At 73.6% G+C, this 57,671-nt stretch carries 47 protein-coding genes, 1 pseudogene and 1 riboswitch (2 of these 49 cut by a window edge); of the genes and pseudogenes, 17 read left to right on the top strand and 31 right to left on the bottom strand.

The annotated features are described in order from the left end of the window. From ACQPXD_RS38480 to ACQPXD_RS38495, 4 genes are all read right to left on the bottom strand, one after another. Positions 1–285, bottom strand: partial view of a cobalt-precorrin-6A reductase gene (locus ACQPXD_RS38480; RefSeq protein ID WP_432826919.1) — the beginning only. Its footprint begins 462 nt before the window's first position; 285 of the gene's 747 nt are visible here — the first part of the coding sequence; its start codon is at positions 283–285; the stop codon falls past the left edge of the window. 16 nt (positions 286–301) lie between these two features. Beyond that, positions 302–2,440, bottom strand: a complete 2,139-nt coding sequence (locus ACQPXD_RS38485; RefSeq protein ID WP_432844116.1) for a ricin-type beta-trefoil lectin domain protein — start codon at positions 2,438–2,440, stop codon at positions 302–304. Between the two features lie 1,292 nt (positions 2,441–3,732). Next, positions 3,733–4,929: an ROK family protein gene (locus tag ACQPXD_RS38490; protein ID WP_432826921.1), complete on the bottom strand. Its 1,197-nt coding sequence runs from the start codon at positions 4,927–4,929 to the stop codon at positions 3,733–3,735. Positions 4,930–5,001: 72 nt separating this feature from the next. Then, positions 5,002–6,063, bottom strand: a complete 1,062-nt coding sequence (locus ACQPXD_RS38495; protein WP_432826923.1) for a hypothetical protein — start codon at positions 6,061–6,063, stop codon at positions 5,002–5,004. Between the two features lie 133 nt (positions 6,064–6,196). On the opposite strand from ACQPXD_RS38495, the gene ACQPXD_RS38500 reads away from it, so the two are divergent. Continuing rightward, the gene (locus tag ACQPXD_RS38500; protein WP_432826925.1) at positions 6,197–6,937 is read left to right on the top strand and encodes a LamG-like jellyroll fold domain-containing protein; all 741 of its coding nucleotides are present in this window, start codon (positions 6,197–6,199) and stop codon (positions 6,935–6,937) included. Here ACQPXD_RS38500 and ACQPXD_RS38505 read toward each other — a convergent pair. Both ACQPXD_RS38505 and ACQPXD_RS38510 read right to left on the bottom strand, forming a co-directional pair. After that, entirely contained in the window at positions 6,934–8,427 is a 1,494-nt protein-coding gene (locus tag ACQPXD_RS38505; protein WP_432826927.1) for an ATP-binding protein, read from the bottom strand. The genes ACQPXD_RS38500 and ACQPXD_RS38505 overlap by 4 nt on opposite strands. Next, positions 8,424–9,131, bottom strand: coding sequence for a response regulator transcription factor (locus ACQPXD_RS38510; RefSeq protein WP_432826929.1), 708 nt, complete (start codon positions 9,129–9,131; stop codon positions 8,424–8,426). The genes ACQPXD_RS38505 and ACQPXD_RS38510 overlap by 4 nt, the downstream gene beginning before the upstream one ends. Before the next feature lie 95 nt (positions 9,132–9,226). Between ACQPXD_RS38510 and ACQPXD_RS38515 the strand changes: the two genes are divergently transcribed. After that, entirely contained in the window at positions 9,227–10,615 is a 1,389-nt protein-coding gene (locus tag ACQPXD_RS38515; RefSeq protein ID WP_432826932.1) for a ferredoxin reductase family protein, read from the top strand. A gap of 14 nt (positions 10,616–10,629) precedes the next feature. Next, positions 10,630–10,989, top strand: coding sequence for a hypothetical protein (locus tag ACQPXD_RS38520; protein ID WP_432826934.1), 360 nt, complete (start codon positions 10,630–10,632; stop codon positions 10,987–10,989). 58 nt (positions 10,990–11,047) lie between these two features. Here ACQPXD_RS38520 and ACQPXD_RS38525 read toward each other — a convergent pair whose 3' ends face one another. Then, positions 11,048–12,007 (bottom strand): ketopantoate reductase family protein, encoded by a 960-nt coding sequence (locus ACQPXD_RS38525; RefSeq protein ID WP_432826936.1) that lies wholly within the window; start codon positions 12,005–12,007, stop codon positions 11,048–11,050. Between the two features lie 90 nt (positions 12,008–12,097). On the opposite strand from ACQPXD_RS38525, the gene ACQPXD_RS38530 reads away from it, so the two are divergent. Continuing rightward, on the top strand, positions 12,098–12,682 hold the full coding sequence (locus tag ACQPXD_RS38530) for a TetR/AcrR family transcriptional regulator (RefSeq protein WP_432826938.1): 585 nt from the start codon (positions 12,098–12,100) through the stop codon (positions 12,680–12,682). On the opposite strand, the gene ACQPXD_RS38535 is transcribed toward ACQPXD_RS38530, so the two are convergent. Next, on the bottom strand, positions 12,679–13,569 hold the full coding sequence (locus ACQPXD_RS38535; RefSeq protein WP_432826940.1) for a helix-turn-helix domain-containing protein: 891 nt from the start codon (positions 13,567–13,569) through the stop codon (positions 12,679–12,681). The two genes, ACQPXD_RS38530 and ACQPXD_RS38535, sit on opposite strands and share 4 nt — an antisense overlap. Before the next feature lie 237 nt (positions 13,570–13,806). Here ACQPXD_RS38535 and ACQPXD_RS38540 point away from each other — a divergent pair, with 237 nt between their 5' ends. Next, on the top strand, positions 13,807–15,186 hold the full coding sequence (locus ACQPXD_RS38540) for a MopE-related protein (protein ID WP_432826942.1): 1,380 nt from the start codon (positions 13,807–13,809) through the stop codon (positions 15,184–15,186). A gap of 571 nt (positions 15,187–15,757) precedes the next feature. Here ACQPXD_RS38540 and ACQPXD_RS38545 read toward each other — a convergent pair. Further along, positions 15,758–19,132 carry an ATP-binding protein gene (locus ACQPXD_RS38545; protein ID WP_432826944.1) on the bottom strand — a complete coding sequence of 1,125 codons (3,375 nt, stop codon included), beginning with the start codon at positions 19,130–19,132 and terminating at the stop codon, positions 15,758–15,760. A gap of 29 nt (positions 19,133–19,161) precedes the next feature. Between ACQPXD_RS38545 and ACQPXD_RS38550 the strand changes: the two are divergent. From ACQPXD_RS38550 to ACQPXD_RS38560, 3 genes and pseudogenes are all read left to right on the top strand, one after another. After that, positions 19,162–19,575: pseudogene (locus tag ACQPXD_RS38550) on the top strand (LD-carboxypeptidase); the annotation flags it as partial. A gap of 89 nt (positions 19,576–19,664) precedes the next feature. Beyond that, a complete protein-coding gene (locus tag ACQPXD_RS38555; RefSeq protein ID WP_432826946.1) occupies positions 19,665–20,945 on the top strand; it encodes a multidrug effflux MFS transporter in 1,281 nt (426 codons plus the stop codon). A 103-nt stretch (positions 20,946–21,048) separates the two neighbouring features. Continuing rightward, on the top strand, positions 21,049–22,026 hold the full coding sequence (locus ACQPXD_RS38560) for a hypothetical protein (RefSeq protein ID WP_432826948.1): 978 nt from the start codon (positions 21,049–21,051) through the stop codon (positions 22,024–22,026). Positions 22,027–22,081: 55 nt separating this feature from the next. Here ACQPXD_RS38560 and ACQPXD_RS38565 read toward each other — a convergent pair whose 3' ends face one another. Next, positions 22,082–22,753, bottom strand: coding sequence for a response regulator (locus ACQPXD_RS38565; protein ID WP_432826950.1), 672 nt, complete (start codon positions 22,751–22,753; stop codon positions 22,082–22,084). Next, a complete protein-coding gene (locus ACQPXD_RS38570) occupies positions 22,750–23,889 on the bottom strand; it encodes a sensor histidine kinase (protein ID WP_432826952.1) in 1,140 nt (379 codons plus the stop codon). Before ACQPXD_RS38570 ends, ACQPXD_RS38565 begins: the two co-directional genes overlap by 4 nt. 135 nt (positions 23,890–24,024) lie before the next feature. Here ACQPXD_RS38570 and ACQPXD_RS38575 point away from each other — a divergent pair, with 135 nt between their 5' ends. The 4 genes from ACQPXD_RS38575 to pqqE all read left to right on the top strand — a co-directional run bounded on the left by ACQPXD_RS38575 (position 24,025) and on the right by pqqE (position 28,239). Continuing rightward, positions 24,025–25,236 (top strand): serine hydrolase domain-containing protein, encoded by a 1,212-nt coding sequence (locus ACQPXD_RS38575; protein ID WP_432826954.1) that lies wholly within the window; start codon positions 24,025–24,027, stop codon positions 25,234–25,236. A gap of 695 nt (positions 25,237–25,931) precedes the next feature. After that, positions 25,932–26,075, top strand: coding sequence for a hypothetical protein (locus ACQPXD_RS38580; RefSeq protein WP_432826956.1), 144 nt, complete (start codon positions 25,932–25,934; stop codon positions 26,073–26,075). After that, positions 26,054–26,752, top strand: a complete 699-nt coding sequence (pqqC, locus tag ACQPXD_RS38585) for a pyrroloquinoline-quinone synthase PqqC (RefSeq protein ID WP_432826958.1) — start codon at positions 26,054–26,056, stop codon at positions 26,750–26,752. The genes ACQPXD_RS38580 and pqqC overlap by 22 nt, the downstream gene beginning before the upstream one ends. Continuing rightward, positions 26,749–28,239, top strand: coding sequence for a pyrroloquinoline quinone biosynthesis protein PqqE (gene pqqE, locus ACQPXD_RS38590; RefSeq protein ID WP_432826960.1), 1,491 nt, complete (start codon positions 26,749–26,751; stop codon positions 28,237–28,239). The genes pqqC and pqqE overlap by 4 nt, the downstream gene beginning before the upstream one ends. Positions 28,240–28,503: 264 nt before the next feature. On the opposite strand, the gene ACQPXD_RS38595 is transcribed toward pqqE, so the two are convergent. Continuing rightward, positions 28,504–28,722 carry a hypothetical protein gene (locus tag ACQPXD_RS38595; RefSeq protein ID WP_432826962.1) on the bottom strand — a complete coding sequence of 73 codons (219 nt, stop codon included), beginning with the start codon at positions 28,720–28,722 and terminating at the stop codon, positions 28,504–28,506. Between the two features lie 322 nt (positions 28,723–29,044). Here ACQPXD_RS38595 and ACQPXD_RS38600 point away from each other — a divergent pair, with 322 nt between their 5' ends. Next, a complete protein-coding gene (locus ACQPXD_RS38600; RefSeq protein WP_432826964.1) occupies positions 29,045–29,536 on the top strand; it encodes an alpha/beta hydrolase in 492 nt (163 codons plus the stop codon). A gap of 194 nt (positions 29,537–29,730) precedes the next feature. Next, positions 29,731–30,375: a hypothetical protein gene (locus tag ACQPXD_RS38605; RefSeq protein ID WP_432826966.1), complete on the top strand. Its 645-nt coding sequence runs from the start codon at positions 29,731–29,733 to the stop codon at positions 30,373–30,375. Between the two features lie 28 nt (positions 30,376–30,403). Here the strand turns inward: ACQPXD_RS38605 and ACQPXD_RS38610 are convergent, their stop codons facing one another. From ACQPXD_RS38610 to ACQPXD_RS38650, 9 genes are all read right to left on the bottom strand, one after another. Further along, a complete protein-coding gene (locus ACQPXD_RS38610) occupies positions 30,404–32,053 on the bottom strand; it encodes a sugar ABC transporter permease (RefSeq protein ID WP_432826968.1) in 1,650 nt (549 codons plus the stop codon). Next, positions 32,050–33,330, bottom strand: a complete 1,281-nt coding sequence (locus tag ACQPXD_RS38615; protein WP_432826970.1) for a lipopolysaccharide biosynthesis protein — start codon at positions 33,328–33,330, stop codon at positions 32,050–32,052. Before ACQPXD_RS38615 ends, ACQPXD_RS38610 begins: the two co-directional genes overlap by 4 nt. Positions 33,331–33,350: 20 nt before the next feature. Continuing rightward, a complete protein-coding gene (locus tag ACQPXD_RS38620) occupies positions 33,351–34,292 on the bottom strand; it encodes a DUF1861 family protein (protein WP_432826972.1) in 942 nt (313 codons plus the stop codon). 35 nt (positions 34,293–34,327) lie between these two features. Continuing rightward, a complete protein-coding gene (gene cobM / locus ACQPXD_RS38625; RefSeq protein ID WP_432826975.1) occupies positions 34,328–35,071 on the bottom strand; it encodes a precorrin-4 C(11)-methyltransferase in 744 nt (247 codons plus the stop codon). Further along, the gene (gene cbiE / locus ACQPXD_RS38630) at positions 35,068–36,618 is read right to left on the bottom strand and encodes a precorrin-6y C5,15-methyltransferase (decarboxylating) subunit CbiE (protein ID WP_432826977.1); all 1,551 of its coding nucleotides are present in this window, start codon (positions 36,616–36,618) and stop codon (positions 35,068–35,070) included. The genes cobM and cbiE overlap by 4 nt, the downstream gene beginning before the upstream one ends. Then, complete coding sequence (locus ACQPXD_RS38635; RefSeq protein WP_432826979.1) at positions 36,609–37,937, bottom strand: cobyrinate a,c-diamide synthase; 1,329 nt, start codon at positions 37,935–37,937, stop codon at positions 36,609–36,611. The genes cbiE and ACQPXD_RS38635 overlap by 10 nt, the downstream gene beginning before the upstream one ends. Further along, positions 37,931–38,533, bottom strand: coding sequence for a cob(I)yrinic acid a,c-diamide adenosyltransferase (gene cobO / locus ACQPXD_RS38640; RefSeq protein ID WP_432826981.1), 603 nt, complete (start codon positions 38,531–38,533; stop codon positions 37,931–37,933). The genes ACQPXD_RS38635 and cobO overlap by 7 nt, the downstream gene beginning before the upstream one ends. Position 38,534: 1 nt before the next feature. Continuing rightward, entirely contained in the window at positions 38,535–40,739 is a 2,205-nt protein-coding gene (locus ACQPXD_RS38645; protein WP_432826983.1) for a VWA domain-containing protein, read from the bottom strand. 59 nt (positions 40,740–40,798) lie between these two features. Then, positions 40,799–40,923, bottom strand: a riboswitch (cobalamin riboswitch). Between the two features lie 109 nt (positions 40,924–41,032). Continuing rightward, complete coding sequence (locus ACQPXD_RS38650; RefSeq protein ID WP_432826985.1) at positions 41,033–41,755, bottom strand: copper resistance CopC family protein; 723 nt, start codon at positions 41,753–41,755, stop codon at positions 41,033–41,035. A gap of 86 nt (positions 41,756–41,841) precedes the next feature. Here ACQPXD_RS38650 and ACQPXD_RS38655 point away from each other — a divergent pair, with 86 nt between their 5' ends. After that, positions 41,842–43,116: a hypothetical protein gene (locus ACQPXD_RS38655; protein ID WP_432826987.1), complete on the top strand. Its 1,275-nt coding sequence runs from the start codon at positions 41,842–41,844 to the stop codon at positions 43,114–43,116. Between the two features lie 114 nt (positions 43,117–43,230). Continuing rightward, on the top strand, positions 43,231–46,266 hold the full coding sequence (locus ACQPXD_RS38660) for a glycoside hydrolase family 3 C-terminal domain-containing protein (RefSeq protein WP_432826989.1): 3,036 nt from the start codon (positions 43,231–43,233) through the stop codon (positions 46,264–46,266). 42 nt (positions 46,267–46,308) lie between these two features. On the opposite strand, the gene ACQPXD_RS38665 is transcribed toward ACQPXD_RS38660, so the two are convergent. The 10 genes from ACQPXD_RS38665 to ACQPXD_RS38710 form a co-directional block, all read right to left on the bottom strand. Then, positions 46,309–47,394, bottom strand: a complete 1,086-nt coding sequence (locus ACQPXD_RS38665) for a hypothetical protein (RefSeq protein WP_432826991.1) — start codon at positions 47,392–47,394, stop codon at positions 46,309–46,311. 571 nt (positions 47,395–47,965) lie between these two features. Beyond that, on the bottom strand, positions 47,966–48,820 hold the full coding sequence (locus ACQPXD_RS38670) for a universal stress protein (protein WP_432826993.1): 855 nt from the start codon (positions 48,818–48,820) through the stop codon (positions 47,966–47,968). A 116-nt stretch (positions 48,821–48,936) separates the two neighbouring features. Continuing rightward, complete coding sequence (locus tag ACQPXD_RS38675) at positions 48,937–50,403, bottom strand: dihydrolipoyl dehydrogenase family protein (protein WP_432826995.1); 1,467 nt, start codon at positions 50,401–50,403, stop codon at positions 48,937–48,939. 70 nt (positions 50,404–50,473) lie between these two features. Further along, the gene (locus ACQPXD_RS38680) at positions 50,474–51,364 is read right to left on the bottom strand and encodes a DUF6282 family protein (protein ID WP_432826997.1); all 891 of its coding nucleotides are present in this window, start codon (positions 51,362–51,364) and stop codon (positions 50,474–50,476) included. Between the two features lie 28 nt (positions 51,365–51,392). Continuing rightward, entirely contained in the window at positions 51,393–52,235 is an 843-nt protein-coding gene (locus ACQPXD_RS38685) for an IclR family transcriptional regulator domain-containing protein (protein WP_432826999.1), read from the bottom strand. 54 nt (positions 52,236–52,289) lie between these two features. Further along, positions 52,290–53,162 carry a branched-chain amino acid ABC transporter permease gene (locus ACQPXD_RS38690; protein ID WP_432827001.1) on the bottom strand — a complete coding sequence of 291 codons (873 nt, stop codon included), beginning with the start codon at positions 53,160–53,162 and terminating at the stop codon, positions 52,290–52,292. Then, complete coding sequence (locus tag ACQPXD_RS38695) at positions 53,159–54,004, bottom strand: ABC transporter ATP-binding protein (RefSeq protein ID WP_432827003.1); 846 nt, start codon at positions 54,002–54,004, stop codon at positions 53,159–53,161. Before ACQPXD_RS38695 ends, ACQPXD_RS38690 begins: the two co-directional genes overlap by 4 nt. After that, the gene (locus tag ACQPXD_RS38700; protein WP_432827005.1) at positions 54,001–55,059 is read right to left on the bottom strand and encodes a branched-chain amino acid ABC transporter permease; all 1,059 of its coding nucleotides are present in this window, start codon (positions 55,057–55,059) and stop codon (positions 54,001–54,003) included. The genes ACQPXD_RS38695 and ACQPXD_RS38700 overlap by 4 nt, the downstream gene beginning before the upstream one ends. Further along, entirely contained in the window at positions 55,022–55,816 is a 795-nt protein-coding gene (locus tag ACQPXD_RS38705) for an ABC transporter ATP-binding protein (protein WP_432827007.1), read from the bottom strand. Before ACQPXD_RS38705 ends, ACQPXD_RS38700 begins: the two co-directional genes overlap by 38 nt. Beyond that, positions 55,813–56,982 carry an ABC transporter substrate-binding protein gene (locus ACQPXD_RS38710; protein ID WP_432827009.1) on the bottom strand — a complete coding sequence of 390 codons (1,170 nt, stop codon included), beginning with the start codon at positions 56,980–56,982 and terminating at the stop codon, positions 55,813–55,815. Before ACQPXD_RS38710 ends, ACQPXD_RS38705 begins: the two co-directional genes overlap by 4 nt. 469 nt (positions 56,983–57,451) lie before the next feature. On the opposite strand from ACQPXD_RS38710, the gene ACQPXD_RS38715 reads away from it, so the two are divergent. Next, positions 57,452–57,671: the 5' portion of an AAA family ATPase gene (locus ACQPXD_RS38715; RefSeq protein ID WP_432827011.1), read on the top strand. Its footprint extends 5,180 nt past the window's final position; 220 of the gene's 5,400 nt are visible here — the first part of the coding sequence; the start codon lies at positions 57,452–57,454; the stop codon falls past the right edge of the window.

Below are 57,671 nucleotides of genomic sequence, written 5' to 3' on the forward strand. Positions count from 1 at the left end.
CACGACCAGCGGCACGCCGGCGGCCGTGCAGGCCGCGGCGGCGTTGGCCGACATCCGGGCGGCGAAGGGGTGGGTGGCGTCCACGACGGCGTCGATGCGCTCGGCGGCCAGATACGCGGCGAGGCCCTCGGGGCCGCCGAAGCCGCCGACGCGGACCTCCCCCGCCGGCAGCACCGGGTCGGCGACGCGGCCGGCGAGGGAGGAGATCACGCGGTGGGCCGGCAGCAACACCGAGGCCAGCTGCCGGGCTTCCCCGGTGCCGCCGAGCACGAGCACGGTGGGCACCGGGGAATGATAACGGTTACGGGTAGTTGACCAGGTTGGCGACGTTGCTCGACGAGTTCGACGGGCCGCCGCTGCTGTTGATGATGTGGGCGATCGTGCCGGTACCCCCGAGGGAAACCGTGACCATGTCGTGGAACTTCACGTTCGCCGTCTGCGGCACCTCGAACGAGTGGCCGAGCACCACGCTCGAGTTGGTGCTGAAGAAGCAGTAGCTGCCCAGGCCCCACGCCTCGTGCGAGGTGACGTTGGCGGCGACCTTGTAGGCGGCCCAGCCCTGCGCCCCGCCGCCGCTGGACCAGCTGGACTGGTTCGGCACGTCGTAGGGAATCTCGTTCTGGAAGAAGTAGGTCCGGCCGCCGTTGCCGTTCCAGATGACTTGGTACTGCTGGTAGTGCTCGACGAACAGGCCGTAGAACGTCACGTTGGCGCCGTTGACGACCAGGCCGTTGGCGGCGGTGTTGGTGTTCCAGCCGACGGTGCTCGAGTTGAGGCCGTGGTCGGCGCGCCAGATCCAGGAGTGGTCGCCGATCACGTTGTTGCTGTTGATCCGTAGGCTGACCGTGGCCTTGCCGGCCTGGGAGCCGCCGACGCGGAAGAACACGTCGTGCAGCGAGGTCGGGTTGGCCGAGTGGTCAGCGGACGACCCGCTCGGGCCGACCTCCATGAGCACCGGCGAGTTGGTGGTGCCGGCGTCGAAGAGCAGGCCGGCCACCTTCACGCCGTCGACGTCGGCGACGCTCATCGCGGTGACGCCGTTGTCCGGCACGATCGTGGCCAGGCCGAGGCCGAGGACCACGGTGTTGGCCCGGGTGATGCGGATCGTGTCGTTGACGTGGTAGACGCCGGGGGTGAACAGCAGGTTCTGCCCGGCCGCCAGGGCGGCGTTGATGCTGGCCGCGGTGGCGCCGGCCTTGACGACGTAGAACTGGCTGATCGGGATCGAGCTGCCGGCGTTGCCGCTCTGCCACGAGTTGCCGACCGAGTTGGTCCGCAGGCTCGGCACGAACACCTGGTAGGCGCCGTTGCCGTCGACGTAGAGGAACGGCTTCTCCCGCACCACCGGGGTCTGGGCGACCCGGGTGTAGGGCGGGCTGGGGAAGTTGCCGCTCGGCGCGTTGGTGTCGCCGACGAAGACCATGTTCCAGTTCGAGCCGCTCCAGCTGCCCATGTTGGAGTTGCGGGTGATCCACTGCTGCTGCGAGCCGGAGCGGATCTGCCCGTCGATGACCGAGTCGGAGATCCAGCCGCCGCTGGACCAGCCGCCGTCGTCGAGCTGCAGGTTGCCGCGGACGTGCATGCGGCGGTACGGCGCGGCCTGCGACACGGCCCAGCGGTCGGTGCCGCCGGTGGGGTTGACCGACAGGTTCTCCGCCGAGCGCCAGAAGTTCTGGGTCGCGTTCTGCGTGCCGTCGGGCCACCAGTCGGCCTCGGCGTGCACGGCGCCGTTGATGGTGACCTGGTCCGGGGTGAGGCCGAGCCCGGCGACCTGGGTGTAGAAGCCGACGTTGGCATCGACGTTGTAGGTGCCCGGCCGGAACAGCAGCGCGTAGCGCTGGGTGCCGAACTGGTTGCTCACCTGCGAGTTGAACACCGAGGTGAGCTTGCTCTGGATGGTCGAGGCCGACATCGACGGGTCGAAGATCGACACGTTGGGCCCGAGGTCCGGGTTGCCGGTGTTCGGCGGCGTGCTGGTGGGCGGTGGCGGCGGCGTGGTGCCTCCCGGCAGCGTCCACTGCTGGTTGGCGCTGGCGAAGCAGTCCCAGATCTGCAGCGGCGTGCCGTCCGCGGAGCTGGGGCCGGTGGCGTCGAGGCACTTGCCCAGCGCCCGCAGCGTGCCGTCGGACTGCTTCGACCACTGCTGGGCGGCGGTGCCGTTGCAGTCGTAGATCTGCACCTTGGTGCCGTTGGCGCTGCTGGCGGCGGCAACGTCGAGGCACTTGCCCAGGGCGCGGATCGTGCCGTCGTCGCCGACGGTCCACTGCTGCGCGCTGGTGCCGTTGCAGGTGTAGAGCTGGACCTGGGTGCCGTTGGCGCTGCTGGCCGCGGCGATGTCGACGCACTTGCCGCCGTAGCCGGTGATCTGGCCGACCGTCGCCGCCGAGGCGGCGCTCATGGCGACGGCGCCGATGCCGACGGCGGCCAGGACGGTCGCCATCACGGCGAGGCCGATCCTCAGGCGGGGCCGCCGCCGTCTGGTGGTGGAGGGGGTCACTCGTGGGTCCCTTCTGGGCGGGAAGCCCGCACGGACCCGGGTGGGGGTAGGTCCGGGGCGGGCGATCTGTGAGGTTACTTAACAGATCCACCGGAGGCTATTCCTGGCCCCGGCCACGCGTCAATACACGACCCGAACTAAGGTCCTGGCCTGCGAATTGACGCGCGAGTCGGTGCCCCGGCCGTCCGCTTACCGGGGCACCCGATCGGTCCGGACGGGCGTCTGTTAAGCACCCTTCCAGTTGGAGGCGAGGCTATGACCGCCATCCATCGCCCGTCAATAAAAGAGGCGAAAAAAGGGGTGCCGTTAAGGTTCGCTTGAGCCGGGCTCTTGCGACGCCGCCAGCCACGGCAGCGCTCTGCTCGTGAACGCGACCGCACCCCTCCGGGCTTCTTCCCACGAGCCAGAGATATCCGAAATGTCGGGCGCTGGGGCGCCCGACATTTCGGATTTATCGCCTGACAGGCGGAAAATCGCTAATGCCCCAACCCGAGCGTCGAGGTCAGGCGCGTCAAGCGCAACGCGACACGGGGCGGCGCGAGGCGGCGCGAGGCGGGGCGGCGCGGCGCGGGGCGGCGCGGCGCGGGGCGGCGCGGCGCGGGGCGGCGCGGCGCGGGGCGGCGCGAGGCGAGGCAGCGCGGGCGGCGCGAGGCGAGGCAGCGCGGGCGGCGCGAGGCGAGGCAGCGCGGGCGGCGCGGGCGGCGCGAGGCGAGGCAGCGCGGGCGGCGCGAGGCGAGGCAGCGCGGGCGGCGCGGGCGGCGCGAGGCGAGGCAGCGCGGGCGGCGCGAGGCGAGGCAGCGCGGGCGGCGCGGGGGCGAGGCGACGCGGCGCGGGGCGGCACACGCAGCGCAACACGGCACGGCACGGCGCGACACCGCAAGCACGGCGCGACAAGGGCCGCACGGCAGCTCTGCCATAAACAGCGTCGACGGCCGAGGCGACCGCGTCAGTGCCGATCGACCGCGGACCGGCCGGACGAATGTTTCCGGGATCATGATGCTCGCGGGAGCCGCGACGCGGGTTTTTCATGATCACGGAGTGCTGATGTACACCCGTGTACCAAGACTCTCCGGGATCATGAAAAACCCGGGTGTCGGTGCGGAGTTGGGCATGATCGTGGAGACTTTTTGTCGCGCGCGGCGCTCCGCGGCGGGCAGCGTCCGAGAGGTGGGACGTCATCACGGGACCCCGCGCCTGGACGTGTAAGTCGGACGGGTCCGGCCGAGGGGTGCGGCTCAGGGGCGGGAGGCGCGGCGCAGCAGCTCCGCCATCGGCAGCGTCGCCGCGCCGAAGGCGACCGCGTCCGGGCCGAGCTCGCACAGCTCGATGCTCACCTGGCCGAAGGGGTGCTCCAGGGCCTGCTCGCGGGCCGCGGCGCGAATCTGCGGCAGCAGCCGGGCGCCCAGCGCCAGGCCGGCCCAGCCGCCCAGCACGACGCGCTCCGGGTTGAACAGGTTGACCAGGTTGCCGATGCCGGCGCCGAGGATGCCGGCGGTCTCGGCGAGGGTCTCGGCGGCGGCCGGGGTGTCGGCGGCGAGCAGCGCGGACAGGTCGGCGATCTCGCCGTCGGCGGCGGGCCGGGTGGGGTCGGCCCGGCGGTACCGCTCCAGGATCCCCTCGGCGCCGACGTAGGCCTCCAGGCAGCCGCGGGCACCGCAGCGGCACGGCCGGCCGCCGTAGACGACCGTGGTGTGGCCCCACTCGCCGGCGCTGCTGCTGGCGCCGCGGTAGACGGTGCCGTTGGTGATCACGGCGGCGCCGACGCCCGAGCCGACCAGGACGATGACGGCGTTGCCCGCGCCGCGCCCGGCGCCGAACCACATCTCGGCCTGGCCCTGCGTCTTGGCGCCGTTCTCGACGAACAGCGGGGCGGTGATGCCGCGGTCCTGCAGCAGCTCGTGGAAGGACACCCCGCGCCAGCCCAGCGTCGGGGCGTAGACCCGGGCCGGCGCGGCCTGCTCCACCGTGCCGGGCACGCCGATGCCGATGCCGACCAGCGCCGACGGCTCGACGCCGGCGAGCACCGCGCGGATGCCCGCCTCCAGCTGGCCGGCGACCGCGGCCGGGTCGGGGCGCGAGGACGGCAGCGGCTCGTCGATCGTGGCCAGGCGGCTCATGGACAGGTCGAACAGCTCGACCTTGACCCCGGTCTCGCCCACGTCGGCGCCGACCAATCGGCCGAAGCCGGGGTTGACCCGCAGCAGCACCCGGGGGCGCCCGCCGTCGGACTCGATCTGCCCGGCCTCGATGATCAGGCCCTCGTGCAGCAGCTCGGCCGTGACGCTGCTGGCGGTGGCGGCGCTCAGCCCGGTGATCCGGCTCAGGTCGTGCCGGCTCAGCGGGCCGCGGAAGAACAGCTCCGACAGCAGCGTCGAGCGGTTGCGCCGGCGCATGTCGCGCGTCGTCGCCCGCTCGACCTCGATGCGCACCACCGCGTTGTCCTCCCCGAATGATCCCTGGGTAGCGATCGTGTCACGCGACTGCGGGTGCGTCGAGGCGAGGGGTCAGCGCCGCCGGGCCCGCCGGGCCACCGCGCCCACCAGCGCGAGCCCGACCACCACGAATGCGCCGATCAGCAGGGCCGCGCGGGCCCGGGTGTCGCGCACCGGCGTGGGGGCGGGCGAGGGACTCGCCGAGGGGCGCGCACTACTGGCCGCGACGGCCGGACTCGGCGTCGGCCGGTTCCTGATGGGGTACCGCAGGATGCTCACCGGCCCGGACTGGTCCGACACGGTCAGGAAGGCCGTGCCGTCGAGCGTGTAGGCGATGGCCTCGCCCTGCGGCTCGCCGGGCAGCGGGGTGACCCGCGAGGTGCCGGTCGTGATCGCGGCCGCGACGTCGCCGTCCTTGACGTCGAACTCGTAGGCGTCGGAGTACGTACGGACCACCGCGCGGGTGCCGTCCGGCGACACCGCCGCGCCGGTGATGAACGAGTTGCCGATGAAGCCCAGCGGGTTGTCGGTGCCGCTGTGCGCGGGCGTGAAGTGGCCGACCGCGCTCAGCGCGGCGCCGGTGGCGTTGTCGGTGGGCAGCGGGGTGTCGAGGCGGAACACCTCGCCGCCGGGGTCCTTCGTGACGATGACCGGCCGGCCGGCGCCGTCGATGAGCAGCGCCTCGGCGTCGCGGGGCGCGCCGTCCGGGTACCGCAGCCGATGGATCTTCATGGTCTTCGACCCGGGCTGCAGCGTCCACAGCGCGATCGAGTCGCGGCGCTTGCCGGAGCCGCCGGTCAGCGGGCTGTTGTCGCCGATGTCGGCGATCCAGACCACGCCCTTGCGGTCCACGGCGAGGTCCTCGGGGTCGCGGGCGGTGGTGGGGTAGCCGACGCTGCGGGTCAGCGCGCAGTCCGGCCCGAGGTAGAACAGCCGCATCTTGCGCGGCTCCGGGTTGGAGTCGTTCTCGACCAGGAAGCCGCCGCCGGGCAGGGCGGCCAAGCCGGAGGCCTCGATGACGGCCGGGTCGGTGATGCGGCAGACCTCCTGCGGGCCGTCGGCCCGGGCCTGGGCCGGCGCGCCCGGCAGCAGGACGAGCAGGGCGACGATCGTGACCAGCGCCGCCCACCGCATGCCGCCAGTTTGGCAGAGCGGATCACGTCCACCCGGTTCGGGTGACCCTCGGTCGTCCGAACGACCGCCGATAGTGACCGACACGACGGCGGAATCGTACCGGTTCATGCCTTAAATATGCGACATTCCGGACATGAAGACATGGGGGAACCTCGCCGCCGCGCTGGCCGCCGCCGCGGCGGTCATGCTGCCGGCCACGGCGACATTCGCGGCGGCCGTTACGCCGACCGCGCCCGTCGTCGTCGCCCGGTACACCTTCGACAACACCGCGCCCGGCCGGACCGTCGCCGACGACTCCGGCCACGGCCACACGCTGACCGCGTTCGCCGGCCACGGCGGCAAGATCACGCTGGCCGGCCGCGGCTCCGGCCGGGCGGCCGCCTTCCCGGCCAAGTGCAAGGTCGGCAAGTCCTGCCCGCACGCGGTGCTGCAGGCCGCCGACGCCCCGGAGCTCAACCCGGGCCCGGGCCCGATCCGCTACGGCGCCTCGGTCCGCCTGGGCCGGCACGCCACCGGGTCCGGCGAGAACGTCCTGCAGAAGGGGTACTCCGCGGCGGGCGGGCAGTACAAGCTGCAGATCGACGGCACCGCCGGGCGCCCCAGCTGTGTGCTGTCGGACAACACGGTCCGCGGCATCCACCTCGCCCAGTCCGACGTCTCCGTCGCCGACGGGCGATGGCACACCCTGGAGTGCCGCCGCGCGGGCCCGGCGCTCACCCTGCTCGTCGACGGCGCGGTCCACGCCACCGTCGCGATCCCGGCCACCCTCTCGGTCGCCAACACCGTGCCGCTGAGCATCGGCGGCAAGGGCGACGGCCTCGACAACGACCAGTTCCACGGCACCCTCGACGACGTCTGGATCGCCCTCGGCTAACCCGTGCCCGGGCACAGCAGGCTGGGATCGGCCGGCAGCAGGACCCGGAAGGTGGCCCCGGTCGGGTCGGCCGGCAGCAGCTCGATGCGCCCGTCGTGCGCGGTGACGATCGCCGCCACGATGGACAGGCCGAGGCCGGCCCCGCCGGCGGCGCGCCGCTCCCGGCTCGCGTCGCTGCGGTACAGCCGCTCGAAGACGTGGGCGGCGTGCTCGGGCGGGATGCCGGGGCCGTTGTCGCTGACCTCGAGGACGGCGACCGGCCCGGCCGGCACCGGGCCGATGGCGACCGCCGGCTCGGGTCCGGGCGGCCGGGCGTAGCGGACCCGGATGGTGATCCGCGCCCGCGGCGGGGTGTGGGTGAGGGCGTTGGCGACGAGGTTCGTGGCGACCTGCCGCAGCCGGTCCTCGTCGGCCCGCACCGGGGCGGACGGCACCGCGTCGACGACGATCTCGCGGTCCGGGTGGCGCACCCGGGCGTCGCGGGCCGCGTCCTCGGCGACGGTCACGACGTCGACCGGGAGCAGCTCGATCGTGCGGTCCTCGTCCAGCGCCGACAGCAGCAGCAGGTCCTCGACCAGGGCGGTCATCCGGGTCGCCTCGTCCTCGATCCGGCGCATCGTCACGTCGAGCTCCGGCCGGGTGGTGCCGCCGCCCCGGCGGTACAGCTCGGCGAAGCCCCGGATCGAAGTCAGCGGCGTGCGCAGCTCGTGCGAGACGTCGGCGAGGAACTGCCGCAGCCGCTGCTCGGACGCCGCCCGCACGGCGAGCGCGGCGCCGATCCGCCCCAGCATCGCATTCAGCGCGCTGCCCAGCCGGCCGGGCTCGGTGTGCGGGTCGGTGTCGGCGACCCGGGCCATGATCGATCCGGCCGCGATCGCGGTGGCGGTCTCCTGCATCCGGGTCAGCGGCCGCAGCCCGACCCGCACCACCGTGGCCGCGACCGCCGCGACCAGCACGATCGCGAACAGGCTGAGGATGACGCCGGCCAGCAGCATCCGGTCGACCGTGGCGCTGACCTGGGCCGCGGACAGCGCGACCGCGACGATCTCACCGTCCGGGCCGGTCACCGCGACGACCCGCCACGGCGCGGCGTCGGCCCCGCCGTCGACGGTGTAGGGGCCGAGGCCGGCGTGGGCGCGGGCGGAGGCGAAGGAGGCCACCGGCCCGGCCGTCTCCGGGCTGGTCAGCAGCGTGTTCCAGCGCCCGGACCGGTCGTAGACGACGACGTTGATCGGCGCGCCCTGCACGTCGCCGAGCCGCTGGATCAGGGCCGACTCGCGCGGCGAGTCGGGCAGTTCGGTGAGCCAGTATGGCGCCTGGCTGATCCGGTCGAGCTGGGCGTCCAGGCGGTCGGCCAGGTAGCCGCGCAGCAGCTCGGCGCCGATCAGGTTGACCGCGAGCAACGTGCAGCCGCAGACGATGACCATGGTGACCGCGAGCCGCGCCCGCACGGTCCAGTGCGCCCACCGGCGCGGCCGGGCGCCGATCACGAGCCGTTCGGGCCCTGGCCGAGCCGCATGCAGTAGCCGGCGCCGCGGACGGTCTGGATCAGCCGCGGCCCGAGCGGATCGAGCTTCTTGCGCAGGTAGTACACGTACGTGTCGACGATCTGGCCGTCGCCGCTGAAGTCGTAGTCCCACACCCGGTCCAGGATCTGGGCCCGGCTGAGCACCCGCCCGGCGTTGAGCATCAAGAAGCGCAGCAGCTTGAACTCGGTGATCGACAGCGCGACGGCCGTGCCGCCGCGGCGCACCTCGTAGGTCTCCTCGGACAGCTCGAGATCGGCGAAGCGCAGCCCCGCGCCGGCCGGCTGGTCCGGCTTGGCGGCGGTGCGGCGCAGGATGGCCCGGATCCGCCAGACGATCTCCTCGAGGCTGAACGGCTTGGTCACGTAGTCGTCGCCGCCCGAGCTGAGCCCGGCCACCCGGTCCACCACGGCGTCGCGGGCGGTCAGGAACAGGATGGCGACGTCCTGGCCGCCGCGGCGCAGCCGGCGGGCCACCTCGAAGCCGTCCAGGTCGGGCAGCATCACGTCGAGCAGCACCACGTCGGGGCGGAACTCGGCGACGGCGGCCAGCGCCGCGCTGCCGGAGTGCTCCTCGCGCGTGGTGAAGTCGACGAGCCGCAGCGTCGAGGCGACGAGGGTACAGATGTTCGGCTCGTCGTCGACGACCAGGATGCGCGCGCTGTCCATGGCCACGACGATGCCGGGCGCAGATCAAAGTTGGATCAGAGCGACGGATTCGACGTTTGATCCAAATCTGACAAACGTGCGCCATCGTGACCTCCGTGAGCACATCGACGAGCGACATCACGCTGAGCCCGCCGGGCACCCGTCGCGTGGCGTGGCGGGGATGGGGCGACCTCTTCGGCGTCGCCGCCCTGGCCAGCAACGTGGTGGTCATCTGGCTGTGGGTGTCCAACCAGGGAATCCAGAAACTCGACGTCAACGCGCCCGCCACGCTGGTCCTGCCCACCGGCCTGCTCGCGTCCAACCTGATGCTGCTGCAGGTGCTGATGGTGGCCCGGATCCCGGTCATCGAGCGCGCCTGGGGCTTCGACGTGCTGGCGCGCCGCCACCGGATCGCCGGCTTCGTGTCCTTCTGGCTGATGGTCGCGCACGTGGTACTGACGGTCATCGTCTACGCCACGCAGGACTCGGGGTGGGACAAGCTGTGGTGGGTCGTCATCCGGCAGCCGGGCATCCTGATGGCCGTCATCGGCACCCTGCTGATCGTCGTCGCCGTCGCGCTGTCGATCCGGGCGGCCCGCCGGCGGCTGCGGTACGAGTCGTGGCACCTCATCCACCTGTACACCTACGCCGGCATGGGGCTGGCGCTGCCGCACCAGATCCTGGTCGGCCCCGACTTCCGGCAGACCGCCTGGGCGCGGGTCTACTGGTGGACGCTCTACCTCGCCGCCGCCCTCGCGGTGCTGATCTTCCGCGTCGCCCTGCCGCTGTGGCGGTCGTGGTACCACCGGCTGCGGGTGCTGGAGGTCGTCACCGAGGCCCCCGGCACAACGTCGGTGCTGGTCGGCGGGCGGCGGCTGAATGAGCTGCCGCTGCGGGCCGGCCAGTTCTGCTTCTGGCGATTCCTCGACGGCCCCGGCTGGTCCCGCGCCCACCCGTACTCGGTGTCGATGGCGCCCCGGGCCGACTTCCTGCGCGTCACCATCCAGGACGTCGGCGACGGCAGCGCCCGGGCGGCCACGCTCCAGGCCGGCACCCGGGCCTTGATCGAGGGGCCGTACGGCCGCCTCACCGCCGACCTCCGGACCAGGGACCGGCTGGTGTTCATCGCCGCGGGCACCGGCATCACCCCGATTCGCGCGCTGCTGGAGGAGCTGCCCTACGAGCCGGGAGACGCCACGCTCGTCTACCGCGTGTCCGATCCGGACGGCGCGCTGTTCGCCGCGGAGCTGGCCGAGCTGGCCGAACAGCGCGGGCTGACCCTCCACGTGCTGGCCGGGCCCCGCCGTGACGACGACTCGTGGCTGCCGCGGTCGGTGCCCGCGGACACCTCCGACGCCGAGTACCTCGCGCGGCTGGCGCCCGGCGTCGCCGACTCGGACGTCTACCTCTGCGGCCCACCGCGCTGGATGACCAGCGTCCACACCGCGGCGCTCAAGGCCGGCGTGCCCCGCGGCCGGCTGCACACCGAAGAGTTCACCTGGTAACGAAGGAGCCTCCCATGCACCGAGTCACCCTCTGGATCTTCTCCACCCTCAGCCTGGCCGTGGTCGGCGTGCTCATCGGCTATCAGGTGCACATCGGCACCAAGTACCTTCCCCCGCTGTCCCTGATCGGCGGCGACGGCGGCACCGGCGCGAAACCGTCGATGTCCCAGATCGCCGCCATCTGCAACCAGCTCCCCCGCAACCAGCCCGGCGGCCCCGGCGCTCCCGGCGGCGCCGTGCCGGGCGCTCCCGGCGGTGGCATGCCCGGCGCTCCCGGCGGTGGCATGCCCGGCGCTCCCGGCGGTGGCATGCCCGGCGGTGCCGGCGGTGGCATGCCCGACGGTGCCGGTGCGCCCGGCGGTGCCGGCGGCTGAGGCGGGCGGCCCGGGCCCAGCGCGCGCTGGGCCGGGGTCAGGCCTCGTAGCCGCTCACTCAGCGCTTTCCCTCGTGGGCGAAGCTCGGTTCCGCCGCTTCCAGTCGCGGCACCGCGACGCCCAACCGGCGTGCCTCCGCCAGGGTGTCTCGGCAGACCGCACGCGGCTCCTCGGCCCCGGGGTCGGAGTGCGCCGTAAAATTCACGCGCACCGGCGCGAAATGAGCGGTCATCCACGCGAGTGCGCGGGCCGTCAGCCAGGTGGGCGCACGCAGCGCCAGCACACCGCCCCGGTGACGTCGCAGGTCGATGCCCCGCGCCTCGACCAGCGGCAGCAGCTCGCGGCTGGTCAGCAGCGCCTCGCGCAGGTCGCCCGTCGCCCCTGCCAGCTTGGCCAGCGAACCGAGCCGCAGGCTCTGCGAGTGCAGGCCCGCGCCCGCCAACCAATGGACCCACAGCCAGCCGCGGAAGTCGGGGTGCTCCCGCGGCCGGAACCCGGCCTCGCGAAACGCCTGGCGCACGGCCCGCTCACCTTCGGTCGGGGGCCGGCCGAAGGTGCCGAAGACGACCGGCCGCAGCAGTGCCCCGCGGAGCACGCCGTCCTCGCCGAAGCCGCCGCCGGCCTGGGGAGCGCCCCAGGCGACCTGGTCGACGGGGAGTGCGCCGATCGCGGCCAGCGGCTCGGCCCAGAGGTTGCCGAAGACCAGCACCGTGGCCTTGCCGACGCGCGGTGCCAAGAAGTCCGCGGCCTCCGCGAGGCGGTAGTGCTGCACGCTGAGCACGATCAGGTCGAAGTCGTGGTCCGCCGCCAGCTCCTCGCGGTAGCGCACCGGCCACCGCTGGACGACGGGCCGCCCCCACACCCGCCGCCGCGTATCGAGCAGATCGAGGTCGATCGTTTCACCGTATGCCGCCGCGCGGCCCGGCCGGACGTAGAACTCGACGTCATGCCCGGCCCGTTCCAGGGCCCAGCCGTAGATGGTGGCGATCACGCCTCGGCCGAACATCAGGATCTTCAAGCTGCACCTCGTGGGATACAATCGATTTGGAGGTCATCTCCACTTTCCAAAATATGGAGGTAGTTTCCGTTTGTCAACGCGAGGTTTCGCATGACCGCCGCCAAGCCGCTGCGTGCCGACGCCCAGCGCAACCGCGACGCCTTACTCGCCAAGGCGCGGGAGATCTTCGACGCCGGAAGCTTCTTCGACCTGCGCTTCGATGATTTCGCCCGCCTGGCCGGTGTGGGCACCGGCACGCTGTACCGCCACTTCCCCACCCGGGAGGCGCTGGCCGAGGCGGTCTACCACGAGGAGGTCGCCACGCTGTGCGACCGCGCCCGCCAGCTCCAGGCCACGCTGCCCGCGGACGAGGCCTTGGCGACCTTCCTGCGCGGCATGGTCGACTACCTGCACGCCTACCAGGGCCTCGCCCGGACGCTGGCCACACTCATGGCCGCCGGCTCGGGTGCGCTCGCCGAGGGCAGCCGGGCGCTGGAGCAGGCGGTCACCGACCTGGTGGCCGCCGCCGTGCGGGACGGCACCGTCCGCGACGACGTGGGTGCCGGTGCCGTCATGATGGCCCTGCATGGCATCGGTGCGGCCCATGACCGCCCCGATTGGCGGGCCGAGGCCGACGGTGTCATCACCCTCGTGCTGGACGGGCTGCGCCGGCCGCGCTCAACCGCCCCTGCCTAGGGCCGTAGCGCCGCGCGCTGGGCCGGGGTCAGGCGGTCCGGGCGCGCGGCCACGGCGTAGGTCGCGGACCCGACCGGCACGAGCTCCAGCGGGTCGGCGAGGACCGGCCGCCGCTCGAGCGCGGCCAAGGCGTCGGCGACCCGCGGCCGCGGCCAGCCCAGCGCCGCGGCCAGGTCGGCCGCGGCCAGCGGTGCGGCGGCATGCACGAGCGCGGCGAGCACGGTGAGCGCGTCCTGGACCACGACGTCGGCGAGGCCGCCGCCGCCCATCCGGTCGCTGAGCCGGGCGAAGAACCGGCCCATGCTCCGCAGCCGGGCGCCGGCCGGCGAGTCGGGGCCGACGAGCTCGGCCCCGCGCAGCGCGGCGGCCGCGACCTCGGCGTGCGCGCCGGTGTCGGCGCGCCAGGCCCGCTGCCACACGTCGCCGGCCACGGCATAGCGCTCGCGGCGGCTGCCGATGCCGGGCGCGCGGACGACGAGGTCCATCGGCTCGAGGTACCCGATCGCCTTGGACACCGACGCCGGGCTGACCCGCAGCCGCTGCACCAGATCGGCGGCGGTGAGGCTCTCGGACGCGGCGGTGAGCAGGCAGGCGAAGACGCGCGCGGCCATCCGGGGCAGCCCGGTGCGGGTCAGCACGACCGCGAACGACTCCGGGAAGCCGTCTCCGGTTCTCGCCGGCCGCGCGGCGCAGGCGGGCCGGCCCCGGGGCGCGCGGCGCGCGGCGGCCCGCTGCGCGTGGTCGGCCCAGTAGCCGCCGGGTTCGCCGTTGCGCGCGACCTCGCGGCTGATCGTGGACGTCGGCCGGCCGAGCCGCCGGGCGATCTCCGCGTACCCCATCCCGTCGGACAGCCCAGCCGCGATCCGCTCCCGATCCTCACCGGTCAACCGCCTTCCGGGCATCCCTCGCTCCTACCGTTGCAACCTCGCCCAGTACCACCCAAGTCAACGTTGATGTTCGATGAAACGCAACGTAACTTCCGCCGGTGGTCGCGGTCACACGGGTCCGTCGGCGGGCCGTCCCACTCCGTTCCCAGTCGACATCCAGTGCCTCCCCGCACGCTGTCGCCGCGACCGACCGGCCGACCGGGCCGGCCTCGGCGCTCAAGTGGAACGGAGTGCGACATGCATAGGTGGAAACGGGCGGCGGCGCTGCTCGCGGCGGTGGTGACGGCCGGGGCGGGACTGGCCGTCACCGCGCCGGCCGCGTGGGCGGACGGGGGCGCGCCGTGGCCGGACGCGGACGGCGACGGCTGGACGGCCGCCGTGGACTGCGCGGACGACGACCGGGCGGTACACCCCGGTCAGGTCGAGTTCCCCGGCAACGGGTGGGACGACGACTGCGACGGCGGTTCCGCCGACGCGCCGCCCGGCAAGCTCTACGGCTGGGGGCGCAACAGCAACGGCACGGCCGGCACCGGCCACGCCGGTCCCGACGTGCGCACGCCCGCGGTGACGGTCGTGCCCGACGGTGTGGTGCGGGCCGAGCTGGGCTCCAACGCCGGCTTCGCCCTGCTCGCCGACGGCCGGCTGCTCTCCTGGGGCGGCAACAACGCCGGCGTGCTCGGGTCCGGCACCTTCGACGGCCCCTACCGGGAGACCCCGGCGCCGGTCGTGGGGCTGGACGGCACCGGCGAGCTCTCCGACGTCCGCCGGATCGCGGCGCACGACTTCGCCGCGGCCGCGGTGCGCGCCGACGGGACGGTCGTGACCTGGGGGTTCAACGCCAACGGCCAGCTCGGCGACGGCACCAGCGGTGCCCCGCGCAACCGGCCCGGGCTGGTGCTGACCGCGCCGGGCACCCCGCTGACCGGGGTCCGCGACGTCGAGGCGGCCTACGGGGCGGCCTACGCCCTGATGGCGGACGGCACCGTGACGGCCTGGGGAGCCGTGCGCTGCCTCGGCGCGCCCTCGGCCCCGCGGCCCTTCGCGGCGCCCATCGCGGGGCTGGACAACATCCGCCAGATCGCGGGCTCCGGCTCGGTGATGCTCTTCCTGCGCAAGGACGGCACCGTGCTGTCCTGTGGCAGCTCCAGTGCGGAGCTCGGCCGGGAGTACCACACGAACGGCCCGACCTCCGAGCACCGGCCCAATCCCGTGACCGGCCTCGGGTCCGGCGGCGCGGTGGTGGACATCGCCGGCTCGGGCTCCACGGCGGCCGCGCTGCAGGAGGACGGCTCGGTGTACATGTGGGGCCGCAACCTCAACGGCGAGCTCACCCCGATCGTGCCGCCCGGGTCCAGCACCAGGGTGCCGATGCCGGTCCCGCTGCCCGCCGGCGCGCCGGTGATCGGGCTGGACCACGACAGCTCGGCCAACGTCCTGCTGACCCGGGCGGACGGATCGATGCTGGCCTGGGGCGCCAACGCCAACGGCAGCGCCGGGACCGGCACCGCGGGCGGGGTCGCCGCGCCGACGCCGATCGAGGTGCCCGGCCGGGTGGTCCGGCAGGCGGTGACCTCGAGCGTCAACGGGCTCGCGCTGACGCTGCCCGTCGCCGGGTAGCGCCGCCGGGCGGGCCGGGGTCACGTCCGCTGGTGTGGTGGATGTCGCCGGCGCCCGATCGTGCCGATGGTCAGGCGACCGTCGCAGGCCGGGCGTCGGCGGGCCGCAAGCGGCCGTCGGCGCCGGCCCCCGGGCAGCGCAGCGCGACGGGTCGGTACGGACATCGCACCCGGCGGGCGCGACGTCCGATCCGCCCGGCCAGGGGCGGCTGAAAGTCTCCGTGATCATGATGCTCGCGGTGACCGCACCACGGGTTTGCCATGATCCCGGAGACTTCCGGTACACGGGAGTACATCACCACTCCGTGATCATGAAAAGCCGTTGGTGTCGATGCCGGTTGTGCATGATCACGGAGACTTCCGGTCGCTGCGCTGTGCTTCGCGACGTGCAGCGCCCGAGATGTGGGACGTGAGCGCCGATCACACCCGCCCCAGAGTGTTGAGACCTGCGGGCAGAGCACCACGTGGTCACCGGCGGGCATCGCGTCCAGCGGCGCCGGTTCCCGCGCGGCGCGGGTGGAGCCGGGCGCGAGTGGAGCCGCAGCGCGAGTGGAGCCGGCGCGGGAGACAGCTCAGAACCCGGCCCGCCCGCGCAGGCCGGTGAGCCACTCGATCACCACGGGCAGGTCCCAGGCGGTGGCGAGTGCGGTGGCGTCGTCCGCGTGCCGGCGGGCGGCGTCGCGCTCGCCGTTCGCCGCCGCGGCGAGCGCGAGGTAGGCGTCGACGGGGCCGATCGCGCCGGCCGAACCGACCACCGCCGGGCGGCCGGCATACGGGGCGAGCGACTGGTACACCTCGGCCGCGAGCGGCGCCGCCCCCAGCACGAAGGCGGCATGCGCGGCGAGCGCCAGATCGAACGTCAGGCCCCAGGCGGTGCCCGCCCGCCAGAACGGGCCGGCCTCGACGACCGACCGCACCCCGTCCCGGTCGCCGGAGCGCAGCAACGCCAGCAGATACAGCGGACGGGCCGGTCCCGGCGCCGTCTCGTACATGGCCCGCAGCGGCGGCAGCAGCTCCGCCGCCCGGCCCTGCCAGATGCGGACGAAGACGAGCGAGGCCAGCACGAAGATCTCGCGCTGGGGCAGGCCGGAGAGCGCGGTCAGCTCCTCCGCCTCGGCGATCAGCTCGTCGACCCGGCCGGCATCGCCCCGCATCGCGCGCCACGGCATCTCGATGCTGTTGAGGACGAGCAGCGCGAACGGCATCCGCAGGCGCTCGGCGCCCGCGCGGGCTTCCGCGAGGTCGTGCCACAGCCGCCCGGTCGAGCCCGATTCGTGGCTGGTGACGGCCCGCCGGGTCAGCAGCATCGTGCGGGCGGCCTGCTCGGCCCGGCGGTCGTCGGGCACCGGGTCGCGCAGGCCGGCCCGCTCGAGCGCGTCGTCGATCGTGCGCGCCCGGTCGGCCACGTTGTCCGCCGACCAGATCGCCACGCCGGCCGTGGCGGCCGCCCACGCCAGCAGCGCGGGGTCGCCGATCCGCCGAGCCATCGCGAGCCCCTCCCCGGCCAGCGCCTCACGCTCCGGCCGGGCGTCGGCGAAGTGCAGCTCGCCGGCCAGCGTGAGCAGCGCCCGGCACCGCAGGTCGCCGTCGCCGGCCGGCAGCCCGCGCAGCACCCGCCGCAGCGCCGACACGGCCGGCGCGTGCACGACGAAGACGTCCCGGATCGTCCACACCGAGCCTTCCGCCGCGCCGACGCAGGCGCGCGCCAGCCGCGTCACGTCGCCGAGGGCGTCCGCGGCCCGGCCGGCCCGGTCCAGCGCGGCCAGCTGCCGCTCCCGGTCGCCGGCCCAGCGGCACGCGTCCGCCCACGCCATCGACAGGTCGTAGCGCTCGGCCGGTGCACACTCCCGGTCCCGGTCCTGCGCCGCCACCGCCGCCGTGAGCAGCGCCGCGGCCTCCTCGTAGCCGTGCATGCGCCGGGCCTGCCCGGCCGCGCGGGCCGCGCTGTGCCAGGCGGTCGCCGCGTGGCGGGGTCCGGCCGCCAGCCAGTGCCGGGCGCTCTCGGCGAGCCGCGAGTCCTCCCCCAGCGCCGCGGCGACCATCGCGTGCCGGCGGGCCCGGCGGGTGGCCGGCTGCTGCCGGTAGACCACGTCGCGGACGAGCGCGTGCGCGAAGCGGAACGACTCGGCCGCGGGCCCCTCGACCACGATCCCGGCGGCGAGCGCGGGGTCGAGATCGTCGAGCAGGCGGTCCGGGTCGGCCTGGGCGGCGGCGGCCAGCAGCCCCAGCTCCTGCCGCCGGCCGATCACCGCGGCGGTCCGCAGGACCTCCTGGGTGCGCTCGGGCAGGCGGGCGACCCGGCGGGCCACGACGTCGGTCACCGCGGCCGGCACGGCCTCGGCCGGGTCGGCGGACAGCCGCAGCAGCTCCACCAGGAAGAAGGGGTTGCCCTCGGTGCGCTCGCGCAGCGCGCCGACCCGCGCCGGCGCCGGCCGCTCGCCGGTCACGAGGGTCGCCAGGCCGGCCACGCCGTCCTCGTCGAGCCCGGCGAGGTCGAGGCGCAGCGCGTGGCGGCGGCCGAACGCCGCGCCGGCCTCGGCCAGCAGGCCCGCCGGCTCGGGATGCCGGCGCCGCGTCACGACGACGAGCACCCGGGCCGGGCCGAGGTGTTCGGCGAGGTGGTACAGCAGCCGCAGCGACGACGGGTCCGCCCAGTGCAGATCCTCCAGCGTGACCAGCAGCGGCCGCCGGGCGGACGCCGTGGCCAGCAGCCGGGCGACGGCGTCGCTGATGCGGAATCGTTCCGCCTCGACGGCGGGCGTCCCGGGAGCGCCCGCGGCGGCCCCGCCCGGCGCCGGCCCGGCGAGCCCGGCCGCTTCGTCGGGGACGTCGACGCCCAGCGCCGCGGTCAGGTCTCGCAGCACGGCCGCCCAAGGCCAGAACGGCGGAGTACCCTCATCCTGCGAACAACGGCCGCCGAGCACGGCGAATCCCCGCTCGGCCGCGCGGCGACCCAGCTCGGCCACGAGCCGGGACTTGCCCACGCCGGGCTCGCCCACCACCGCGGCGAAGCGCGCCTGCCCCCGCTCGGCCGGCGCGAGCAGACCGGTGAGCGCGGTCAGCTCGGCGTCGCGGCCGACGATCGGCCAGGTGGAGGGATCGGCCGAAACCGGCGGCGGCGGCGCGACCGGAGCCGTCGCGGACAACGCCGGGTCCTGGCGCAGGATCCCGACCTCCAGGGCCCGCACCGCGGCGCCGGGCTCCACGCCCAGCTCGTCGGCCAGCTGCCGGCGGATGCCCCGCAGCGCCTCCAGCGCGGCGGCCTGCCGTCCGGCGCGCGCCAGCGCCAGGGCCCACAGCGCCCACAGCCGCTCCCGCAACGGGTGCTGCCGGGCCAGCGCCTCCAGGTCGGCCGCCACGGTGGCGCACTCGCCGAGCTCCAGCCGGACGAGGGCGAGGTCCTCCCGGGCGACCAGCCGCAGCTCCGCCAGCCGGGCCCGCTCGGCGAGCGCGGCGTCGGCCTCGTCCAGGTCGGCGTACGGGGTGCCGCGCCACCAGCCGAGCGCCTCGTCGAGCCGCGCCGCGAGCTCGGCCAGATCCGCGCGGGTCAGCCCGGCCGGCGCGGCCGGGATGTGCCACTCGTCGCCGCCGGCCAGGCGGCGGTGCGCCGCCCCGACGGCCGCGGCGAACCGCGCGGCGTCCACGTCGTCGTCGGCGAGCCGCAGGGCGTATCCCGGTGCCGCCGTCACCAGCACCGACGCCGGCCTCCGCACGGCCCGCTGCGGCTCGAGCGCCCGGCGCAGCCCGGCGATGTAGCCGTGCAGCGAGTTCGCCACCGCGGGCGGCGGCTCGCCGGCCCAGACCAGGTCGATCAGCGCGTCGACCGACGCTGCCCGGGGCCGGTGCAGGACCAGCGCGGCCAGCAGTGCACGCTGCTTGCGGGGGCCCGGATCGACCGCGCGGACGCCGTCGAGCACCTCTATCGGACCCAGCACGCCCACCCGCACGCGCAGAGAGTACTCGCCCGGCTACCGTGATGGCCGTGCGCGAAGCGTCAGAGTCGTCTATCCGTCCGGGCCCGGGACGCGAGCTGATCCATCCGCCCAAGGCCCGCCCGGGCGACCGCATCGCGGTGCTCTCGCCGTCGTTCGCGGCGGCCGGCGCCTTTCCCGCGGTGCACGAGCAGGCCATGCGCCGGCTCACCGAGGTGACCGGCCTGATCCTGGTCGAGTATCCGACGACGCGGCGGGTCGGTGCGTCGCCGCGGGACCGGGCCGCCGACATCAACGCCGCGTTCGCCGACCCGGACATCCGCGGGGTGCTCGCCGTCATCGGCGGCGAGGACCAGATCACCGTCGTGCCGCACCTCGACGCCGGGCTCGCCCGCCGCGACCCGAAGCCGTTCCTGGGCACCAGCGACAACACCAACCTGCACCAGTGGCTGTGGGGCCCGGTAGCGGTCAGCACCGCAACGGAGTGACGGACGTTACAATCGGCCGCGCGCGGAAGAAGTCATGACCGTCGGGGCTTGTCCCCATCGTGGCCGAGACTCTGACGACGACCCCGCCCGACGCCGATCTCTCCCCCGGCGAGCTGCTGCCCGCCGGCCGCCGGTTCCGGCTCGTGCTCCTGCTCGGCTTCCTGACCGCGCTGGGGCCGCTCACCATCGACATGTATCTCCCGTCGCTGCCGACGATCACCACCGACCTGCACGCCTCCGCCGCGGCCGTCCAGCTGACCCTGACCGGCACCCTGCTCGGCCTCGCGCTCGGCCAGCTCGTGGTGGGCCCGCTCTCCGACGCGATGGGCCGGCGCCTGCCGCTGCTGGCCGGCATCGGCGTGCACGTGGTGGCCTCGGTGCTGTGCGTGTTCGCGCCCAACCTGGCAATGCTCGGCACGCTGCGGGTGCTGCAGGGCCTCGGCGCGGCGGCCGCCTCGGTGGTGGCCATGGCCGTCGTGCGGGACCTGTTCAGCGGCCTCGCCGCGGCCCGGCTGCTCTCCCGGCTGATGCTCGTGGTCGGCGTCGCCCCGATCCTCGCCCCGACCATCGGCGGGCTGGTGCTGCGCCTGGCCCAGTGGCGCGGCGTGTTCGTGGTGCTCGCGGTGGCCGGCCTGCTCATCATGGTGTCCACCGCGCTGGCGCTGCCCGAGACGCTGCCCGTGCAGCGCCGCCGCGGCGGCGGGGTGGCCGGCACCGCCCGCGACTACGTGCGGCTGTTCACCGACCGGGTCTACGTGGGGCTGATCGTCGTCACGGGCCTGGCGATGGTCGCGCTGATCGCCTACGTGAGCGGTTCGAGCTTCGTGTTCCAGGAGGGGTACGGCATGAGCCAGCAGCAGTTCGCGCTGGTCTTCGCCGGCGGCGCGGTCGGGCTGATCGGCGCCACCCAGCTCAACGTGCGGCTGCTGCGCCAGTGGACGCCGCAGCAGATCCTCACCGGCGCGCTGACGGCCGGGGTCGCCGCCGGCGGGGTCCTGCTGGTGCTCGCCGCGACCCACGTCGGCGGCCTGGCTGGCGTGCTGATCCCGCTGTGGGCGGTGCTCGCCATGGTCGGTCTCGCCATGCCCAACGCCCCGGCCATCGCCCTCTCCCGCCACGGCGAGGCGGCCGGCACCGCCGCGGCGCTGCTCGGCGCGGTGCAGTTCGGGCTCGGCGCGCTCGCCGCGCCGCTGGTCGGCCTGATCGGTGTCGGCGCGGTGGCGATGGCGGTCGTGGTCTTCGGCGGCATGGTCGCCGCCGGCCTGGCGCTGTGGCTGGTGGTCCGCCCGTGGCGCCTACCGGCCGAGACCGCCGAGCCGGCGGTCGCGATCGCGCACTGATCCACTACCGACGGTAATTTGTCCTGTCGGACTTCCGACAGGATGTATCTCCGGGGCCTCCTTCGGCGTCTCCATCGCCGATCGCAGCCATAAGGAGAGCCGAATGCAGCCCCAGCAGCTCCGGCATCGCATCACGCGGACGATCGGCCTCCTGCCGGTCGCGACCCTCACCGACTCGCGGCTCCTGCGGGACCTGGTCGGGCAGATCAACGAGTACAACACCATGCAACGGACACTGCCGCCGGGCCTGGTCGCCACGGAAGACCGGCTGGCGGCGATGACCGCGACGCTGCGCCGCATCGACGCGATCGCCGGCGCCCGGGTCGCCACGGCGGCGGGCGCCGATGCCGGCGTGCTCGGCAACCTGCTGCTGGAGGTGGCCGAGCAGCTGGAGGTCGTCGCGGACCTCGGCGTGCTGCGCCGGCTGCCCTCCGCCGTCCCCGCCGCCGAGCTGCACGTCTGCTGGGCCGGCGGGGAGATCCGCCCGGCCACCCTCGACAACGTGCTGGCCTGGGCGGCGACGGCCCGCGCCGCCGGCTGGGCGGTCACCGTCTGGACCGGCCCCCGGCACAACGCGTGGCCCGAGCGGACCGTCCGGCGGCTCGAGGAGGCCGGCGTGCGGCTGGCCTCCGTCGACCGGGCGGTGATCGACCCGCGGCTGTGGGCCGCGTACGAGGCGGTGACGACCGCGGAGAAGCCCGACTTCCCGGCCGCGTCCGACCTGACCCGGTACAGCATCCTGGCCACCCACGGCGGCGTCTCGGTCGACGCCGGCCTGCCCCCGATCCGCCCGGAAGCCCTGGATGGCCTGCGGGTGCCCCTGCCGCTGCCGCTGACCGGCGTCGTGCACGACCACACCTGCGTCGTCTCCCCGGCCGGCTCCCCCGCGCTCAGCGCCGTCATCGACGGCCTCGCCGAGCTCACCGCGTTCGGCGACCCGGCCCAGCTCAAGCCATTCCTGATCGGCTACGTGGCGGAGGCGGCCGGCATCGACCCGGACCGGGCCGCCGACGTGGTCGCCCTCGCGCTGAGCGCTCCCCTGCCGCTGGGCCAGCCCGCCCCGGCCCCCATCGGCTCGTAGCCCCGATCACCGAACACGCTGACCGGCACCGCCGCCGCGGGCGGGGCGGGAGCCGTCAGCGGTCCGGGGCCGACGGGACGACCAGGCCGGACTCGTAGGCGACGACCACGGCCTGGGCGCGGCTGCTCAGGCCGAGCTTGCCCATGAGCCGCTTGACGTGGGTCTTGACCGTCGCCTCGCTGAGCACCAGGCGGCCGGCGATCTCGGTGTTGGTCAGGCCGGTGCCGACCAGGCGCAGCACCTCGGTCTCCCGCCCGGTCAGGTCGTTCAGGCGCGCGCCGCCGGCGGCGGCCCGGTGCTTGTCGGCGTAGGCGGCGATGAGCCGGTGCGTGATCCGCGGCGCGATGAGGATGTCGCCGGCCGCGATCGTGTGCAGGGCCGCGATGATCCGCTGCGGCGGGGTGTCCTTGAGCAGGAAGCCGGAGGCGCCGGCGGCGAGCGCCGTGTAGACGTACTCGTCGAGATCGAACGTGGTCAGCACGACGACGTGCGGCCGGTGCTCGGCCCCGTCGGCGAGGATCCGGCGGGTGGCGGCGATGCCGTCCAGCACCGGCATCCGGATGTCCATCAGCACGATGTCCGGGCGGGTTCGCGCGGTCAGCGCCACGGCCTCGGCGCCGTCGCCGGCCTCCCCGGCGATCTCGATGCCCGGCGCGGCCTGGCCCAGCGCGACGAGCCCGGCCCGGATCAGCGGCTGGTCGTCGGCGACGAGAACGCGGATGGTCACGCGGACTCCGTCACCGGCAGGCGCAGTTGCACGGTGAAGCCGCCCGCCCGCGCGGGCTCGGCGGTCAGCACGCCGCCGTAGAGCTCGGCGCGCTCGCGCATGCCCCGGATACCGTGCGACGGGCGGGACGCGTGCTGTGCCCGGGCCGGGCGCGCGCCGTCGTCGCTGATCCGCACGGTGAGCGCGCGGTGGCCGTAGTCGAGCTCGACCCGGGCCGTCGCGGGGCCGGCGTGCTTGAGCACGTTGGTCAGCGACTCCTGCACGACCCGGTAGACGCACAGGTCCGGCCCCGGCGGCAGCGGATACGCCCGGCCGGTCACCGCGACCTCGACCGGCAGTCCGGCGCTGCGGGTACGGTGCACGAGCTCCTCCAGCTGGGCCAGTCCCGGCTGCGGACGGTACTCCTCGCCGCCGCCCGCGTCCGGCTCGGTGCCCGGCTCGATCCGCAGCACGTCGAGCAGCCGGCGCATGTCCAGCAGCGCGTCCCGGCTGGCCGCGCCGACGGTCGCGATCGCCGTGCGGGCCGTCGGCGGGTCGCTGTCCAGCACGTACTCCGCGAGCCCGGCCTGCAGCGAGATGACCGACATGTGGTGGGAGACGATGTCGTGCAGTTCCCGGGCGATGCGCACCCGCTCGTTCGCCGCCGCGTGGGCCGCCTGCGCGGCGAGCCGTTCGGCCCGCAGCGACCAGCCCTTCGTGCTCTCGCCGAGGGCCCAGGCGCCGCCGACGAGCAGCGCCCCCTGCGCCGCCTGCGGCCAGGTGGCCGGGTTGTCGGCCGAGGTGAGGTACACCACGAGGACCGCCACGGACACCGCCGCCACGAACGTCACCGCCGCGACGGCGCGCCGGCGCTGCGTGGCCACGGTGAACATCCCGACGAGCATGCCCACGCCGCCGTCGGGGAACTGGCCGGTCCACAGCACGGCGAACCCGGTCGCCGCGGCCAGCATCACCGCCATGGTCAGCACCGGCGCCTGCTGGCGCAGCGCGATCGGCGCGACGGTCAGCGCGGCGAGCGCGCCCTCGGCCCACGAGACGGCACCGTCGTGCTGCTGCACGCGGGTGAGCACGGTCAGCCCGCTGAGCACGACGGCGAGGAGCACGTCCACCAGGGCCGAGCGCAGGAGGATCCGCACCCCATCGACGGTAGTGGCGCCTCCCCTTACGGGGCGACCGCCGAACGAGGTATCCGTCGATACCCCAGGAGTGGTACCCGAGGTTGCCGCCGCCGGGTGACGACGTTCGTCGATGCGATCCATAGCGTGGCCGGTATGACGAAACGACGCATCACAGCGGCGGCGCTGACCGCGCTGGTCCTCGGGGCCGGGGTCGCGGCCGGAACCGGCACCGCCGAGGCGGGCGAGCGCCCCCGCACCGACCTCCGGTCGATCCTGCAGCGCGACGCCGACGCGCTGCTGCCCTACGGCGCCCCCGGGGTCCTCGTCGGCCTCGACACGGCGCGCGGCGACCTTTCGGTGCGCAGCGGCTACGGCGACGTGGCCGCGCGGACCCCGGTACCGTGGAACGCCAAGTTCCGCGTCGGCAGCTACACCAAGACGTTCGTCTCGGCGACGCTGCTGCAGCTGGTCGGCGAGGGCCGGCTGTCGCTCGACGACCGCGTGGAGCGGTGGCTGCCGGGCGTCGTGCGCGGCAACGGCAACGACGGCCGCGCCATCACCGTGCGCCAGCTGCTGCAGCACACCAGCGGCCTGCCGGACTACGTGCAGGGCATGCCGTGGCTGTTCAACCAGGCGGACTTCGAGGCGAACCGCTACCGGACGGTCACCGCCGATGAAGCGGTACGGCTGGCGATGGCCTTCCCGCCGAACTTCCCGCCCGGCACCAGCTGGTCCTACTCGAACACCAACTACGCGCTCGCCGGGATGATCATTGAACGGGTCACCGGGCACACCTGGCAGCAGGAGGTACGGGCCCGGATCATCCGCCCGCTCGGACTGCACGACACATACACGCCGGACACCTCGCCGGTGATTCCCCCGCCGCACGCCGTCGGCTACGAGCGCTTTCCCGGCCCCGGCGCGACGCCGGAGGATCCGCAGTACGGCGAGCCGATCGACGCGACCGAACTGAACCCGTCGTGGGGCGGCGCGGCCGGCGCGATCATCAGCACCCCCGACGACGGCAACCGCTTCCTGCGGGCGCTGCTGTCCGGCCGCGTGCTCAAGCCGGCCCAGCTGGCCGAGATGCGGCGGACGGTGCCGACCAACCCCGAGTTCCAGCAGAACTGGCCCGGCGCCCGCTACGGTCTGGGCCTGATGTGGATCCCGAACTCGTGCGGCGGCTCCTGGTCCCACGGCGGCGACATCCACGGCTTCCGCACCCGCAACGGCGCCACCCCGGACGGCTCCCGCAGCGTGATGGTGACCATCAACAGCGACTCGCTGAAGCCTGCTCCGGGCGTCCCGGCCCCCACGAAGGACATCACGATCGACCTCATCGACCACGCCCTCTGCGCCAAGTAGTCACGCCGGCGCGCGCCGCGAAAAGAGGCGTGTCATGTAAAAGATGACTACTCCGGTCCGAGATCGATGGCCATCGTTAGGAGCACGACGACCATCCCAACGGACCAGCGCAAAGGAGTGTTCAGATTTCTCGACGACCAGGACGAGGAAGAACGGCACGCACACTGCTCAGGCTCTGCGTCGCCGCCGCGATCGGCCTCGTGCCCGTCGTGGCGGTGGGGACCGCGGCAAGCGCGTCGGGCTCGGCCTGCGGAGGCCGCATCTACGTCGGAAACGCCACCGAGCAGGCGACGCTGTGTATGAACGTCAGCGGACAGGGCCTATGTCAACTGCGCATCCGTCAAGGGCGGCTACATCATGTCCGTGAACGGCAACGTGCAAGCGGGCAGGATCTGCGGCTACATCAGTTTCCCGCAATTCGGGCAGGTGCTCGGGCAACCCTGCGTCGGCGTCCACGCCTGAGCCGCGCGCCTTCGGCCCGCTCGGCCAAAGGCGGCGATCGTCCGCCACCCGCGCCTGCCGTCCCCGCCGCTTCATGGCCGGGACGGCAGGCGCGACAACGCTTGCCGCATGCCAGCCAGCCGACCGCGCCGGCGCTGGCACGGACCGTACTACTGATCCGCCCGGGGTGATGCCCCGCCGGGCGCGGTGACGCGACGCTGGACGGGCAGTCGACCCGACGAGAGGAGAGCCTCATGTCGACCACGTCCCGACCGGCCGCGGTGGCCGCGCCCGAGCGGCGGCCCTGGACCCCGCCGCGGGTGGAGTGCCTGGAGACCCGGCCCGAGATTTCCGCCTACTCCGGCACCGGCGATCCGTGGCAACGGCGCACCCGCTGAGCCGCGAGGCGTTCGCCGCGCAGCTGCAGGGGCTCTCCGCGCAGTACTGGGACCACCACCGGTTCCACGTCCGGCTCAACGCCGGGCGGTGCACGCCGGAGGAGATCCGCTCCTGGGTGGCGAACCGCTGGTACTACCAGAGCTGCCTGGCCCAGAAGAACGCGGCGATCATGTCGCGGTGCCCGCTGCCGGAGGTGCGGCGGGTGTGGCTGCCCCGGGTGATCTTCCACGACGGGACCGCCGAGGGCGAGGGCGGGCTGGCCGACTGGCTCGTCCTCGCCGAGGCGGTCGGGCTGACCCGCGAGGAGGTCGTCGACGAGCGGCACGTGCTGCGCGGGGTGCGCTTCGCCGTCGACGCCTACCTGCACTTCTGCCAGACCCGGCCGTGGACGGAGGGCGCCGCGGCGGCGCTCACCGAACTGTTCGCGCCCGATCTCATGACCGCCCGGCTGGCCGCGTGGCGCCGGTACTACGACTGGGTCAAGCCGGACGGCCTGGCCTACTTCGAGACCCGGATCCCGGTGGCCCGCGGCGACGCCGCCGACACCCTCGACATCGTGCTGACCCACTGCACCACCGCCGAGCAGCAGCGGGCCGCGATCGACGCGCTGCGCTTCAAGTGCGATGTCCTCGGCGCGATGCTCGACGCGATCGACTACGCGGCAACGGCGCCGTGAGCCAGGTGCCGAACCGGCCCGGCCTCGGGCGGGGCGTCCGCCTGGTGTGGGACCCCGTCCGATCCGGGCACGCGCTGCTGTATCCGGAGGGCGTGCTGCTGCTCGATCCGGTCGCTGCCGATGTGGTACTGGCCTGCGACGGCCGCCGGGACGTCGCCGGCATCGTGGCGCTGCTGGCCCGCGACTACGCCGGCGTCGCGGCGGCCGACGTCGAGCGGCTCCTGGCCGACCTGCACGACCGCCGGCTGCTCGCGCCCGGCGAGGCCGCCGACCGTCGCGAGTTGCCCGGCAAGGCCACCGACCGTCGCGAGTTGCCCGGCAAGGCCGCCGACCGTCGCGAGTTGCCCGGCAAGGCCGCCGGCCGTCGCGACCCGGCCCCGCCGGACGGGCTGACGCCGGCCGCGTGGTCGAGCGCTCATCCGCACCCGACCGGGCTGCTCGCCGAGCTGACCTACCGGTGCCCGCTGAGCTGCACGTACTGCTCCAATCCGCTCGACATCGGCCGGTACCGCGAAGAACTGACGACCGAGCAGTGGAGCTCGGTGTTCGCCCAGGCGCGCGCGGCCGGCGTCCTGCAGCTGCACCTCTCCGGCGGCGAACCGCTGCTGCGCCCGGACCTGCCGGAGCTGATCGGCCGCGCGTCCCGCCTCGGCCTGTACACCAACCTCGTCACCAGCGGCATCCCGCTCACCGCCGACCGCCTCGCCGCGCTGCACCGGGCCGGCCTCGACCACCTGCAGCTGTCGATCCAGGACGCCGTCCGGGCCGGCGCCGACCGGGTCGCCGGCGGCCCGTTCCACGACCGCAAGCTCGCCGCCGCGACGATGGTCCGGGCCGCCGGGATCCCGCTGTCGGTCAACGTCGTGCTCCACGCCGGCAACCTGGCCCGGCTGACCGGCATCGCCGAGCTGGCGGTGACGATGGGCGCGGACCGGCTGGAGCTGGCCCACGCCCAGTTCTACGGCTGGGCGCTGCGCAACCGCCCCGCGCTGATGCCGGCCCCGGCCCAGGTCGACGCCGCCGCGGCCGCCGCCGCGGAGGTCCACGCCCGGCACGGCGACCGCCTGGAGATCGTCTATGTCGAGCCCGACTACCACACCGGCACCGCGAAGCCGTGCATGAACGGCTGGGCCGGCCGGCAGCTGGTGATCGCGCCCAACGGCGACGCCCTGCCCTGCCTCGCCGCGGGCCAGCTGCCGGGCGTCGCCGTGCCGTCGGTGCGCACCGATCCGCTCGCCGAGGTCTGGCAGCATTCGGCGCTGTTCAATGCCTTCCGGGGTACGGCATGGATGCCCGAACCTTGCCGCAGCTGCTCGCTGGCCGAGGTCGACCACGGCGGCTGCCGCTGCCAGGCCTACCAGCTCACCGGCGACCCGGCCGCGACCGATCCGGCGTGCCGCTGGTCCCCGCACCACGACAGCGTCCGCGCCGCGGCGACGGCCGCCTCCCGCCCCCGCCCGGTGGCCGTGCCGCGCGCCCGGAGGTAACCCACAGGACGGATTTCGCGCGGCGGCACACCCCCCGATCCGCGCGGCCGGCCCGGGCGGACGAAAGTCTCCGTGATCATGCTCGCCGCGGTGGCCGCACCAGGGTTTGCCATGATCCCGGAGACTTCCGGTACACAGGGGTACATCACCACTCCGTGATCATGAAAAACCGTCGGTGTCGACACCGGGTTGTGCATGATCACGGAGACTTCCGGTCGCTGCGTCGCGCTGCACCGACGTAGCGCTCCATTTTGAAACGATCAATTAGGGGGCGACGAGCTGCCAGCGGCGCTGGCCTTCCATCCAAGCCCCGGCCAAGATCTCCGCCGACTGCCGGCCGGGGCACTCGTGGATCTTCGACCGCCCGGCGCCGCCGCCGGCGCGGGCCTCGACCTCCCACGACAAGCCATCGGTGCGGATGTATACGTCGCGCCGCCCTCGCTCGGTGCGGTCGCCGTTCCACCAGTGACGCTCGACTCTCACGAAAAGACCGTATAGCACCGAGCCACCCCGTGGGTACGCGGCTGACCTGCCCACTTCTCCCTGTCATGCCCCGATTACGCTCGGGTCGTAGGGGTGTGATCTGCCGCATCGGCAAGAATCACCATATACGAACCTTGGCCCATTTTCTCGCCCGGCCGGCGACGATCAGCGATGGTCCGCAGCGCGCCGGCACGAATCATTCGTGTCGATCGTTGGGCACTATGCTGCTGCGCATGCTCAAGGCGCGGTTGAAAGACCGGTTGCAGCGGCTGGACGTCGTGGGCAGCTCGCCGACGGTACGGGCGGCGCCGACGCGCTCGCGGTGTTCCAGGGGCTGGTGCCGCAGATCAGCCCCGTCGCCGGCGTCTACCCCGGCGTGCCGCCGGACAACGCGATCGCGGCCGCCTACGCGGTCAGCTGCGGCGACGCCCGCTGGCCGCACGACGTGAGCACGTACGCCCGCAACGTGGCCGCCGACCGCAAGGCGTACCCCCTGTCGGCGGGCGCCGAAGCCAACATCTGGCCCTGCGCGTTCTGGCCGTCCGCACCGGCCGAGCCCGCCGTCAAGATCACCGGCGGCGGCCCGCGGAACATCCTGCTCCTGCAGAATGAGCGCGACCCCAACACGCCGATCGAGGGCGCCCGCGACATGCGCAAGGCCCTGGCCAACCGCTCGGTCATGGTGACGATCACCGCCGGCGGCCACGGCGTCTACTTCAACGGCATCCCTGCGGCACAACGGCCGGCAACACCTTCCTCACCACCGGCGCCCTCCCAAACCACGACACCACCTGCTAGGGCGTTCCTGATCTAGGACGCGGCGGTGTCGCCCTTCTGCCACGGCCATCGCCCGCTCAGCTCGACCTCCAGCGAGAAGCTGACGCGACGAGAACACATCACCCGAAACGGGCAAGGGACGAGCGGTGACCACTCGGCCACACTGGCCGAGTGGGCCCACTCCGGCATAGCGCGACCCGCCACGGCGCGGGCCCGGCCTGACGGGGCATCGTGCCAGCGGCGACCGGACAGCCCGACCAGCCGCCCCGGGCGGCGGGTGTCGCCGGCGTCGTCTTCGCCGTCCTGCTCGCCGCCGCCATCGTCCTCATCCGCATCGTCTTCCCGGAGCTGCCGCCCGCCGCGACCACGTGGCACGCCACCAGCCTCGGCCGCGCCGCCCTGCGGGTGGCGCTGACGCTGCTGCCGTTCGCCGGCATCGCCTTCCTGTGGTTCATGGCGGCGCTGCGGGCCTACCTCGGCGCGCGGGAGGACAAGTTCTTCGCCACCGTGTTCCTCGGCAGCGGAGTGCTGTTCGTCGCGATGCTGTTCGCGCTGGCCACGGACGCGGACAGCATGCTCTTCGTCGCCGGCACGTCGGCCGGCGGACCGCCGCCGCAGCTGTGGCGCTACAGCCACCACTTCACCTTCACGCTGCTGTCGAGCTACTGCATGCGCATAGCCGCCGTCTTCACCTTCTCGACGACCACGATCGGGCGCCGCCTGAACCTGTTCCCGCGCTGGCTGGTGTGGCTGGGCTACCTCGTCGGCGCGGTCCTGCTCGTCGTCGTCACCGAAGTTCCCTGGTCCGAGCTGGCCTTCCCGTTCTGGGCCCTGGCCGTCAGCTGCCGTATCCTCACCGCACGCAGCCGGTCGTAAGCGCGCGGCGATGGACAAAAGATTCGGGTCAGGGCTCGGGATCGGGCTCCGGGGCGCCGACGCGCAGGGCCAGGCGGTCGAGATACCACAGCTGGAGGGCGACCGCGGCGAGCAGGGTGAGCGCCGCGATCGCCGGCGGCAGGACCGCGGCGAACGGGATGCTGTCGGGGTTGGTGGCGTAGGCGGACTGGGCCACGATGGCCAGGACCGGGCCGGTGAGCGCGTCGTGCATGCCGGCCACCAGCTGCCACAGCACGTCCTGGGACTGGGCGAGCCAGGTGGCGCCGAAGGTGAGGGCGAGCATCGGCAGGGCGGGCAGCAGGTAGGTGCGCGCCCACGGGACCGGGGCGCCGGCCTGGCGCAGTTGCTCGGCCCGGGCCGCCTGGCCGCGGCCGAGCAGGGTGAAGGCGAACAGGGCCGGGATCGCGATCAGGCTCGGCGACGTCAGGCCGGCCAGCGTGTCGACGAGGCCGGCGTCCTTGAGGTGGGTGTACCCCTGGATGACCAACGGCCCGGTGCCCACGAACAGGAACGGGCCGAACGGCAGCAGGAGCAGCTCGCTGCGCGGGCCGAAGGGCCGCAGCGCGCCGATGCCGAAGCCGGCCAGCGCGGCCGCGGCGACGCCCACGCCGGCCGAGAGCAGCGGGGGCACGTAGGTGTCGAGGAAGGCCTTGCCCGCCGAAAGGTCCTCCGGGGTGGCGGCGCCGTTGAACATGCCGCGCAGCAGCGGCACGTTGCCGGAGATGATGCCGCCGAGGACGGCGAGCAGCAGGATGCCGCCGACGATCAGGGCGACGGGGCCGGTGCCCGAGGCGGGCGGAGCGGCGTCGGCGGAGCGGGCGGTGGGGTCGAGCTCCAGGCGGAGCCGGGTCACGATCACCAGGATCGTCGCCGCCAGGCCGAGTGCGGCGAGGACGGCGAGCAGGACGGTCGACGCGGCGGCGGCCGGGCCGAACTGGAAGCTGCGGAAGCCGTCGTCGTAGATCTGCAGCAGCGGCGTCTGGGTGGCGTGGACCGGGCCGCCGCCGGTGAGCAGCAGCGGGTGGGTGAACGTCTGCACGGCGAGGGCGAGCGTGGTGAGCCCGGCGAGGGCGGCCACGACCAGCAGCGCGGGCCACGGCGAGCGGGCCGGGTCGCGGCGGCGCAGGGCGGCCAGGTAGGCGGTGGCGCCGGCGGCGATCACCGCGCCGAAGAGGGTGACGGCGATGGCCACGGCGACGACCGCCCGGGCGGTGCCCCGGTCGCTGGCGAGCGGCTGCTGATACACGGCCCAGGCCAGGGCGAGGCCGGTCGGCGTGAGGAGGGCCAGCGGCAGGCTCAGCACGACGCGGGTCACCCATCGGCCGGTGACGCCGGTGCGGTGGGCGGCCCAGGCGAGCGCCGGCGCGACGGTCAGCACGAGCAGCAGCGGGATCAGGCCGATGAGCAGCGCGTAGCCGAACGCGGCCCAGAATTCGCCGTTGATCGCGCGGTCGTAGTTCTGCGTGCCGACGTCGACGGGGTCGCTGAGCCCGTCGCGGCGCTGGAAGCCGGCCCGGATCGTCCAGATGGCGGGCACGACGTAGGAGGTCAGCAGGAGGATCAGCGCCGGCACGGCGAAGACCAGGCCGAGCACGATCGGCAGCGGCCCGCGGGCCGCGGGCGAAGCGACCGGCGGGGCGACGGCTTGCTCGCTCACGGGCGCATGGTATCGGTATCTGTCGAATTGTGGGAACCCCGCCGGCGGAGGCCGGCGGCGCGGCCGGCGAAGACCAGGATGGCGGCGGCGGTGAGGGCCTCGGCGGCGGCGGTCGCCGCGGCGGCGCCGAGCGCGCCGAAGCGGGGCACGCCGAGCGCGACGGTGACGGTCAGGACGGCGGCGAGGACGGCGACCGCGTTCGTCGCCCAGCGGTAGTGCCCGTCGCCGATCCAGTTGAACATGAGGGCCCGGGTGACGGCCATGAACGGCAGCGCGAGCATGAACAGCGCCAGCCAGGCGGGGGCCTGCGGGTGGGGCAGCGACAGCAGCGTGCGGGTGAGAAAGGGCGAGAGCGCGGCGACGCCGGCCGCCATCGGCAGGGCGCAGGCCAGGGCGACCGCGACGGAGAAGGCGGCCGGGTGGTTGGCGCGCTCGATGCCCAGCCGGCTGCGGGCCCGAGCGATCATGGGCACCTGCAGCGCCGACTGCAGCACGCCGCCGATGGCCTGGTAGGCGGTGACGACCGCGCCGAAGCTGCCCATGACCGCGGGCGGGGCGAGCAGGGACAGCACGACGGTGCCGAAGCGGGCCACGTAGAGGTCGCCGACGGCGAAGCCGAACAGGTTGCGCCCGGAGCGGTAGGCGGCGACGGCCTGCCGGACGGAGGGCCGGCGGACCTGCCGCAGCGAGCCTTCGCGGCCGAGGACGATCTCGCCGGCGACGAGCTGGGCGAGGCCGGCGGCGCCGAGGGCGGCGGTGAGCGGTACCCCCGACAGCACCATGACCAGCGAGGCCGCCTTGCTGCCGCACATGAGCAGCGCGCTGGACACGAACCGCATCCGGCGGGTGAAGTCGGCGATCTGCAGCTGGGCGAGGCCGTTGCCGAGGACCACCACGCCGGCCGCGGCCAGCGCGGAGAGGCTGTAGCCGCGCCGGTCGTAGAACGCGGCCACCGCGACCGCGCCGAGGATCAGGGCGGGCAGCACGACGAGGACCCACTGGCTGCGCACGAGCGTGCGCTGCTCCTCGGTGCCGTTGAGATACAGCAGCGCCGACCCGCCGCCGACGGCGATGAGCACGAACGCCAGCGCCGAGGTGACCACGGTGTAGGCGGCGATCTCCCCGGTCTGCCCGAACGCCGCGCACAGCGCCAGGATCGCGGCGCTGAGCAGGCCGTTGGCGATGTTGGCGCCGGCCGCGACCGCCGAGTTGCGGGCGAGCGCGCGGTAGCCCGGCCCGGCCGGTGCCGGCGGCGCGGGCGGCGCCTCAGTTGCCATGAGCGGTACTTTACGCAGCGTCACCCGGGTACGCGGGGCAGGATCGCCGAGCCGGTGCGGGCGTCGCCGAGGCCGCAGTAGAGCCGGAGGCGGCCGTCGGGCAGGTGTTCGAGCGCGCCGGGGAAGACGACGTCGGCGATGGCCGGGAATTTGGCCGGGGCGGCCGGGAAGTCGGCCCGGGTGGCGATCACGACCGGCGCGGTGGCGGTGCGGCGGAGCGGGTCGAGCGTCCACCACGCGGCGGCGTACCGCTGGGTGGAGCCTTCCTCGCCGATGGCGACGTGACCGAGCACGCCGACCGTCCCGTCGCCGAGGTCGAAGAGCTCGTTGGCGCCGAGCTTGGTGCCGGGCTCGACCTGGTCGACGAAGACGTGCGCGGCGGAGATCAGCTCCGCGGTGACGGCCTCGACCGAGCCGGCGATGGCGACGCTGATCCGCCCGATTCCGGCCCGTCCGCCCTGGGGCCGCCCGCACACGACGACGTCCTGGGCCCGCTGCAGCAGCCGGATGTCCTTCATTCCGGGTACTTCGAGAAAGGCCGCCTCCGGGTCGAGCGACTTCACGTCGGGCGCGGCGAAGAACCGGGTGACCGCGACCGGGACGGCGCCGCCGAAGTCGAGGGTCACGACGCCGAACACCAGCCGGGGCCGGCCGTCGGCGTCGCGGGTCCAGGCCGCGAACGGGTCCTCGGCGGCCGGGAAGACGGGCGTGCCGGCGGCGGGCTCCCAGCGGCCGGCGACCCGCTCGTAGAAGCGCACCTCCGGGTCCCACGAGGTCCGGTCGCGCCAGTAGCTGCCGGGCGACTCGACGCGCACGGCGAGCAGGGTGCGCCCACCGGGCTCGGCGATCAGGCAGGGGTTGTAGGCGAAACGGCCCTCGGTGCCGGGGATGTCCTCGAGCCGGCCGGACAGGCGGGCCTCGTGGGCGGCGATCAGCTCGTGGTAGCTCGGCGGCGGCGTCACACGCCGAGTGTCCCAGGCGCCGGGCCGGCTCCGGCTCACCCGCGCGGGCGGGTCGTGGAGTACAGGTGACTGTCGGGGAACTCCTCGGCGGTGAGTACGGCGCCGACGACGATGATCGCGGTGCGTTTGATGCCGGCGGCTTGCACCTGCCCGGCGATGTCGGCGAGCGTGCCGCGCAGGATGGTCTCGTCGGCGCGGCTGGCGTAGGCGACGACGGCGGCCGGGCAGTCGGCGCCGTACCACGGGGCGAGCTCGGCGGCGAGCTCCGCGATCCGCTGTACCGCGAGGTGCAGGACCAGGGTGGCGCGGCTGGCGGCGAGGGTGGCGAGCTCCTCGCCGGGCGGCATGGGGGTGGCGCGGGCGGCGGTGCGGGTGAGGATGACGGTCTGCGCGACGCCCGGCACGGTCAGCTCGCGCTTGAGCGAGGCGGCGGCGGCCGCGAACGCCGGGACGCCGGGCACGATCTCGTAGGGTATGCCGGCCGCGTCGAGCCGGCGCAGCTGTTCGGCCATGGCGCTGAACACGGACGGGTCGCCGGAGTGCAGCCGGGCCACGTCGTGCCCGGCCCGGTGGGCGGCGACGAGCTCGGCGAGGATCTGGTCGAGGTTGAGGTCGGCGGTGTCGACGAGCCGGGCGCCGGGCGGGCAGTACCGCAGCAGCTCGACCGGGACGAGGCTGCCCGCGTAGAGGCAGACCGGCGCGGCGGCGATGCGGTCGCGGCCGCGCACGGTGATGAGGTCGGCGGCGCCGGGGCCGGCCCCGATGAAGTACACGGTCATTTCTGGACCACCCACTGCGTCACGGGCAGCATCGGCCGCCATCCGAGGAACCCGCCGACGGGCGCGGCCCGGTTGACCGCGATGCGGGTCAGTTCGCCGCCGTGCCGGGCGTGGAGTTCGGCGACGAGCCGCTCGGACTCGACGGTGACGGCGTTGACCACGAGCCGGCCGCCGGGGCGCAGCGCCGCCCAGCAGCGCTCGAACACGCCGGGGGCGGTGAACCCGCCGCCGACGAACACGGCGTCGGGCGTGGTGAGGCCGTCGAGCGCGCCGGGCGCCGCGCCGGTGACGACCTCGAGCCCGGGCACCCCGAGCCGCCGCGCGTTGCCGGTGACCCGTTCGGCCCGCACGGGGTCCCGCTCGACGGCGATCGCGCGGCAGGCCGGGTGCGCGCGCAGCCATTCGACGGCGATGCTGCCGGACCCGGCGCCGATGTCCCAGAGGAGTTCGCCGGGGCGCGGCCCGAGCGCGGCGAGGGTGACGGCCCGGATTTCGCGCTTGGTGAGCTGGCCGTCGCTGTGGTACTGCCCGTCAGGCAGCCCGGGCACGACCGGCACCCCGCCGGCGCCGCGGCACTCGATGGCGACGATGTGCAGCGCTTTCGCCGCGGCCGGGTCGTGGTGCATCCGCTCCCCGGGCCCGCCCAGCTCTTCGAGGATGGTGACGACGCTGCCGCCGAACCCGGTCTCCTCGAGGATCCGCCACACCTCGGCGGGCGTGTCAGCGCCGGCCCCGAGCACGAGCACCCGCCTGCGGTCGTGCAGATACCGCCGCAGCGCGCCGATGTCCCGCCCGACGGCGCTGACGATCTCGGTGTCCTCGACCGCCCACCCGAGCCGCGCGCAGGCCAGCGCCATCGACGAGGGCTGCGGCACGACCTTCACGTGCGCGGCGCCGAGGAGCCGGACGAGCGTGGTCCCGATCCCGTAGTGCATCGGGTCGCCGCTGGCCAGCACGCAGACCCTCTTGCCGTGCCGCTCGGCCAGCAGCCGGGGCAGGTTAGGCACGAGCGGCGACGGCCATGCGATCCTCTCCTGCTGCTCGGTCGGTGGCAGCAAGGCGAGCTGGCGAGGCCCGCCGAACACCACCGCTGCGGTTGCGATCGTGGTCCGGCCCTCGGGGGACAGGCCGGCGAATCCGTCAGCGCCGATGCCGACGACGGTGACTTCGGGGGCGGCCGCCGCCACGGCGATCGTGGCGGCCGACGATGACCGCTTCCCGACGATGAGGACGGCCGCGCCGGCGCCCACTCCACCCATCCGGGCCGCCGCCACGAGTGCTGAAGACTCCGCGACGCTGGGAGTGCCGATGGCCGACGCGACGCGTGCCGATGGTGCTGAGACCGGCACGGAAGCCAATTCCTCTGCGGGAAACGCTACCACCTGCCAGCCGTGCGGGTGGGCCACGGCGGCCGCCAAATCCTGCCGAGTGTCCACTGTGGACACGGCCACCACGTCGTCCAATGTGGACAGCGACTCGGCCAGCAGGGCGAGGACCTCGGCGGGCCCGGTGCCGGTGCGGGCGCCGATGCCGACGACTAGGCGCACGAGGCCACCAGCCGGTAGGCGAGTTCCGGCGCGCCCGCCCAGTGCAGGTGCAGGTAGGAGGCGTGGACGGTGCCGGTGGCGAAGCCGTCGCGGCCGTCGCGCCAGGCCCAGGCCGCGGCGTCGCCGTGCGCGGGAGTCACCCGGGTGCGGTGGAACTCGTGGCCGGTGACGCGGGTGCCGGCCGGGGCGAGGACGTTGTCGGCGACGGCGACCGCGTCGCGGTAGCCGAGGGTCAGCCGCGGGGTCATGGCCGCGTCCGCGGGCAGGATGCCGCACATCGGGCGGCCGTCCAGGGTGCGGCACAGCCAGAGCAGCCCGGCGCACTCGGCGGCGATCGCGCCGCCCGCCGCGGCGAGGGACGCCACCGCGTCCCGGAGGGGGGCGTTGGCGGCCAGCTGCTCGGCGTACACCTCGGGAAAACCGCCACCGACGACGAGCGCCCTGGTGCCGGGCGGGAGGCGCTCGTCGCGCAGCGGGTCGACGGTGGACACCTGGGCGCCGGCGGCGGTGAGCAGCTCGACCGTCTCGGCGTAGCCGAAGGAGAACGCGGGGCCGCCGGCCACGGCCACGACGGGCGCGCCCGGGGCCGGGGGCGCGACGGACGGCGACCACGGGGTCGCGGTGACGGGTCCGGCGGTGCGGGCCACCGCGTGGACCGCGTCCAGGTCGACGCTCGCGGCGATGAGGCCGGCGAGCGCGGCGACGGACGCGGCGGCCTCGGCCGAGCGCTCCACGACCGGGACCAGGCCGAGGTGGCGCGACGGGGCGGCGACGGCGTCGTGGCGGCGCAGCACGCCGAGGACCGGGGTGCCGACCTCGGCGCAGGCGTCGCGCAGGATCTGCTCGTGGCGGTCGGAGCCGACGCGGTTGAGCACGACGCCGGCGATGTGCAAGCCGTCACCGAACGAGCGGAACCCGTGCACGAGGGCGGCGACCGAGCGGGCCTGGGCGGTGGCGTCGACGACGAGGACGACCGGGGCGGCCAGCAGGCGGGCCACGTGGGCGGTGGAGCCGTGCTCGCCGGCGCCGGTGCGCCCGTCGTACAGCCCCATCACGCCCTCGATGACGGCGAGGTCGGCGCCGGCCGCGCCGTGGGCGAACAGCGGCGCGATGCGGTCCTCGCCGACCAGGACCGGGTCGAGGTTGCGGCCGGGGCGGCCGGCGGCGAGGGCGTGGTAGCCGGGGTCGATGTAGTCGGGACCGACCTTGAACGGCGCGACCTTCAGGCCCCGCGCCGCGAACGCGGCCAGCAGCCCGGTCGCGACGGTGGTCTTGCCGTGTCCGGAGGCGGGTGCCGCGATGACGATCCGGGCTACCACTCGATGCCCTGCTGGCCCTTACGCCCGGCGTCCATCGGATGCTTGACCTTGGTCATGTCGGTGACGAGGTCGGCGAGGTCGATCAGGTCGGGGTGGGCGTCCCGCCCGGTCACCACGACGTGCTGGCTGCCGGGGCGGTCGCGCAGCGTCTCGACGACGTCGGCGATGTCGACCCAGCCCCATTTGACGGGGTACGTGAACTCGTCCAGCACGTAGAACCGGTACGCCTCGGCGGCGAGGTCGCGCTTGATCTGGGCCCAGCCCTCGGCGGCCTCGGCGGCGTGGTCGCGCTCGTCGCCGGGCCGCTGGATCCACGACCAGCCCTCGCCCATCTTGTGCCACACGACCGGGCCGCCCTTGCCGGTGTCGCCGAGGGCACGCAACGCGGCCTCCTCGCCGACCCGCCACTTGGGGCTCTTCACGAACTGGAAGACGGCGATCGGCCAGCCGGCGCTCCAGGCCCGCAGCGCCATGCCGAACGCGGCGGTCGACTTGCCTTTTCCCTGCCCGGTGTGTACGGCGAGCACGTGCTGCCGCCGGCGCTGCCGGGTGGTGAGCCCGTCGTCGGGCACGGTCTCGACTTTTCCCTGCGGCACGTCAGGCTCCCAGGCTCGCTAGCGGAATGCAGGACGCCTCGAGCGCGGCGGCGAGGCGGCGCGCGAGGCCGAGGCGGATCGGGCCGGACTCGCAGTCGACGACGACGGCGGGCACGCCGGCCAGCAGCGGCACGACGCTGAGCGGGTCCGGCCCGCTCGTCGACCGGCCGTCGGTGACGACGACGAGCAGCGGCCGGCGGCGGGCGTCGCGGCGGCGCTCGCCGTGCAGCGTGCGGGCGGCCTGGCGCAGCCCGGCGGCGAGCGGCGTGCGGCCCCCGGTGCGCAGCTCGGCGAGGCGCACCACGCCGACCTCGTGGCTGGCCGTCGGCTCCAGGACGAGCGCGGCGTCGTACCCCCGGAAGATGATCATCCCGACCTTGTCCCGCCGCTGGTAGGCGTCGCGCAACAGGGACAGGATGGCGGTCTTCACCACGGTCATCCGCTGCCGGGCGGCCATCGAGCCGGAGGCGTCGACGACGAACAGCACGAGGTTGGCCTCGCGGCCGACCTTCACCGCCTCGCGGACGTCCCGGGCCTCGGCGCGCCGGACCCCGCGCAGCGCGGCGGCGCGGACCGTGTCCGGCACGTGCAGGCTGGTCAGCTTCCCGCCGAGCGGGGCCCGGGACCGCACGACGCGCCCGTGGCGCGACAGTGCCGGCGAGCGGCGGCCGGCATGGGCGCCCGCCTGGCGGTTGGCGCGCCCGGCGATGCTCAGGAGTTTCGGCTTGTACGGCAGGCCCACGAACGCCAGCGCCCCCGGCGCCCCGACCCCTTGCCCGGTGCCGCCCGATTTGTCCAAATCCCACGCGGCCCCGTCGCCCTGCTGGCCGCCCTCGCCGCCGTCGCCGCGCCGGCCAGCGTCGCCACGGTCACCGCGCGGGCCGCCCGCACCACGCCAACCGTCGTCACCACGCGGGCCGCCCTCACCGCGGGGGCCGCCGTCGCGATGCCAACCGCCGTTGTCGCGGCCGTCACCACGCCGGCTACCGTCGCCGCGCGGGCCGCCGTTGTCGCGGCCGTCGCGCCGCCGATCTTCACCTGCCGCACCTTCGCGCATACCCGAAATGTCGGATAAATCCGATTCGCCCCGCGAATCGGATTTATCCGGTGAATCGCCATCTGATGGGCCGCCGTCAGGACCTCCAGCAGGGCCGCCGCCGGGATCGGCGGGCGGATCGTCGTCGGAGTCCGGCCCGGCCTCCTGCTCGAGGACCTCTTCGAGCCGGTCACGGTCCGCCCCCGGCGGGTCGAGCGGATCCCGCCGCCGCCGATGCGGCAGCGCCAGCCGCGCCGCGTCGCGCACGTCTTCCCTGGTCACGACCGTGCGACCGTGCCACGCCGCCAGGGCCACCGCCGTGCGCGCGACCACGATGTCGGCCCGCAGGCCGTCGACCCGGTACGCCAGGCAGATCCGCGCGATCCGATCCAGCTCCCGATCGGGCAGCGCGACGCCGCCGAGGCGGGAGCGGGCGGCGACGATCCGCGCCGCGAGCGCCGCGTCGTCGGAGACGTATCGGGCGGCGAACCCGTCCGGATCGGCCTCGTAGGCGAGCCGCCGCCGGACCACCTCGGCCCGCGGCGCCGCCTCCTGGGGCGCGGAGACGCCGACGACCAGCCCGAACCGGTCGACCAGCTGCGGGCGCGGCTCGCCCTCCTCCGGGTTCATGGTGCCGACGAGCAGGAACCGGGCGGCGTGCTTGACCGAGACCCCGTCGCGCTCCACGTGGGCGCGGCCCATCGCGGCCGCGTCGAGGAGCAGGTCGACCAGGTGGTCGGGCAGCAGGTTGACCTCGTCGACGTAGAGCACCCCGCGGTGCGCGGCGGCGAGGAGGCCCGGCTCGTAGGCCTTGACCCCGTCGCCGAGGGCGCGCTGCAGGTCCAGGGTGCCCACGACCCGGTCCTCGGTGGCGCCGACCGGCAGCTCGACCAGGGCGGAGCGGCGCCGCTCGAACCCGGCGCCGGGCGTGTGCGGGCCGTCGGGGCACTCGGCGTCGGGGGCGGCCGGGTCGCAGGCGAACCGGCAGCCGGAGACGACGGCGACCTCGGGCAGCAGCGCGGCGAGGGCGCGCACGATGGTGGACTTGGCGGTGCCCTTCTCCCCCCGCACCAGTACCCCACCGATCGCCGGCGACACGGCGGTGAGCAGCAGCGACAGGCGCAGGTCGGCCAGGCCGACGACGGCCGAGAACGGATACGGCGGCGTCACGCGTACACATCCCTTCGGCGGGTCCGCGCCCGCGAGGTGGCTGGAGCAGCAGCGGCCGGAGTCTCCTGACTCCCGGATCGCCGCCGCCCCCCGGCCTTCCGGCCTGGTCGGCCGTGGCTCGTGCGCTGAGGGGCAACTCCCCGGTCACAGTGGCGGGACCGTCCCGGACTCGCACCGGGTTCCTCCGCATCCGCTGCTGGCCATCGTGTCCCACCGGTACCGCCACCGTCAACGTGACCCTCACGATCCCCCACCACCGGCCGATGGGAACGGCATCCGCCGCGATGACCGCCTTACCCAGGGGATCCGGCAGACCTGCGGCGCTTCTTCGCCGGCCGGGCGGGTGCGCGGCGGGCGGCGGCGAGCACGATCGCGGCCACGCCGGCGACGATCACGGCCGGGATCAGCCAGTCGGTGAGCACGAACGGGGCGGGCGGTGCGGCGGCGCTCTGGGCGGGGGCGGAGCCGGCGTCCTGCAGCAGGCCGGGCGTGGGGCTCGCGCCGGACAGGGCGCGGGTCAGCTCCGCCGAGGGGCCGTTCGTGGGCGGCGTCCAGCCGGACGGGGGCTGGGTGACCGGGCCCGTGTAGGTGAACCGCAGGGTGCCCTTGACCTGGTCGCCGTCGGAGGCCACGGACTGGTACGCGGCGACGTAGAGGCCCTGCTCCGGCCAGTGCGAGACGGAGATCAGCGCCGGGTAGCCGGTGCCGTAGGTGCGCGGCTCGAGCTTGCCGTTGACGATGTAGTACTCCTGGACCGGCTTGTCGAGGCGCTTCGGCTGGCCGGTGCGCCAGCCGTTGTCGACCCGCCGGCCCGACGGGGTGGTGAGCGTGAACCACGCGAATGACGGGGGCGTCTCGGTGAAGTACAGCGAAATGTCGCTCATCGGCTGGCTGACCGTGCTGTCCTGCACCGGGTCGGACAGGGCCAGCTGGCCGTGGGCGGCGGCCGGGGTCGCGGGCAGCACGACGAGAGCGGCCGCGACCAGAACGACGGCCACGCGCACCGGCAAGGACATCGGGCCATGATGACGGGTTCCGCAGCGGGCGACAACCCAGTACATTCACTCCCCTGACGAACCCGTCCGCCCCGGGGAGACCATCCGTGCCGACCGCCCCGCTCGCGACGGACGTGCTCGCCCACGGCGTCGGGGGCCGCCAGGACCTGCCGCTGACCCCGGCCCAGCTGGCCATCGGCGCCGCCCTGGCGCTGGTCGTGTCGTTCCTGGTGCTGGGCGCGGCCTGGCGCGAGCCGCGGCTGGACCCGGCCGCGGGCCGCCTGGTCCCCGGCTGGTTGTCCGGGCTGGTGCCCGCGCTGACCTGGCCCTTCCGGCTGGCCGGTCTCGTTCTGGCGGCGGTACTGCTCGTGCAGTTCACGAAGCCGGACACGGACGAGAACCCGGCCGCCGGGCTGGTCTACGTGCTGTTCTGGGTCGGGCTGGTCCCGCTGTCGCTGCTGCTGGGCCCGCTCTGGCGGAAGCTGAACCCGCTGCGCACGCTCGTCGCCCTGATCCGCCGCGACGGCGGCCGGCCGCTGCCCGCCGGGCTCGGCTACTGGCCGGCCGCCGCGGGCCTGTTCGCGTTCGCCTGGCTGGAGCTCGTCGCCCCCGACCGGGCCACGCTGCCGGTCCTCGGCGCCTGGCTGGCCGTCTACGCGGCCGCGATGCTCGCCGGCGGGCTCGTCTACGGCACCGCCTGGTTCGACCGGGGCGACGCGTTCGAGGTGCTCGGCGACCTGGTCGGCCGGCTCGCCCCGGTCGGCCGGCGGCCCGACGGCGCGCTGGTGTGGCGCAACCCGCTCGACGGCATCGCCGGGCTGGCCGCCGCACCGGGCCTGGTCGCGGTCGTGGTCGTGCTGCTCGGCGCCACCTTCTACGACGCGATGTCCGGCGCGCTGTTCTGGCTGCGGTTCGTCCAGGAGAACGGCCTGCCGGCGCCGCTGACCGGCACGCTGGGCCTGCTGGCGGTGATCGCTGCGGTGGCCGCCGCCTACCGGGCCGCGACCCGGGCGGCGGGGCGGCGCGGGCGCACCTCGGCCGAGCGGATGCCGGGCGAGCTGGCCCACTCGATCGTGCCGATCGCGGTCGGCTACATCGTGGCGCACTACTGGTCGCTGTTCGTCCTGGAGGGCCAGCGCACGGTGGCGCTGCTGGTCGGCGCCGAGGACTTCCGGCCGTACTCCGGGATCATCACCCCGACCGGCGTCGCCAACCTGCAGGTGACGGTGATCGTGCTGGGCCACCTGCTCGGCACCGTGCTGGCCCACGACCGCGCGCTGCGGCTGTTCCCGCGCGCCCGGGCGGTCACCGGCCAGGTGCCGCTGCTCGGCCTCATGGTCGCCTACACCGTGTCCGGCCTGCTGCTGTTGTTCGCGGGCTGACCGGCCGCTTGACATTGACCGCGGTCGTGACGACGCTGTTGAGAGAGCGCTCTCTCACGTGATCAACCGCCCAGCCTCCCCGGCTGGATCACTCCCAACCGCAGGGAACAGATCATGACGGTAGAACCCCTACCGGCGCTGCAACGCGCCCGGAAACTCCGCAAACCCCTCCTGCTGGCCGCCGCCGCGCTCGCCGTGGTGGCCTGGCTGACGCTGGTCGTGCTGCCCGCCGGCGCCGCGACCACGCTGCTGTCCCAGGGCCGGCCCGCCACCGCCTCCTCGACCGAGAACATCGCCTTCCCCGCGAGCGCCGCCGTCGACGGCGACCCCGGCACCCGCTGGTCCAGCGCCTTCAGCGACCCCCAGTGGATCCAGGTCGACCTGGGCGGCACCGCCGCCATCAGCCAGGTCGTCCTGCAATGGGAGACCGCCGCCGGCAGGTCCTTCCAGATCCAGACCTCCCCCGACGGCACCAACTGGACGAACATCTACTCGACCACGACCGGCGCCGGCGGTACCCAGACACTCGACATCACCGGCAGCGGCCGTTATGTGCGCATGTACGGCACCGCCCGCACCACCGCCTACGGGTACTCGCTGTGGGAGTTCCAGGTGTACGGCACGATCGGCGGCACCGGACCGACCGGCACCCCGACGACCGGCCCGCCGCCCACCACGCCGGCCGGCGGCTGCGGCACCACCAACGCCGCCCTCTACGGCTCGGCGACCGCCTCGTCGGCCGAGAACGACGGCAGCGGCGCGTTCGCGGCCATCGACGACAACACCGGCACCCGCTGGTCCAGCCTGTTCAGCGACCCGCAGTGGATCCAGGTCGACCTGGGCGCCAGCCTGCCCGTGTGCCAGGTGAAGCTGCAGTGGGAGGCGGCCTACGCCACCGCCTTCCAGGTCCAGCTGTCGGCCAACGCCAGCAGCTGGAACACGGTGTACTCCACCAGCACCGGCACCGGCGGCAACCAGACGATCACCGTCTCCGGCACCGCGCGGTACGTGCGGATGTACGGCACGGCCCGGGCCACCGCCTACGGCTACTCGCTGTGGGAGTTCGGGGTCTACACGGTCGGCGGCGTGGTCGCCACGCCGACGCCCACCCCGACCCAGCCGGCGCCCGGCAACTGCCCGTGGGTCAACTCCGCGGCGGCGACCGCGACCAAGGTCTCGCAGCTGCTGGGGCAGATGACCCTGCAGCAGAAGACGATGCTGCTGCACGGCACCAACCCGACGCAGACGTACATCGGCGAGGTGGTCGGCATCCCGTCGCTGTGCATCCCGACCATCAACTTCCAGGACGGGCCGTCCGGCGTCGGCGACGGGCTCGGCGGCGTCACCCAGATGCCCGACGGGGTGGTCACGGCGGCCACCTTCGACTCCGCCTACGCCCAGCTCTACGGGCAGACGATCGGCGCCGAGTTCGCCGGCAAGGGCGTGAACGTGGCCCTCGGCCCGACGATCAACATGATCCGCGACCCGCGCTGGGGCCGCTCGTTCGAGACCTACGGCGAGGACCCGTACCTGTCCGGCCAGATGGCCGCGGCCGACGTGCGGGGCATCCAGAGCCAGGGCGTGATGGCCCAGGTCAAGCACGCCGCGGCGTACAACATCGAGCAGCCGGCCGGCACGATCATCGTCGACCGGCGCACCCTGCAGGAGATCTACCTGCCGGCGTTCCAGACCGCGATCACCCAGGGCAACGCGGCGTCGGTGATGTGTGGGTACAGCAACGTCAACAACGTGCCCGCGTGCCAGAACCCGCAGCTGCTGAACATCCCGCTCTACCAGCAGGCCGGATTCACCGGGTTCGTCGGCTCGGACTGGGGCGGGGCCCACTCGACGGTCGAGTCGGCCAACGCCGGCATGACGATGGAGATGCCCGGCGGGTACTACTACGCCGACTTCCTCGCCCAGGCGGTGCAGAACGGCCAGGTCAGCCAGGCCACCGTGGACACGATGGTGACCCGGGTGCTGACCAAGATGTTCGACTTCGGCATGTTCAACAAGGCACCGAGCGGGTCGGCGACGGCCACGGTCACCACCTACGCGCACACCCAGGTCGCCATCCAGGGCGCCGAGGAGGGCACGGTCCTGCTGAAGAACACCGGCGTGCTGCCGCTGTCGGCCACGTCCGGCTCGTCGATCGCGGTGATCGGCGTGGACGCCGGCGCCGCCACCCAGACCATCGGCGGCGGCAGCGGCACGGTCACCAGCTCGGGCACGACCTGGCCGATCACCGGCATCCAGAACCGGGTGGCCGGCACCGGCGTGACGGTGACCTACAACGAGGGCACCGACCAGGCCGCGGCCGCGAACCTGGCCCGCACCTCCACCGTGGCGATCGTCTTCGCCAGCGACAACTACGGCCACGAGGAGGGCGACAACACCAGCCTCAACCTGCCCAACAACCAGGACGCGCTGATCTCCGCCGTGGCGGCGGCGAACCCGCGCACGATCGTGGTGCTCAACAACAACGCGGCCATCCTGATGCCCTGGCTGAACCAGGTGGCGGCGGTGTTCGAGGGCTTCTACGACGGCCAGGGCTGGGGCAAGGCGATCGCCGCGCTGCTCTTCGGCGACGTCAACCCGTCCGGGCACCTGCCGCTGTCGTTCCCGGCGTCGCTGAGCGCGATGCCGACCAGCACCACCGCGCAGTGGCCCGGCACGAACGGGCAGGTGCAGTATTCCGAGGGCCTGAAGATGGGGTACCGCTGGTACGACGCGAACAACGTCGCCCCGCTGTTCCCGTTCGGGTTCGGCCTGTCCTACACCACGTTCGGGTTCAGCAACCTGCACGTCGGCGCGGTCTCCGGCAACACGGTCACGGTCACCGCGACGGTGACCAACACCGGCAGCCGGGCCGGGGCGGCGGTGGCACAGCTGTACGCCGGCCACCCGGCCGCCGACGGCGAGCCGCCGCACCAGCTGCAGGGCTTCCAGCGGGTGTCGCTCAGCCCGGGCGCGTCGGCGACGGTGACGTTCACGCTGCCGATGCGGGCGTTCGCGCACTGGGACACCGCGTCCGACGCGTGGGTGGCCACCGCCGGGTCGTACCCGATCCTGGTCGGCGACTCCTCGCGGAACCTGCCGCTGACCGGCACCGCCACCGTCCCGGCCACGGTGACCGTGCCGCTGCACTAGCCCTGGAGGGGGCAGGGACCGCCCTGCCCCCTCGTGCGGCGGCTAGACGCTGGACGAGAAGGCGACGCTGAACTCGCTGTTCTGCGGAGTGCCGGCGTTGTCGAAGCAGGCCGCCGGCAGCACGGCGTCGCTGCCGGCCGCCACCCACAGGGCCTGGATGGTGCAGTACACCGGGCCGTCACCGATCGCGGTCAGCTGCGCGGTGGTCTCCTTCTGGTGCAGCACCGGGAACTTGACCGTGTAGGTGCCCGGCCCCGTCGGCCCGAAGCCGTTGGGCCCGACGCCGAGCGGGTAGGAGTAGTTCGTCGGTCCGCCGAACGGCGTGGCGATGTAGCCGAAGTACTTCGGCGGCCCGAACGAGGCGTAGACCGAGCGCTCCCGGGCGTAGGAGATGGTGAAGTCGCTGGCGATCCCGCCGCCGGTGGCCGGGTCGTGGCACTGGACGTAGACCACCACGTCGGCGCCGGCCGCGCCCCACCGCAGGATCTTGCACCGGCGCGCCGTGCCGCCCGGCTCCTGCGCGGTCACCTGCACGTTGCCGGCCAGCACGCCGGTCGGATCGCCGACGCCGATGAAGCGCAACGAGTAGATGCCCAGCGCGACGACGGAGAGGACCACCCCGCCGCCGGAGGAGTTGTACGCCTGGGCGAGCCCGCCGCCGGACACCTGGGCGGCGGCATAGCCGCCGACGCCGGCCGGCAGCACCCCGGAGCTGACCGTCCACAGCACCGTGAACGGCGTGTCGGCCGGGCCGCCGCCGGGCTTGAAGCACTGGACCTCGACGATCTGGTCGACGCCGGAGGCGTACCACTTCACGGTCTCGCAGAACCGGCCGTCCTTGGCGACCGCGGTCACGTGGGCGTAGCCCTTGGGGCCCGTCCCGATGTTGGGGAACCGCACCAGGAACCGCCCGGTGCCGATCTTGCCACCGGTGGCCACGGGCCCGGGCGCCCAGCTGCCGTACTGGTAGGCCGCGGGCAGCGCCGTCCAGGTGGGCACCGTGGGCTTGTCGACGAACGCGAACCCGAACCGGTCAGCGGTGGCGGCCGCGGCCGGCGAGCCGGGGATGAACAGCGCCGCCGCCAGTATGGCGGTACAGGCGGCGACGAGACGACGGGGACGAAGCATCAGCACTCCAATCGAATAGGATCGATGCTGACGTCACTGTGCCGCCCCATAGCCAAGGTCACAGTCGGTTTCCGTACAGACACGAGAAGGCGGACGGCACGAGGGAGGTGCGCCGTCCGCCTGGCTCATATATGGATATCGAGAGCTGGTTTCCCGAGGTAGGTGAAGCGAGGATCTCGCGATCCCTTCAGGTGGTACACCAACAGCATGCCCACCCCGACTTGGCGCGCACTTGGCGCTGACTTGCACCGATCTGTCGCCCGTCCGACACCTTGGCGCACAAGCGGTCATCTGCGCCGGCCCCGGGGCGGCACGGTGCGGCGGACCGGTGCGGATGTCGCACCCGCCGGGCGCAACCTCCGATCCGCGCGGCCGGGCCGGGGACCGGAAGTCTCCGTGATCATGATGCTCGCGGTGACCGCACACCGGGTTTGCCATGATCCCGGAGACTTGTGGTACACGGGGGTACATCAGCACTCCAGGATCATGAAAAACCGTGGAGTCGACGCCGGGTAGCGCATGATCACGGAGACTTCCGGTCCCTGCGGCCGGCATCGGCCCGATGCCTGCGCTATCGAGTGGTGGAGGGTACGACCAGCACAGGCAGGTGGACGTGGTGCAGGGTCGCCATGGCCACGCTGCCCAGCAGGATCTCCCGCATCGCCGAGCGGCCGCGCGAACCGACGACCACAACGCTCGCCGACCGGGCGCGGGCGCATCCGGCGAGCGCGGCGGCGACGGAGCGGCCGTGCGTCCCGTGTCCGCCGGGGAGGGTCAGCCGCTCCAGGGCGATGTCGCCGGCCTCGGGCTCGTCGGCGGTCTGTCCGTCGTCCACGGTGACCGGCAGCAGCGTGCGCGCCGGGAACAGCCGGGCCGCGGTCGTCAGCGCGGTTCGGGCGCCGGCCGAGCCGTCGAAGCCGACCAGCACGGGCCCGGCCGCGAGGGCCTCGAATTCGTCGATCAGCAGCGGGTGCGGTACCACGAGCACGGGGCGTGGTGTGTAGTGCACGACCATGTCGGACACACTGCCCAGGACGGCGCGGGCACCGCCGAGGCCGCGCGATCCGACCAGTACCACATCGGCGTCGACCTTGTCGGCGAGCTCGGCGAACCGCAGTCCTTCCCCGCCGTAGCTGCAGATCACGAGCGGCTCGGCGGTCCAGCCGGCGGCCTCGGCGAGCGTGACCCCGATGGCGGCCATACGCTCGGCCTCTCGCTTGCCCTCCCGCTCGACGGCCTCGACGAACTCGTCGAGGTGAGCCGTACCCGTCCACAGACGGTCCCGCAGGTTGTCGCTCGCGAACGGCGGGGTCCACAGGTGCGCGACCCAGGCATGGGTGTCCGGGAACAGCCGGGCACCGGCTTCCATCGCGGCGCTCGCGGCCGGTGAACCGTCGTATCCGACGACTATCCGCGTTGGCATCATGGCCTCCTCGCCGACAGCGCACCCCTTGCGCGGCAAGCGTGACACGGGCGGCGCGCCGGCGGCCGGGGCCGTACGGACCGTTTCGCCCTGTCGTTGGTCCCGGCCGAGCCGTCCGGTCACCCGCCGACCGCGGCCATCCGCTTGGTGTCGAGGGCTTCCAGCAGATAGGACCAGACCTCGCTCAGGGTCGGGAAGCTGCCGACCGCGTGCCGCAGCGCGCTGGTCGGGATGCCGGCGGCGATGGCGACCGTGGCGGCGTGCGTCAGCTCGGCGACGTCGGTGCCCACGAAGGTCGCGCCGAGCAGTGTGTCGGTGCGGCGGTCGACGACCAGCTTGGCGCGGCCCCGGTAGTGCTCGCGCCGGACCCGGCCGCCAGAAAGGTTGGACAGATCCACCTCGACGGTCTCGACCGCGTGGTCCTGCCGGCGCGCCGCCGCTTCGGTCAGGCCGGCCGTGCCGACCTCGGGATCGGTGAAGACCACCTGCGGCACGGCGCGGCCGCGCACCCGGTCGGTGTGGCGGTTGAACGGCGCGTCGTCCAGCGGCCGGCCGGCCGCGCGGGCCGCGATGACCTCGCCGGCGATCCGGCCCTGGTACTTGCCGATGTGCGTCAGGTACGACTCGCCGCTCACGTCGCCGACCGCGTAGAGCCACGGCATGCCGTCGACGGTCATGTGCTCGTCGACGCCGAAACCGTCGGGCAGGCCGAGCCCGTCGGCCGCCGGGCGGCGCCCCGCGCCGACGAGGACCTCGTCGACCGTGAGCGTCTGGCCCGAGTCGAGCGTCACCGTCACCGGCCCGCCGTGGATGCGCCCGACGCCGGTGTCGTTCACCGTTGACCGGTCGACCCGCTGCACCGCTTGACCGAACCGCACGTCGACGCCGGACGCGCGCAGGCTCTCGGCGACCACCTCGCCGGCGAAGGGCTCCTGCTGCGCCAGCAGGCGGTTCGAGCGTACGACCATGGTGATCTGCACAGCGCCGAGCGCCCGCAGCCACGTCGCCGACTCACACGCGACGAGCCCGCCGCCGAGCACCAGCAGCCGCCGCGGTATCTCCTGCACGGCGGTCACGTCCCGCGAGAACCACGGCCGGGACCGCCGCAGGCCCGGGAGGTCCGGGAGGTCCGGTGTGCTGCCGGTCGCGACGACAACGGCGTGCCGGGCCCGCAGCGTGCGCCCGTCGACGGAAACGGTCTTCTCGCCCCGGACGCGGCCTCGGCCGCGGATGACGTCGACGCCCCGGTCAAGAACGGTGTTGACCTGCCTGCCGTCGTCGAAGTAGTCCACGATCGCGTCCCGCCGGTTCAACACCCCGTCGACGTCCAGGTGGCGGTCGGCGAGCAGCTCTCGTACGCCGCCGAGGTCCTGGCCCGTGGACAGCAGATGGACCGGGGCCAGCAGCGCCTTGCTCGGCACGCAGGCCCAGAACGGGCACTCGCCGCCGACGAGCTCGGGTTCGACGATGACCGCGTCGAGGCCCGAGAACCGGGTCGCGGAGAACGCCGCGGTCTCCCCGGCGGGTCCCGCACCGACCACGATGACGTCCCACTCCGAGCGGTCCGGGTTCAGCGATCCAGTCACGACGACCCGCTACCCGGCATCCGCCGGTGAAACCCGCCCGGCGGGTGCGACGGCAGTGGGACCCGACGCGTCAGGTGTCCAGGCCCAGCAGCCGGGTCGGGTTGTCGACGACCATGGTGCGGATGTCCTTCACGCTGATGCCGCTGTCGAGCAGTTGCCCGGTGACGCGCCGGAAGGCTTCCATCGGCAGTGGGTTGCCGACCTGGCCCAGGTCGGAGCCGAGGGAGGTGTTCTCCGGTCCGATCAGGTTGATCCAGTCGAGCAGGGTGGTGAACGGGAACAGCTTCTCGTTGTCGTACATGACCAGGCAGTGCTCGACGACGGCGCCCTGTTCGACGAACTTCTGGACGTCGCCGCTGGCGGCGTTCATGACGTAGTTGGGGTGGCTGACCAGCAGCCGGGTCAGCCCTTTCGCCTTGGCGGCGGTGAGCATGGCCAGGGTGCGGTCGGGGGCCATGTGCCCGGCGCTGACGAGCGCGCCGGCCTCCTTCGCGGACTCGAGGATCACGTCCACCTCCGGGCGCAGGTCGCCGGTCTCGTCGAAGATGTCGACCTCGTCGCTCTGGCGCACGCCCCGCGGGACGAAGTGTTCCTTGATGTGCGGATCCCGTTCGGCGTTGCACAGATGGGCGCCCGACGAGATGGTCGGGAACCAGATCATTTTGCCGCCCATCTTGAGGTTCAGGTCGACCGCGTGCGGGTTGAGCCCGCCGACCTGGCTGTTGAGGGCGACGCCGCCGTACACCTCGGTCGACAGCGAGGCGAGTTGATCGTGCATCGCGAGGAGGTCGAAGACGGTGCTGTGGTAGTGGCACTTGACGAGGATGGCGCGGAAACCCGCGGCCTGGGCCTGATGCGCCGCCTCGATGTGGGTGATCCGCCGCGGCATCGGCGACGGGCCCGAGTGGCAGTGCAGGTCTACGGCGCCGTTGAGGACCTTGGCGATCGCATCGGTTGTCACAGGTAGCTCCTCTGTTTCGTCATGGTGCTCAGCGCGTGCCGCCGTTGCGGCTGATGCGTGGCTGGATCGGTGCCGGCCGCAGGTCGTGGCTGATCTGCTCGGCGACCTGGCGCAGTTCCGGGACGAGGCGGCCGCGGATCGCCTTGAGCGTCCAGCTCGCGGCGTTGACGATCGACCCGAGCGCGGCCACCGTCGTGCCGGTGTTGTCGCGGATCGGCACAGCGACCGAGCGGACCCCGGTCGTCATCTGCTGATCGTTGATGGCGTGTCCGGTGCGCCGGACGATGTCGAGCTGCTGCTCCAGCTTGGCCAGGCTCTCCACGGTGTGCGACGTGAAGCGGGTGAATGCCAGGCGGCCCGATACCTCCTCCCATTGCTGCGGCGTGAGCCCGGCCAGCAGCACCCGGCCCTGCGCGGTCGCGTAGGCCGGGTACCGCGCGCCGACGTTGATGTCGACCGCGATCAGCCGGTTCGGCGGCGTCTCGCGGACGATGTGGACGATGTACCCGTCGTCGAGCACCGCCACGGAGGCGAACTCGTCGATCCGCGTCACCAGCTCCATGAGGTGCTGCGTCGTCACCGCGGTCAGCGGCTGGCGGCCCAGGTAGGCGTAGCCGAACTCGAACACCCGGGGCCGGATCTCGTATCCGCCCGCGCTTTCCCCGACGTACCCGAGATTCTTGAGCGTGATCAGAGAGCGGCGGGCCGCGGCCCGGCTGACCCCGGCGGCCGCGGCGACCTCCCGCAGGCTCATCGTCTCGCCCTGACCCAGCGCGAGCAGGACGGCAAGTCCCCGCTCCAGCGACACCACGCGGTCCCGGGGGTTGATCGACGGCTCGTCGCACTTGTCGCTGTCGTCGTCAGCTCTCATGACCATGGTGTGCCTCTCGCTCGTCCGGGTCTTGCGCACGCGGGCAGCGGCCGGCTATGTGTGATGCGCGGCCGCTCGCCGCCCGAGCAGACCCTGCGGGCGCAGCACGAGCAGCACCAGCAGTATCGCGAAGGCGATCACCAGTTCGTAGTTGGTGCTGATGTACCGTCCGGTCAGCGCGGTCACCACGCCGAGGAGCACGCCGCCGAGCAGCGCACCCCACAGGTCGCCGAAGCTGCCGAGCGTTGCCGCGACGAACCCGTAGATGCCGTAGTTCAGTGCGGAGCCGTAGTCGGTGTACTGCGCCGGGGTGAAGACCACGCCGGCGAGCCCGGCCAGGGCCGCGGTGAAGATCATCGCGGCGGCGCCGACCCGCCGGGGTGCGATCCCGAGCAGCTGGCTCGTCTGGCTGTTCGCGGCGCAGGCCCGCATCGCCCGCCCGATGTTCGAGCGCTGCAGGGCGACCGCGATCGCGATGATCGACACCAGCGCGACCGCGATCACGATCACGTACTGCCCGTCGATGCTGGCGCCGCCGACCGGCACCCGGAAGCCGGGGATCCAGGTCGGCAGCGTCTGCGGATCCGCGCTGATGCCTTTCGCGACGCAGTTGGCCACGAGGTCGCCGAACACCAGCGTGGCGAGGATGACCACGACGGCCGGGCTGTTGCGCCGCCACAGCGGCGACACGAGGGCGACCCAGAGCACGGCGCCGACGGCGGCCGCGATGAGCACGCCGCCGACGGCCGCGACCGGATAGGCGACGTGGTGCTCCTTGTAGAGCCAGTAGGTGGCCATGCCGCCGACCATCACGAACGCGCCCTGGGCGAAGTTCACGATGCCGGTGGTGCGGTAGATCAAGGAATACCCGACCGCGACCAGTGCATAGACGAACCCGGTCGCCACGCCGATGGCCAGAACCGTCATCTGTTCTCTCCTTCGGGGGAGGCCGGGCCGGACGCGGTGTCGACGCTGAGGTATGCGGATCGCACGGCGCTGTCGTGCTCGATGTCGGTCGGTGAGCCCTCGGCGATGACGCGGCCGAAGTTCATGGCGGTGATGCGGTTGGAGATGTCGAAGACGAACGGGACGTCGTGGTCGACGACCAGCACGCCCATCCCGTGTTCGTCGCGGAGGCTGCGGATCGCGGCGGTCATGCGGTCGATCTCGACCCGGTTGAGCCCGGCCGCGGGCTCGTCGAGCAGCAGCAGCCGGGGCCCGGCCGCCACCGCGCGCGCGATCTCCAGCAGGCGGAGCTGGCCGAAGCTCAGCCCGCCGGCGTCGAGGCCGGCGAGGTGGCCGAGGCCGAACGACCGCAGCAACTCGTGTCCCCGCTCCCGCTGCCGGCGCTCGCTGGACCGGTAGGCCGGTGTGCCGCACAGCGCGGAGAAGAGCCCGCCGGCGTGCTGCTCGGTCATGCCCACCAGCACGTTGTCGAGCACGCTGAGCCCGGAGATCGGCGTCGCGTGCTGGAAGGTGGTGACCAGCCCGGCTCGCGCGACCCGGGCCGGGCTCAGGCCGGAAATGGTGACCGGCCCCAGCGTGACCGTGCCCGCGTCGGGTACCACGAAACCGCACAACGCCTTGAGCAGCGTCGACTTGCCGGCGCCGTTCGGACCGATCAGGCCGACGATCGTCCGCTCCGGGATGGTGAGGTTGACGCCCTGCAGCGCGTGCACGCCACCGAAGCTCTTGGTGATGCCCGCCGCGGCCAGGCCGCCCGGGCGAGTGCCGGGAATCGCCGTCGCGTGCCCGCGGAGCCGGGTCATCGGTCGGCCCCGATCGCGGGAGCGTCCTGACGGACCGGTTCGGCCTGGGTCGTGACCGGCGGCGCCGTGCCGCGGTCGCGCCGGCCCAGGCGCAGCAGCCACTGCGGCGGCTCCAGCAGGCCACCCGGCTTGAGCAGGATGATGACCAGCAGTACGCAGTCGAAGAGGATCGCCTGATAGTCCGACAGCGCCGAGAACTGCTGAGGAACGAGGATCAGCACCGCGGCGCCGACGATCGGGGCCAGCGTGCGCCCGCGCCCGCCGAGGAACAGCATCACGAACAGGTTGACGCCGATGGTGGAGTCGTAGAGGTCCGGGCTGAGGTAGGTGGTGAAGCTGACGTACAGCGCACCGCCGACGGCGGCGAACACGGCCGCCAGCACGAAGCCGATGACCTTGAACCGCTGAACCCGCAGGCCCAGGCTGGTCCCGGCCTCCTCGCGGCTGGAGATGGTCTGCCAGGCCCGGCCGACGTGCGAGTTGCGCAGCCGTACCCCGATCCAGGTGACGACGGCGACGACGATCCAGCAGCCGAGGTAGGCATCGCGGGGGTTGGCCAGCGAGAACGGGCCGACCGCCAGCGGGGGCACGCCGGAGATGCCGACGCTGCCGCCGGTGAACGAGGTCGCTCCGGTGATGTAGCCGAAGGTGCCGAGGGCGAGCGCGAACGTGGTCATCGTCAGGTAGTGCCCGCGCAGCCGCAGCAACGGTACGCCGACCGCCGCGGCGGCGATCACCGAAAGCAGGAGCCCGGCCAGGAGCGCGGCCCACGGGTTCCACCCGTGCCGGACGGTCAGGATCGCGAGGCTGTAGCCGCCGATGGCCATGAACGCGGTCTGCGCGAACGTCACCAGGCCGAGGTAGCCGACGAACACGTTCAGGCCCACGACCACGATGGCGTACGTCGCGACCAGGGTCAGGTTGTAGATCCAGAACGGGTTGTCGCCGGCGTAGAAGACCAGCAGCACGATCGCCGTGATCAGCGGGCCGGCGTAGGTGCGGGCGAGCCGGGCCAGGTCAGCGGATCGCGGTCGGGTGCGCGATGTCTCCGGCATCCCCGCCACCTCCTCCGAGGTAGAGGTCGGCCAGCTCGGCGTCGGTCGGCCGGCCGTTGCTGCGCCGCTCGAGCACCTCGCCGTGGTGCAGCACGACGGTCAGCGACGGCGTGACGGGCAGCGGTACCGCCTTCTGCTCGACGACGATCATCGAGAGCCCGCCCGCGGCGAGCCGGCCGAGCGCCTCGTAGACCTGCCCGACCGGTTTCGGGGCGAGGCCGAGCGACGGCTCGTCCAGCAGCAGCACCTGCGGGTCGCTGAGCAGCGCCCGGGCGATGGCGAGCATCTGCATCTCGCCGCCGGACAGGGTCGAGCAGTCCTGTTTCAGGCGGCTGCCCAGGATCGGGAACAGGTCGATCACGCGGTCGCGTTGCGCCCTGTACTCGCCCTGCCGGCGGGACCGCCAGCCGAGGATGAGGTTGTCCTCGACGCTGATGCCGGGCAGCGGCCCGCGCCCCTCGGGCACGAGCGACACCCCGCGGCGCACCCGCCGGTAGGCCGGGACCCGGGTGACCGGCGCGCCGTTGACGCGGACCTCACCCTGCGACACCGGCACCAGGCCGGCGATCGCGTTGACGAGGCTCGTTTTGCCCGCGCCGTTCGTACCGAGGACGAGCACCAGCTCGGCCCGCCCCACCTGGAAGCTCAGCGGGGACAGCGCGTGCACGTTGCCGTAGCGGACGCCCACCTTGTCGACCTCGAGGACGGGGCCGGCCGCAGCCGACCCCGACCCGACGGTGTCCGGTGCCGGCTTCACGACTTGCCGGGGGTGTAGACGACTTCGAGCTTCCCGCCGTTCTCGCGAATGATCCCCAGCGGGTTCGCCGTAGCGACCTGTCCGGTGAGGTCGCCGGCGGAGAACTTGTACGCCGACATCGTCCCGGTGTAGCTGACCTGCTCCAGCGCCGCGCGCAGCGCGTCGCCGGTGACGGCCCCGCTGGCCTTGACCGCCTCCGCCAGGATCATCACCGAGTCCCACCCGCGCGCCGCGGAGGCGATGCCCGGCTGGGATCCGTAGGCGGCCTGGTAGATCGGCAGGAACTTCTCGTTGGCCGCCTTGATTTCCGGGTCGTTGTTGTTCGGGTACACCTGGGGCGCGATGGCGGTGATGTAGCACAACGGATACGCCTGCGACGCGGGCTCGAAGGTGGCCACCTCGTCCGTCCCCATGATCAGCGGGATGTTGAGGTTCAGCGTCGCCGCGCCCTTGGCCTCCACGATGTGCACCGGTCCGGACAGGACATCGATGATGGCCTCGGCGCCGGCGGCCTTCGCCTTGGACAGCTGCGGCGTCAGGTCGGTGGCGCTGACCTCGACCGCTTCCGAGGCGACGACCGTCAGCCCGTCGGCCTTGGCCGCGTCCCCCATCGCGGCCGCCGCGCTCTGCCCGTACGGGGTCTGCGAGTAGAGCACCGCGACCTTCGTGGCGTGCAGCGACTTGGCGTAGTCGAGGTCGATGGCGTTGGTCTTGGCGACCGGCTGCAGCGTGGAGAACACCCAGTTGCTGTCGGGCGGCAGCACCGAGGCGGCGATCATCGGCACCTTGCGGGGCCCGATGATCGGCGCGTCGGCCGCGGTGGCGGCCGACGTCGATCCGCCGATGATCACACCCACCTTGTACTGGTTGATCAGCTGGTTGGTCACCGGGACGGCCTTGGCCGCGTTGGACTGCATGTCCAGCGTCGTGACCTCGATCTGCTTGCCGTTCACCCCGCCGTTCTTGTTCAGGTAGTCGGCCGCGAGCGTCACGCCGTTGCCGAAGGGGGTGTCGACGGCGGCCAGGTAGCCGGTCTTGCCGACGGCCAGGCCGATGTGGATCTTGTCGCCGCCGTTGCCGCCCGGCGACTTGGAGGATGAGCCGCAGGCGGTGAGTGCGGCGCCCAGCAGGACCACGCCGCAGAGCGCGGCGATCCGGCGGGGCATGGGTGGTGCGTGCAGTGCGTCAGATGCGAAAGACATGGCTGGCGGCCTCTCGAGCGATGGCGGGCGGAGATGCGACCGGTGCTACGTCAGGGGTGTGCTGTGCGCTGTGCGCACAGATGGTGCTGTTCGCGCACCGCAGCATTGCATGATTGTTATACAATCGTCAAGGGTCCCGTCGCAGCTCGGAAATCGTCCGGACACGCAACGGCAATCGTTCGTCCGGGGCTCCGACGGGGCTGGCGAGCCCGTGCACCGGCGATCCTCCGGGCACCGTCGCTCCGGCTGGCGATGAGCCTGCGGGCCGTCACATCTCGGCGCCGAGCGGACCGGCCAGCGGTCGGTACGATTGGCACGAGTAGGACTTGTGGCTTGTCTAGGCGGGCAGGATGCCGACGCGGGCAGCCAGGGGGTGGCGGTGCTGGATCCGCCGGTTCGGGCCGAGATCGTCCACGAGAGCGAACGGACGCGCGTGACGCGCCTGGTGTTCGCCCGTGGCACCGTGGTGCGCAAGGAGCCGCTCGGGCCGGACGCAGCGCCGCGACTGCGGCACGAGCTGGCGATCCTCGAGCGGCTGCGGGGCGTCGACGGGGTGGCGCAGCTGGTGGACGAGCCGCGCCGGGCCGGGTCGATCATGCTGGCCGACGCCGGCGGTCTGAGCCTGGCCACGCTGGCCAAGCCGCTCGCGCCCG

It is taken from the genome of Dactylosporangium sp. CA-092794 (assembly GCF_050948465.1).
GTDB lineage: Bacteria > Actinomycetota > Actinomycetes > Mycobacteriales > Micromonosporaceae > Dactylosporangium.

Coding starts and splice junctions, on each gene's coding strand:
- ACQPXD_RS38670 (WP_432826993.1), bottom strand. CDS start 48,820: ATGATGCCAACGCGGATAGTCGTCGGATACGACGGTTCACCGGCCGCG.
- ACQPXD_RS38660 (WP_432826989.1), top strand. CDS start 43,231: ATGACGGTAGAACCCCTACCGGCGCTGCAACGCGCCCGGAAACTCCGC.
- cobM (WP_432826975.1), bottom strand. CDS start 35,071: ATGACCGTGTACTTCATCGGGGCCGGCCCCGGCGCCGCCGACCTCATC.
- ACQPXD_RS38510 (WP_432826929.1), bottom strand. CDS start 9,131: ATGGACAGCGCGCGCATCCTGGTCGTCGACGACGAGCCGAACATCTGT.
- ACQPXD_RS38540 (WP_432826942.1), top strand. CDS start 13,807: ATGCATAGGTGGAAACGGGCGGCGGCGCTGCTCGCGGCGGTGGTGACG.
- ACQPXD_RS38575 (WP_432826954.1), top strand. CDS start 24,025: ATGACGAAACGACGCATCACAGCGGCGGCGCTGACCGCGCTGGTCCTC.
- ACQPXD_RS38485 (WP_432844116.1), bottom strand. CDS start 2,440: ATGGCGACCGTCCTGGCCGCCGTCGGCATCGGCGCCGTCGCCATGAGC.
- ACQPXD_RS38710 (WP_432827009.1), bottom strand. CDS start 56,982: ATGCCCCGCCGGATCGCCGCGCTCTGCGGCGTGGTCCTGCTGGGCGCC.
- ACQPXD_RS38500 (WP_432826925.1), top strand. CDS start 6,197: ATGAAGACATGGGGGAACCTCGCCGCCGCGCTGGCCGCCGCCGCGGCG.
- ACQPXD_RS38560 (WP_432826948.1), top strand. CDS start 21,049: ATGCAGCCCCAGCAGCTCCGGCATCGCATCACGCGGACGATCGGCCTC.
- ACQPXD_RS38530 (WP_432826938.1), top strand. CDS start 12,098: ATGACCGCCGCCAAGCCGCTGCGTGCCGACGCCCAGCGCAACCGCGAC.
- ACQPXD_RS38520 (WP_432826934.1), top strand. CDS start 10,630: ATGCACCGAGTCACCCTCTGGATCTTCTCCACCCTCAGCCTGGCCGTG.
- ACQPXD_RS38690 (WP_432827001.1), bottom strand. CDS start 53,162: ATGACGGTTCTGGCCATCGGCGTGGCGACCGGGTTCGTCTATGCACTG.
- ACQPXD_RS38700 (WP_432827005.1), bottom strand. CDS start 55,059: ATGCCGGAGACATCGCGCACCCGACCGCGATCCGCTGACCTGGCCCGG.
- ACQPXD_RS38650 (WP_432826985.1), bottom strand. CDS start 41,755: ATGTCCTTGCCGGTGCGCGTGGCCGTCGTTCTGGTCGCGGCCGCTCTC.
- ACQPXD_RS38580 (WP_432826956.1), top strand. CDS start 25,932: ATGTCGACCACGTCCCGACCGGCCGCGGTGGCCGCGCCCGAGCGGCGG.
- ACQPXD_RS38695 (WP_432827003.1), bottom strand. CDS start 54,004: ATGACCCGGCTCCGCGGGCACGCGACGGCGATTCCCGGCACTCGCCCG.
- ACQPXD_RS38615 (WP_432826970.1), bottom strand. CDS start 33,330: ATGGCAACTGAGGCGCCGCCCGCGCCGCCGGCACCGGCCGGGCCGGGC.
- ACQPXD_RS38685 (WP_432826999.1), bottom strand. CDS start 52,235: ATGAGAGCTGACGACGACAGCGACAAGTGCGACGAGCCGTCGATCAAC.
- ACQPXD_RS38495 (WP_432826923.1), bottom strand. CDS start 6,063: ATGCGGTGGGCGGCGCTGGTCACGATCGTCGCCCTGCTCGTCCTGCTG.
- ACQPXD_RS38665 (WP_432826991.1), bottom strand. CDS start 47,394: ATGCTTCGTCCCCGTCGTCTCGTCGCCGCCTGTACCGCCATACTGGCG.